Raw genomic sequence first — 57,671 nt, 5'->3', positions numbered from 1 at the left:
GGATCTTCGTGCCGCCGAGGTCGGCCTCCTCGCCGCGGCCGAGGGCGCGGATCACCTTCATGGCCCCGCTGAGCCGGGCGAGGGTGTTGGGTGCGCGGCCGGCGACGCGCATCGCGGAGTCGCCGCGGCCGATGCCGCAGACGGTGCGGTTGCCGAACATGTCGTTGAGGGTGGCGAAGGTGGAGGCGGTGACCTCCCAGGCACGGGTGCCCGGGTTGGTGACCATCGGGCCGACCTTGAGCCTGGAGGTGTTGGCGAGGATCTGGCTGTGGATCACGAACGGTTCCTGCCACAGCACGGCGGAGTCGAAGGTCCAGCCGTAGCGGAAGCCGTTGCGTTCGGCCCGCTTCATCAGGCTGATGACGCGGGAGGCGGGCGGGTCGGTCTGGAGGACGAGGCCGAAGTCCATGGGGCCGCTCCTAGGCGAGGTACTGACAGGTGGAGCGCGGGGTGTAGACGCCGTGCCCGGCGCGTCCGGTGTACTCGCGCTGGTCGATGACGAGTTCGCCCCGTGAGAGCACCGTCTCGACGCGGCCGGTGACGCGCCTGCCCTCGTACGCCGAGTAGTCCACGTTCATGTGGTGGGTCTCGGCGGACAGCACCTGTTCGGCGTGCGGGTCGTAGATGACCACGTCCGCGTCGGCGCCCGGGGCGAGGGTGCCCTTCTTCGGGTACAGGCCGAACATGCGGGCCGGGGCGGCGCAGGCGATCTCGATCCAGCGGCGGCGGGAGATGTGCCCGTCGACGACGGCCTGGTGCAGCAGGTCCATCCGGTTCTCCACGCCCGGCAGGCCGTTGGGAATCTTGGAGAAGTCGCCGCGGCCCAGCTCCTTCTGGCCGGTGAAGCAGAACGGGCAGTGGTCGGTGGAGACCACCTGGAGGTCGTTGGTGCGTAGCCCTCTCCACAGGGCGGCCTGGTGCTCCCTCGGCCGCAGCGGGGTGGAGCACACGTACTTGGCGCCCTCGAAGTCCGGCTCGGCGAGGTTGTCGGTGGACAGGAACAGGTACTGCGGGCAGGTCTCGCCGAAGACGTTCAGCCCCTCGTCCCGGGCCCGGGTCAGCTCGGCGACCGCCTCGGTGGCGGAGACGTGCACGACGTACAGCGGGGCGCCGGCGACCTGGGCGAGGCGGATGGCGCGGTGGGTGGCCTCGGCCTCCAGCAGGGCCTTGCGGACCTCACCGTGGTAGCGGGGGTCGGTCTCGCCGCGGGCGAGGGCCTGTTCTACCAGGACGTCGATGGCGATGCCGTTCTCGGCGTGCATCATGATCAGGCCGCCGTTCTCGGCGGAGCGCTGCATGGCGCGCAGGATCTGGCCGTCGTCGCTGTAGAACACGCCCGGGTAGGCCATGAACTGCTTGAAGCTCGTCACCCCCTCCTCGACCAGCAGGTCCATCTCCTTGAGCGTCTCCTGGTTCACATCGGAGACGATCATGTGGAAGCCGTAGTCGATCGCGCAGTTGCCCTCGGCCTTGGCGTGCCAGGCGTCCAGGCCCTCACGCAGGGTGTGGCCGACGCTCTGCACCGCGAAGTCGACGATCGTCGTCGTACCGCCCCAGGCCGCCGCCCGGGTGCCGGTCTCGAAGGTGTCCGAGGCGAAGGTGCCGCCGAAGGGCAGCTCCATGTGGGTGTGGGCGTCGACACCGCCCGGGATGACGTACTTCCCGGTGGCGTCGATGACCCTCCCCCACCCTTCGGGCGAGGGTGCCCCCCTCTCGCTTCGCTCGGCGGTGAACGCCCCGGCCGCGGGCGTGCCGGAGGCGGCGAGGCCGGCGATGCGGCCGTCCTCGATCAGGACGTCGGCGTGGATCTCGTCCGACGCGGTGATGACGAGACCGCCGCGGATGACGGTACGGCTGCTCATACTGCTCCCTCGGTCGACGGTACGGTCGCGGCCCGGTCGGCGGCCCGCCCGCCGGGGGCGGCGGTCGTCTCCGTACGCCCCCGGCTGCCGCCGGTGGCGCTGGTCAGCTGCTGTCGTCCACGCTTGTCAGCGCCTGTTCCAGGATCGCCGCGCCCTCTTCGGCCTCGGCGACGGTCAGGGACAGCGGCGGGGCGATCCGCAGGGCGCTGGTGTCGTGGCCGCCGCCCTTGCCGATGAGCAGTCCGCCGTCGCGTGCCGCCTCCAGCACCGCGGCGGCGGCCTGCGGGGCGGCCTCGTCCGTGCCCGGTCTGACCAGTTCGACGCCGATCATCAGCCCCCGTCCGCGTACCTCCCGCACTCCGGGCAGCCGGGCGGCGACCGTACGGAGCCGCTCGATGAGCAGTCCGCCGACCCGCCGGGCGTTGCCCTGGAGGTCGTGTTCCAGCAGGTGATTGAGGTTGGCGAGGGCGGCGGCCATGGTGAGCTGGGTGCCGCCGAAGGTGGAGATGCTGTTGGCGTCCAGGCAGTTCATGATCTCGGCGCGGGCGACCACCCCGCCGACGGACATGCCGTTGCCGATGCCCTTGGCGAAGGTGACGATGTCCGGAGGGCCGCTGCGGGCGTGCGCCTGCCAGCCCCAGAAGTGCTCGCCGGTGCGGCCCCAGCCGGTCTGCACCTCGTCGGCGATCCACAGAATCCCGTGGGCGGCGAGGACTTCGCGGAACGCCGCGTACAGCCCGTCGGGCGGCGAGGTGAACCCGCCGACGCCCTGCACGGGTTCGGCGATCAGCGCGGCGGGCGGCCGGGTGTGACCGAGGACGTCCTTCAGGTCGGCGACGCACGCGTCGATGAACGCGCGGTCGTCCAGCTCCGCGTACGGCCCCCGGGTGCGCACGCCGCCATGGACGTACAGGGTGTTCAGCGGGGACAGCGAGGTCGGGGACCAGCTGCGGTTGCCGGTGATGCCGACCGTGCTGAAGGAGCGGCCGTGGTAGCTGTTGCGCATGGCCAGCACGGTGTTGCTGCGCCGGTAGGCGGTGGCGAGCAGCAGGGCGGTGTCGTTGGCCTCGGTGCCGGAGGTGGTGAAGAACACGCGGGCGTCCGGGATGGCGCTCACCCGGGCGATGCGCTCGGCGAGTTCGACCATCGGCCGGTTGAGGTAGAGGGTCGAGGAGTGGATGATCCGGGCGGCCTGCTCGCTGACCGCCTTGGTCACCTCGGGCAGCGCGTGCGCGGTCGACGTCGTCAGGATGCCGCCGAAGAAGTCCAGGTACCTGCGGCCGGCGGAGTCCCAGACGTACCGTCCCTCGCCGTGGGTGATCTCGATCGGGTCGTCGTAGTAGAGGGCGAGCCAGTCGGGCAGCACACGGCGGTGACGGGAGTAGAGGTCGTTCACGGCCGCACCAGCCCGTCGTAGGCGTCGGGGCGGCGGTCACGGTAGAAGGCCCACTGCTGCCGCACCTCCTCGATGAGGCCGAAGTCGAGGTCGCGGACGACGAGTTCCTCGGACTTGTCGTCGGCGGTCTCCCCCACGAAGCGTCCGCGCGGATCGACGAAGTAGGAGGTGCCGTAGAAGTCGTTGTCGCCGTACTCCTCCTGCCCCACCCGGTTGATGGCGGCGATGAAGTACTCGTTGGCGACGGCCGCGGCGGGCTGCTCCAACTGCCACAGGTGGGCGGACAGGCCCCGGTGGGTGGCGGAGGGGTTGTAGACCAGCTGGGCGCCGTTCAGGCCGAGTTGGCGCCAGCCCTCCGGGAAGTGCCGGTCGTAGCAGATGTAGACCCCGACCTTGCCCACGGCGGTGTCGAAGACGGGCCAGCCCAGGTTGCCGGGCTTGAAGTAGTACTTCTCCCAGAAGCCCTTGACCTGGGGGATGTGGTGCTTGCGGTACTTGCCGAGGTAGGTGCCGTCGGCGTCGATCACGGCGGCGGTGTTGTAGTAGAAACCGGACTGCTCGACCTCGAAGACCGGGACGACGATCACCATGCCGGTCTCGCGGGCGAGGTCCCGCATCCGGCGGACGGTCGGCCCGTCGGGCACCGGCTCGGCCCAGCGGTAGTGCTCCGGCTCCTGCACCTGGCAGAAGTAGGGGGCGTTGAAGACCTCCTGGAAACCGATGATCCGTGCGCCCCGGCGAGCCGCCTCCCGGGCGTGCTCCTCGTGTTTCGCCACCATGGACTCGGTGTCGCCGGTCCAGGTGGCCTGGACCAGAGCGGCGCGTACGACGTTGGCCATGAGCTGCTCCTTCGACGCGGCCTCAGAGCCTCTACGCCCGTAGAGCAGGCCGTAGAGGGACGAACGTAAGCCTCCGGGAGGCCCTTGCCAAGACCATCGTCGTCAACCCGCGGAGTCGATCACGTTTCGCACTCCGGTGGGTGAGCGGAACCGCCGGTCGGGGGGCGGACGGGATGCGCTCCCCCCGCCGCCGGTCACGGGCCGTGGCCGGCGACCCGCAGCGCGTGCACCACGTCCCAGTGCCGCTCGTCGGACACGCCGTGCGCGGCCCTCAGCAGGAGGGGCACCAGGCGCTCCGGACCGGCGGCGGCGCACCGGGCGGCCTCCTCGGGCGTACGGACCCGCACGCAGGCGTCCAGCAGGGCCCACGCCTCCCGGTGCCGGCCCTCCTCGTCGAGCCGCAGCACGGCCGCACCGATCTGCTCCGCCGGCCTCGCCACGCCCTGCCGCAGCATCTGCCGTGCGTCGGCGTCGCGGCCGGCCGCGGCGAGCGCGTCGGCGGTGGTGACCAGCCGCTCGACGGGCAGCGAGGCGGCCTCCCAGAGCAGCGTGGTCCAGTCGGCCCCGAGCCCGGCCCGGTGCAGGGCGTCCGCGAGCGGCGGCAGCCGGCCGGCGGGCCACCGCGCGGCCTCGGCCAGCAGCGCGTGCGCCTCGCCGCTGCGTCCCTCGGCCCGCAGCCACGCGAGCCGCTCCACGGCCCCGGTGACCGCCTCCCCGGCCCCTTCGTCCACCACCGCGGCAGCCACCGGCACCGCCGGGGCCGGCCCCCCGGCCCCGGCGAACCGGGCCCCGCGAGGTGTACGGCCCCCGGCGCCGGCGCCCGGCCCGGAGGCCTGCGGCACGGCCACCGGGGTGCCCGCCTCGCCCTCCCCCATCCCGGCGAACCGCGCACCACCACGACGACGCCTGCGGGGCGGGGGCGTCACGGGCGGGGCGGGGGCCGTCGGGGGTACGGGGGCCGCCGAGGTGGGCGACACCGGCGGCCCGGGGGCTACCGGCGGGTACCAGGGCGCGCCGCCGGAAACGGCACCGGAAGACGCCGGACGAGCCGGGGGCGTCGTACGGGACGGGCCCTCCCGGCTCGCCGCGCGCGGGGTCCGGCCGGGGAACGCGTGTGCCGCCGGCCGGTCCAGGCCGGCCATGCGGGAGCGCAGTTCGGCGCAGCGTGCGGTGGCGCGTTCGTGGTCGTCGCGGGCCTGGGCGAGTTCGAGACGGAGGGTCTCGGCGCGCGCCCCGGACACCGGCCCGGACAGCAGACGGCTCAGCTCGGCGTGGCGTTCCGCGGCGTACCGCTGCTCGCGGAGCATGACGTCGAGCCGGTCGGCCAGGACGTCCCGGGCGCCGGGCCGGGCGTCGTACGCGGTGAGCGCGGCGGCGTGCAGCGCGCGGGCCCCTTCCCGCTCGGCCGCCGCGACGGCGGGACCGCAGGCCGCGCCGAGGTCCTCCAGCAGGGCCTCGACGACATCCCACGGGGGGATCTCGCGCCCGTCCAGGCAGGCCCGCATGCCCTCGGGATCGCGGTGCCAGAAGACCGCGCTCCAGCCCCCGCCCTGCCCGAGCCGCGCCAGGAGTACGTCCAGGTAGCTCGCGAACTCCCGCACACGGCCGGGGAGTCGATCCACCGCCATCGCCTCCGCTCCCGCCCGGCTGCCGGCACTCCACCCGGTAGGCAACACCAGTCGTGTTACGGACCTGCTACGCACAGTTTTCCGGCAGCGCGCGAACGGCTCCGGACGAGATCCCCGGCCAGGGCCTCCCGGCACTCACGCCACCCGAAGGGGCGCGCGGAACCGCGCGGGCGACACGGACCCCGCGCACCTGCCGACGAACACCACCCCGTACCCCCGCATCCGGCGAGGGACACCACGGCGAACATGCCCGCCGCAGGGGATCGTGTCATCGTGGGCATGAACCGCCCCCACCCGGTTACCCGGCGGAGCCAGTCGTCAGCGAAGGAACGCAACGCCATGAGCAACGGCTACCCTCCTGACCCCTTCGGCGAGTTCCTGGCCCGCTTCTTCGGCGGCGCCCCGGGCGGTGCCCCCGGCCCCCGGCACATCGACATCGGCCGCCTGCTCAGCCAGCCGGCCCGGGAGCTGGTCAGAGGGGCCGCACAGTACGCCGCCGAGCACGGCAGCCGGGACCTGGACACCCAGCACCTGCTGCGCGCGGCGCTGTCCACCGAGCCCACCCGGAGCCTGCTGAGCCGGGCGGGCGCGGACCCGGACTCGCTCGCGACGGAGATCGACGGCCGGGCCGGTCCGGTCGCGCACGGGCCGGGCGAGGCGCCGCCGCCGACGTCGCTGTCGCTGACCCCGGCGGTCAAGCGGGCCCTGCTGGACGCGCACGACCTGGCGCGGGCGAGCGGCGCCGGGTACATCGGTCCGGAGCACGTGCTGAGCGCGCTGGCCGCGAATCCGGACTCGGCGGCCGGGCACATCCTGAACGCGGCCCGCTTCTCGGCGGGCTCCCTGCCGCCGGAGGCCCCGGACAGCAGCCAGCCCCGCCCGGAGCGGCAGCGGCCGACCGGCACGCCGACCCTGGACAAGTACGGCCGTGATCTGACCGAGCTGGCCCGGCAGGGCCGGGTCGACCCGGTCATCGGCCGGGACGCGGAGATCGAGCAGACCATCGAGGTGCTGTCGCGGCGCGGCAAGAACAACCCGGTGCTGATCGGTGACGCCGGGGTCGGCAAGACGGCCGTCGTGGAGGGCCTGGCCCAGCGCATCGCGGACGGTGACGTCCCGGACGTCCTGGCGGGGCGCAGGGTCGTGGCCCTGGACCTCACGGGTGTCGTGGCCGGCACCCGCTACCGGGGTGACTTCGAGGAACGCCTGAACAACATCGTGGAGGAGATCCGCGCGCACTCCGACCGGCTGGTGGTGTTCATCGACGAGCTGCACACCGTCGTGGGCGCGGGGGGCGGCGGCGAGGGCGGCGCGATGGACGCCGGGAACATCCTCAAGCCGGCTCTCGCCCGGGGCGAGCTGCACATCGTGGGCGCGACCACGCTGGAGGAGTACCGCCGGATCGAGAAGGACGCGGCGCTGGCCCGCCGGTTCCAGCCGATCCTGGTGCCGGAGCCGACGACCGCGGACACGATCGAGATCCTGCGCGGGCTGCGCGACCGGTACGAGGCCCACCACCAAGTCCGTTACACCGACGAGGCGCTGGTCGCCGCCGTGGAGCTGTCGGACCGGTATCTCACCGACCGGCGGCTGCCCGACAAGGCGATCGACCTGATCGACCAGGCGGGCGCGCGGGTCCGGCTCGGTGCCGGCACGAAGGGCACGGACGTGCGCGCGATGGAGCGCGAGGTGGAGCAGCTGGTCCGGGACAAGGACCAGGCGGTCGCGGACGAGGACTACGAGCAGGCCAAGCAGCTGCGCGACCGGATCACCGAGCTGAAGCAGCGGATCACGGCGGCCAGCGGCGACGGGAGGGCCGACGAGGGGCAGCTGGAGGTGACGGCGGAGGCCATCGCCGAGGTGGTGTCCCGCCGGACCGGCATCCCGGTCAGCCGGCTCACGCAGGAGGAGAAGGAGCGGCTGCTCGGCCTGGAGGAGCATCTGCACCAGCGGGTCGTCGGCCAGGAGGAGGCCGTCGGCGTGGTCGCGGAGGCGGTGCTGCGGTCCCGCGCGGGGCTGGCCAGCCCGCACCGGCCGATCGGCAGCTTCCTGTTCCTCGGCCCGACCGGTGTCGGCAAGACGGAGCTGGCCCGGGCGCTGGCCGAGGCCCTGTTCGGCAGCGAGGACCGGATGGTCCGGCTCGACATGAGCGAGTACCAGGAGCGGCACACCGTCTCGCGGCTGGTGGGCGCCCCGCCCGGGTACGTCGGCCACGAGGAGGCGGGGCAGCTCACCGAGGTGGTGCGCCGGCACCCGTACTCGCTGCTCCTGCTCGACGAGGTGGAGAAGGCGCACCCGGATGTCTTCAACATCCTGCTCCAGGTGCTGGACGACGGCCGGCTGACCGACTCCCAGGGGCGGACCGTGGACTTCACCCACACGGTCATCGTGATGACGAGCAACCTGGGCTCCGAGGCGATCACCCGGCGCGGTGCCGGGATCGGGTTCGGGCCGGGCGGTGCGGACGCGGACGAGGAGGCGCGGCGGGAGCAGATCCTGCGGCCGCTGCGGGAGCACTTCCGGCCGGAGTTCCTCAACCGTATCGACGAGATCGTGGTCTTCCGGCAGCTGACGGGCGAGCAACTGCGGCAGATCACCGACCTGTTGCTGGAGGGCACCCGGCGGCTCCTGGAAGGGCAGGGCATCTCGGTGGACTTCACGCCCGCGGCCGTCGACTGGCTCGCCGAGCGCGGCTACCAGCCGGAGTACGGCGCCCGGCCGCTGCGCCGCACGATCCAGCGCGAGGTGGGCAACCAGCTGTCCCGGCTGCTGCTGAACGGCACGATCGCCAGGGGCAGCCGGGTGACGGTGGACGCGCAGGACGGGCGGCTGGACTTCCGCACGGACGAAGCCCGGCCCCCCGCACCCGAGTTGTGAGCGTGTCCCCCGGCTCCCCGGGGGACACTGCCGTCCACGGTGCCGCCGTCTACGGTGCCGGGTCGACCACCATCGCCGAGCCGCCGCCGCGCCGCACCTTCTCGGCGGCGGCCAGCCACTTCCCGCCCGGCAGCCGCTGCACACCGGTCGCCGCGCCGATCTCCGGGTTCACCTTGAAGCTGTGCCCGAGGGCCTCCAGCCGCGCCCGGATGTCACTGTCGTACAGGGCGGGTTCGATCTCCGTCTGGGCCGCGTTGCGCTGGCTGGCGCGCGGGGCGGCGATGGCGTCGACCAGCGGCAGCCCCCGGTCCAGGAAGCCGGTGAGCGTCTGGAGCACGGTGGTGATGATGGTCGCGCCGCCGGGCGAGCCGAGCGCCACCACCGGCCTGCCGTGCCGGTCCAGGACGATCGTCGGGGAGATCGAGGAGCGCGGGCGCTTGCCCGGGCCCGGCAGGTTGGGGTCGTGCACGGCCGGGTTGGCCGGCGCGAAGGAGAAGTCGGTCAGCTCGTTGTTGAGCAGGAAGCCCCGGCCGGGGACGGTGATGCCGCTGCCGCCGGTCTGCTCGATGGTGAGCGTGTAGGAGACGACGTTGCCCCACTTGTCGGCCACGGTGAGGTGGGTGGTGTTCTCCCCCTCGTAGGTCGTCGGGGCCGCCGTGCCGCCCTTTCCGCAGGCCGCGGGGTGGCGCGGGTCGCCGGGCGCGAGCGGGCTGGTGAGGACCGCGTCGCCGCGGATCAGGCAGGCGCGCGAGTCGGCGAACCGCTGCGACAGCAGCTGCTTCGTCGGTACGTCCTCGAAGGCGGGGTCACCGACCCAGCGCCCGCGGTCGGCGAAGGCGATGCGGCTGGCCTCGATGAAGCGGTGCAGATACTGCGTCCTGCTCGCCTTGGAGAGGTCGCTGTTCTCCAGGATGTTGAGCGCCTCGCCGACGGTGGTGCCGCCGGAGGAGGAGGGGGCGATGGAGTACACGTCCAGGCCGCGGTACGACGTCCGGGTGGGCGCCTGGAACTTGGCGTGGTAGACGGCCAGGTCCTTCTCGGCCAGCTTGCCGGGGCGCGCGTTCCAGTGGGAGGCGGGGTCCACCGGCGGGTGTTCCACCGTGCTGACGATGTCGTCGCCGATGTCGCCGTGGTAGATCGCGTCGACGCCCTTGCGGCCCAGCTCCTCGTAGGTGCGGGCGAGTTCGGGGTTCTTGAACGTGGAGCCGGTGACCGGCAGCCGTCCGCCCGGCAGGAACAGCTTCGCGGTGTCCGGGAAGTAGCGGAACCGGGTCTCGTTGGACGCGGTCTGCGAGCGGAAGGTGTCGTCCACGGTGAAGCCGGAGCGCGCGATCCGCTCGGCCGGCTTCAGTACCGTGCCGAGCCTCCTGGTGCCCCACTCCCCCAGCGCGCGTTGCCAGGTGGCGGGGGTGCCCGGGGTGCCGACGCTCAGGCCGCTGCTGACGGCGGCGTCGAAGGCGAGCGGTTTGCCCTTCTCCAGGAACAGGTCGGAGTCGGCGCTCAGCGGCGCGGTCTCGCGGCCGTCGATGGTGTGGACGGTGCGGGTCCGGGCGTCGTAGTAGACGAAGTAGCCGCCCCCGCCGATGCCGGCCGAGTAGGGCTCGGTCACGCCGAGCGCGGCGGCCGTGGCGACGGCCGCGTCGACCGCGTTGCCGCCCTTCTTGAGGACCTCGATGCCGGCGGCGGAGGCGTCCGGGTCGACGCTGGCGACCGCGCCGCCGTACCCGACGGCCACCGGAACCTTCGCCGGCGTCCCGCTCGTTGCCGTGCCGGGCGGGGCCGCCGCCCCCACCGACACCATGGCGGCCGAGACCGCCAGTACCGCCAGTTTCCGCGTGCCAGGACGACCCATCCGTACCTCCCGTCGGGACAGTCCGCGCAGCGTAACCAGATTGCCGTAGTACTGACAGTACGCCTCGGCGGCCCGCCACACGAACGTCACACATCGAACACCGGTACGTACGTCTACCCCCGGGCCCGCTAGCATGCGCGGCCATGAACGACGACGTGCGCAACATCGTCCTCGGTGTGCTGGCGGCCGGCGTCAGTGCCGCGCTGGGCTGGCTGACCCGCACCTTCCTGTGGCGGCGGGGGCTGCGCCGCAAGCAGGCCTTCTTCGGGCTGCCGGACCACTCCGAGGCGCTGCTGGTGGTGAACCGCAACGCGGGCGGGCCCGAACTGGCGGTGATGCGGCACGACGTGTTCGCCCTGCTGGAGTTGTCCGCGCTCATCAAGGACTGCCGCGCGCACGCCCAGGTCGTCGCGCACGACGCCGCCCGGCAGGGTTTCGGGGAGCGTACGGAGTTCTGCCTCGGCGGCCCCGTCTCCAACCACCGCACGGCGGCTCATCTGTCCTCGCTGCTGCCGGGCGTGCGCGTGAACGTGGAGGCCGAGGCCGGTGCGGACCGCGGGGCCTTCCGGATCGACGGCTCCGACTACCGCGCGGAGACCGGCCGGAGCGAGTACGTGCTGCTCGCCCGGCTCACCGTGGGCGAGCGGCGCGACTCCCGCCCGGTGTTCCTCTTCTGCGGCCAGAGCGCCATCACCAACCAGGCCGCCACCCGTTATCTCGCCCGCCACCACGAGCGGCTGGCCCGCAGGTACCGCGCCGGTTCCTTCGTCCTGCTGCTGAAGGTGGTCAACTCGCGGGCGTACGGCCCGGATGTGGTGGAGCTGGTGGCGGACGTGACGCGGGCGGCACGCACACCGCGGCCCGAGCCCGTCGCCGGCGGCGACGAGTGAGCCCTCAACAATCTTTACCCGCACGTAACTTACCGACGGGTTACTTACGGTAAGCAGGCGCGGTTACCGTCGGGTCACTTTGCACGGAACGAGTGAAGGAGTGACCCCGTGGGACACAGTCGTGCCGCTCTGCGCACCTCCGCCGCGGCAGCCGTCTCGGCGGCCCTGATCGCCGGCGCCGTCACCGGCCTCGCACCGGCCGCCGAGGCCGCCCCGTCCGTCCGCTTCGTCGACATCACCGGTGACGGCGGCACCGTGCTCAAGGCCAACGTCCTCACGCCCGCGGGCGCCGACGCCTCGGCCCGCTACCCGCTCGTCGTACTGCCCACGAGCTGGGGCCTGCCCCAGGTGGAGTACCTCGCCCAGGCGCAGAAGCTCGCCGACTCCGGCTATGTGGTGGTCGGTTACAACGTGCGCGGCTTCTGGCAGTCCGGCGGCCGGATAGAAGTGACCGGTCCGCCCGACGTAGCGGACGCCTCCCGGGTCATCGACTGGGCCCTGGCCCACACCCCGGCCGATCCGCGGCACATCGGCATGGCCGGGGTGTCGTACGGCGCCGGGATCAGCCTGCTCACCGCCGCGCACGACAAGCGCGTCAAGGCCGTGGCCGCGCTCAGCGGCTGGGCGGACCTGATCGACTCCATCTACTCGGGCCGCACCCAGCACCTCCAGGCGGCGGCCGTGCTGGACGGCGCCGCCACCCTGACCGGCCGCGAGAGTCCCGAACTGCGCGCCATCTTCGACAACCTGTACTCCTCGAACCTGTCGAAGGAACAGGAGATGATCGACTGGGGGAAGAAACGTTCCGCCGTGACCTATACCGACCAGCTGAACGCGAACGGTGCCGCGGTCATGCTGGCCAACGCCTGGGGCGACACGGTCTTCCCGGTGAACCAGTACGCCTCCTTCTACGAGAAGCTGACCGGGCCCAAGCGGCTGGAGCTGCGCCCCGGCGACCACGCCACCCCGGAACTGACCGGCCTGTTCGGGCTGCCCAACGACGTGTGGACGGACACCGAGCGCTGGTTCGACCACTACCTCAGAGGCGCCGACAACGGCATCGAGCGCGAACAACCGGTCCGGCTGAAGTCCCGTAGCGCGGGGGGATACGAGGGCTACCCGGACTGGAAGTCGGTCGCCGCGACCCGGCGGAGGATCGCGCTGGCGGGCTCCCCCACGATCCACGCGAACGTCGACTCCGGCGCGGACGGCGGCATCGTCTTCCTCTCCAGCATCCTGGACCAGGTCGCCCGACTGCCCCCCGTCGCCTCGATGCCGCTGCTGCCGCGCCGCTGGGCGGCCGTCTGGCAGTCGGAACGGTACGGCAGCGCCCAGCGGGTGCGCGGCACGGCGAGCCTGCACACCACGCTCACCCCGACCGCGGAGAGCGGCACCCTGATCGCCTACCTGTACGACGTGGGCCCGCTCGGCCTGGGCCGGCTCGTCACCCACGCGCCGTACACCTGGCACGGGCGGACGCCCGGCGCACCGTTCACCGTCGACCTGGACCTGTTCTCCACGGCCTACGACGTCCCCGCCGGGCACCGCCTCGCGCTGGTGGTCGACACGGTCGACCCGCTCTACCTCGAGCACAACCCGTCCGGCGCGCAGCTGACCTTCTCCTCGCCCGTGGACGACCCGTCGTACGTGTCCGTCCCCTTGCGCGAGCAGTGATCTCCGGCTGCCGCCGGACGAGCCTGGCCCGTGTGGTCTGCTGCCCCCTTGCGGTCCCGGGGCCATGGGGGGGCTCCCCACCCGGCAGCAGCGTCCCAGGGCCGGCCGCGGCGACCGCCACGGCCGGCCCTGGGACTGCGCTGCTCACGGCGGGACACCCGGCCGGCGAACCACGAGAGCAGCAGGCACATCCCGATGTGGATCGGCGGTCACCATCACCACGGGGATGAACGGCAAATCGTAGTCGAGGTTGGCGGCGATGCGTTTCCCGGCATGGGGGAACTCCTCGCGGGACTCGCGCGAGCCGTGCGTGAACGCGGCCTCCCACCGGCCGCGTTCGCCGGTGTCCACGGCCGCGCGGGGCACCTCCTGCCTCGCCCCGGCATCCGCAACCAGTCCCGTTCGGCGGGGAGTTGCCGGGCGTGCCGGACCATCCCGGCCCGAGCCGCAGGGACACCGGCGAGGGGCGGGGAGGCTCCCCGGTGTCAGGCCTCGGCGATCTCCGCGTACAGCTGGGACAGCTCGGGAACCCCGCTGACCGCCCACTCCTGTCCGGCCGGCACCACTTCGAACGTGCGGCCGGAGGCGAGCCGCACGACGGGCTCGCCGTCGGAGGTGATCTGCCAGGCGGCGCCGGGTACGGTCCGCACCACGACCGTGCCCAGGTACAGCCCGGCGTCGTGGCCCAGCCAGGGCAGCAGCTCGGCGTCGTCCCGCCAGCGCGGCACCAGCTGGTCCAGGGCCTCCAGCGAGGCCGGGGTGTCGTCGAGGCGGACGCCCGCCCGGACCGCCTGCGAGCGCAGCAGCTCGCACTCGGAGAGCAGGGCCGCGACCGCCCCCGGGTCGGCGGGGAGCGCCGCGTCACCGTTCTTCTTGTGCCGGGGGCCCAGGAACGGAAGGTGCATGGACCCAGCGTGGCATCACACGTCCAGGTCGACCACCACCGGCGCGTGGTCGGAGGCGCCCTTGCCCTTGCGCTCCTCGCGGTCGACGTAGGCGTCCTTGACGGCCCGGGCGAACGGCGCGTTGCCGTACACCAGGTCGATGCGCATGCCGCGGTTCTTGGGGAAGCAGAGCTGGCGGTAGTCCCAGTAGGTGAACGGCTGGTCGTACTTCAGCGGACGCGGCACGACGTCGCTCAGGCCCGCCTCGCGCAGGGCGGCCAGGGCGGCGCGCTCGGCCGGGGTGACATGGGTGGAACCCTCGAAGGCGGCCCGGTCGAAGACGTCGTCGTCCGTCGGCGCCACGTTGTAGTCGCCCAGCACCGCGAACGGGCGGCTGCCCTGCGCGTCGTCCCGCACCGCCGCTCTCAGGGCCTCGAGCCACTGGAGCTTGTAGGCGTAGTGCGGGTGTCCGACCTCGCGGCCGTTGGGCACGTACACCGACCAGACGCGGACCGGGCCGCAGGTCGCCGAGAGGGCGCGCGGCTCGGTCACGCCGTCGTAGCCGGGGTCACCGGGCAGGCCCTTGACCACGTCCTCGATGCCGACGCGGGAGAGCACCGCGACGCCGTTCCACCGGCCGGTCGCGTGGACCGCCGCCTCGTAGCCCAGCTCGCGCAGCTGGTCGACCGGGAACTGCTCCTCGGCGATCTTGGCCTCCTGGAGGCAGAGCACGTCGGTGCCGCTGCTCTCCAGCCAGGCCAGCAGCCTCGGCAGGCGGGCGGTGATCGAGTTCACGTTCCAGGTGGCGATGCGCATGTCCCCCAACCTACCCGGCAGGTCCGACAACCGGCCGTGCTCACAGATCGGTGGAGGCCCCCGGGGCCAGCCGCCGGTGGTCCGTGCCGCCCAGGGCGCCGATCTGACGGTCGTAGATCGGCCGGGCGAGGTCGGTGAGCAGGGCGTCGTGGACGTCGTAGGCGCGCTGCGGCCCGACCTCGCGGACGTAGTCGATCACCTCGGAGATCTTGCTCCAGGGGGCCATCACGGGCAGCATCAGGGTCTCCACCGGGCGGGCCGGGACGGTGAGGGCGTCGCCGGGGTGGAAGACCCTGCCGCCGTCGATCAGGAAGCCGACGTTGGCGATCCGCGGAATGTCCGGGTGGATCACCGCATGCAGCTCGCCGTGGACCTCCACCTCGAAGCCGGCGGCGCGGAACGTGTCGCCGTGGCCGACGGTGTGCACCCGGCCGGGGAAGGCCGCCGCGAGCTGGTCGGCGACGGACCTCGGCGCCCAGATCCCGGCGGCCGGGTTCGCCTCCAGGGCGGCCCGCAGCCGGCCCTCGTCGAAGTGGTCCGGGTGCTCGTGCGTGACCAGGACGGCGTCCGCGCCGACCGCCGCGTCCTCCTCCGAGAACCCGCCCGGGTCGATGACGAGGGTGCGCCCCTCCTTGTCGAGGCGGACGCAGGCGTGGGACTTCTTCGTGAGCTTCATGTCCCCCATCCTGCCGTCCGCGGCCGCCCCTCGGGGCCCTACTCGGCGGGCGTGGTCTCCTCCCGGATGACCTCCCGGGCCACCCGGAACGCGCGGTTCGCGGCCGGCACCCCGCAGTAGACGGCCGCCTGGAGCAGCACCTCCGCGATCTCGTGCGGGGTCAGTCCGTTGCGCAGGGCCGCACGGGTGTGGGCCGCCAGCTCCTCCTGGTGACCGCCCGCGACCAGCGCGGTGAGCGTGATGCAGCTGCGGGTACGGCGGTCCAGGCCCGGCCGGTCCCAGATCTCGCCCCAGGCGTACCGGGTGACGAACTCCTGGAAGTCCCCGGAGAACTCGTCGGCCTCCGCCAGCGCCCGGTCCACGTGCGCGTCGCCGAGCACCTCCCGGCGGATCTTCAGCCCGGTCCCGTACCGGTCGGGCTGCCCGGCGGCCTGCGCCGGTACGGCCGCCGGGGCGATCTCGGCGATCGGCGCGGCCTGCGGCGGCGCGGCCGGGACCGGGACGGCCGGGGCACTGGGCAGGACGTTCTGGCCGGTGTCGAAGGACTGCTGCCAGGCGCTGGAGAAGTGGTGCACCAGCAGGTCGGTGACGGCGGCGGGCTGCTCCACCGGGACCAGGTGGGAGGCGCCGGGGACGACCGCGAGGCGGGCGTCCGGGATGCCGGCGACCAGGGTGCGGGCCTCGGCGGGACCGGTGACCTGGTCGTCGGCACCGACCAGCACCAGCGTCGGCACACCGACCCGGCCCAGTTCCGGCCGGACGTCGAACCCGGCGAGCGCCTCGCAGGCGGCGATGTAACAGCCCGGATCGGTGGTGCGGACCATCTGCACGGCCCACTCGGTAATCGCCGGCTGCGCGGCGGCGAACCCGCCGGTGAACCAGCGGTCCGGCGCGGTCCGGGCGATCGGGTCGAGCCCGTTGGTGCGCACGATCACCCCACGCTGCCGGAACTCGTCCGCGGTGCCGAACCGGGGCGAGGCCGCGACCAGCGCGAGGGAGGCCAGCCGCTCGGGGTGCCGCAGGACCAGCTCGATACCGACGGCCCCGCCCAGCGCACAGCCCGCGTACCCGAACCGCTGCACTCCCAGCGCGTCCAGCGTCACCAGCAGCCGGGCGGTCAGCTCGGCGACGGAACCGGCCGGGTGGGCCGGGGCGCCGCCGTGGCCGGGCAGATCGAACCGGAAGACCCGCCACTGCTTGACCAGCTCCGGCACCTGGCGGTCCCACATGTGCCATGTGGTACCCAGTGAGGGACCCAGGATCAGGACCGGAGCGTCTTCTGGCCCGTCAAAGCGGTATTGCAGGGTGTTGGGGGGTGTCTCACTCACGCCCCAGACCCTCTCACGTCTCACGAAATCTCACACGGCCAGGTGAACCCGGCGGCGCGTGACCCTCGCGGCGCGGCATGCCCGGCACTGCCGAGACCCTCATGGGTCCAGGTACGGGTTCTTCGATGGGCACGCCTGACCGTGGGGACAGTGCGTCCTCCTGGCTCGCGCACCCTTCCACTCCCTGCGCCGCACAGCTTCCCACCCTCGGCACGGCTTCCAGACGGTCTGGTTTGCAGCAAAGCGTGTAGTGCCGTCCCCAAGGGTCGGCATGACGCACCTGAAAACCTTCCCGGGATTCACCGGCGAACAGCCCGAACGCCACACGGCGGGCAAGCTCTGCCTTGGCCGTAGCCTGGCCGCCCTCCCCCCTTGCCGTCGCTGGTCCACAGCCAACAGCGGCCTCCGGGTCACCTCGATCTGACTGCCATACGGCTGGGCAGGTCGCTCAATCGGCAGGCCGCCTGAGTCACGCTTGCCCCTCCGTCGCAGCACCGTGCAGGCCGTCCCACGTTGTGGCGGCTCCGCGGAGGTCCTCCACGTCCGGCTTCACGTACCACTTCTTGGTGGTCTTGACGTTCGTGTGCCCGGCCCACCGGGCAAGGATGTGATCCAGCACGCCTTTGTTGGCGAGGTATGTGAGGCAGGAGGAGCGAGCGTCGTAGAGGCGCACTCTGCGGAGTTCGAGGATCTCCATGAGCCGGTAAGCGCGTCTGCGGAGCTGCTTGATCGTGAAGGCTTCCCCGGTCTCGTGCACCACGAGAAGCCTCACCGAGGACGAGCTTCTCCTTGGCTTGGAGAGCCCTGAACGATTTGAGGGCAACCAGCACCGGTGCCGGCAAAGGAAGATCCCGCTCCCCAGCCAGGGACCTGGTGTCCTTCTCCACAACGTACCGATTTCCCATCATCGTCCGCGTGTTGGCTATGGTGATCGTGGCGGCTTCCAAGTTCACGTCTTCCCATCGGAGTCCGCAGACTTCAGCCGGACGTAGACCCATGAGGGACAGCAAGAGGGCAGCGTAGAGCCACACCGTGAATGAACGTCTGAATCTCCTGCACGTTCCACGGCTTCACCTCCTGCTTCCTTCGCTCTTCTTTACGTGCCCTACGTGGGATGGTCACATGTTGGGCTACAAGCATGGTTACTAACGAGCTCGTGCACGGTAGGCAGTGAGGCGTCGAGGATGGCGGCGGGGCCCGGTGTTCACACCTGCCGTGCCGACGTCAGGTCCGCGGTCTGCTGGTGGGACAGCAGGCCGGCGACGGCTTGGACGATGTCGCTCATGTGCTCACGGCGGCCGAGGTGGCGGGCCGGGGCGCGCCAGTTCTTCAGGTGGGCGATGCCGTGCTCGACCCGGATGCCTCGTGAGGAGTGCGCCTTGCGCTGCCGCTCGTGCATTTCCTCGTACCAGTCCGGAGCGTTCTTCTTGAACTTGCGATGCGGAGGTGTGACCACACGTCCGCCGGTCTGGGCTCCCAGGCCCTGGTAGCCGGCATCGGCAAGGATCTCCAAGGCGAGATCGTCGGCCAAGAGCTTGACCAGCCCTAACTGGCGGCCGTGGGTGATGTCCGCGCAGCTTCCAGGCATGATCGGGCTGCAGAAGAGCACCCGGCCGTCGCCGCCCGTGACGACCATGGTCTTGGCGGCGTTCTGCTTGTTCTCGCCGGCGACGAACTTGTCCCGGTCCTTGCGTCCGGCGGCCGGTCGGCGGACCCGGATCTCGGTGCCGTCGACGATGCCGGTCTTCCCGCTAACGCCGAGATGGTCGACGACCTCGGCCAGAGTCCGCAGCCGAAGGCCATGACCGTGCAGCCTCGCTCGGCGACCAGCGGTCGCATCTTGCCGACGGCGCGGGTGACAGTAGAGCGGTCCACGTCGAACCAGCAGGCGAGCACGTCGTGCGTGACTCCGTGCCGCAGGTGCACGAGGGTGGCCAGGAGCCGGTCGACGAAGGCCAGCCGGTGCTTGGCTCCGGCGCCCACCGCCCGCTTCCGCGGCCTGGACGCAAGCTTGGCCTGGTGGCGTTGATGCTACAACGGGCCCACCTCGGCAACGAGTTCAGCAATTACGTCCGCGGACAGGCCCCTGATCCTCCGGTCGCTGATGATCGCTGCACGAGACAAGTTCCCCACCACACGACAATGGGTCTGCTGCAGGTTCGGGTGACAGGTTCGTCACGCGGCCTGGAAGGCCGGTGTGGTCATGACGGTCTCGAACTCGACGGGGGTCAGCCGGCCGAGCGAGGCTTGTCTGTGGCGGCGGTGGTATGTCCGCTCGATCCAGGTCACGACCGCGATCCGTAGTTCCTCGCGGGTGGCCCACGTCCGGCGGTCGAGGACGTTCTTCTGTAGCAGGCTGAAGAAAGACTCCATGGCCGCGTTGTCGCCTGCCGCCCCGACCCGTCCTATTGAGCCGGCCATCCGGTGGCGGTCGAGAGCGCGGACGAATTTCCGGGACCGGAACTGCGATCCGCGATCGCTGTGCAGGATGCATCCGTCGACGTGTTCGCGCCGGGCCACGGCGTTGTCCAAGGCGGTCACGGCCAGGCGGGACTTCATCCGCGCGTCGATGGAGTAGCCCCACGATCCTGTTGCTGAAGGCGTCCTTGATCGCGCAGAGGTACAACTTCCCTTCACCGGTGACATGTTCGGTGATGTCGGCGAGCCACAGCCGGTTCGGGCCGGGCGCGGTGAAGTTGCGGCTCACGAGATCGTCGTGCACCGGCGGGCCAGCCTTCTTGCTCCGGCCGCGCTTCTTGCCGAACACGCTCCACCAGTGGTTGTCCCGGCAGATCCGCCACGCGGTCCGGTCAGCCATCCCTGCCCCGGCACCACGTGCTTCATCAGCAAGGAACCGGTAGCCGAACTCCGGGTCGTCCCGGTGGGCGTCGAACAGTGCGTTCGCGCGATATGCCTCCTCCAGCACGGCGTCGGCCACCGGCTTGTCGAGCCAGCGGTAGTAGGGCTGTCTGGCGAGCTTGAGCACCCGGCACATCACCGCGACGGGCACCCCGTCCACGGCCAGCTCTCTCACGAGCGGGTAAATCCTTTTCCCGGCAGATAAGCCTGCGAAAGATAGGCCGCGGCCCGGCGCAGGACCTTGTTCTCCTGCTCCAGCAGCTTGATCCGCCGACGCGCTTCTTGCAGTTCCGCGCTCTCCTGGCTGGTGACCCCGGGCTTGGTCCCGTCGTCGATGTCCGCCCGGCGCATCCACTTCCACAGCGTCATCGGATGGACCCCGCAGTCGGTGGCCACCTGCTCCACCGTGACACCCGGGCCACGGTTCCTCGCGACCCGCACGACGTCCAGGCGGAACTCTTCCGGATAGGGCTTGGGCACAGCGGCATCCTTCCCACCTGCCCCGCAGGGCAAGCCAGTTCAGATGTCACCCAATCGTGCGGCAGACCCAATGATCGACGCTCAGGAGCTCGACGCGTCACTGCCTACCGTGCACGAGCTCGTTAGCCGACGCGTAACGGCTCGATTCAGGGCGTCCTTCAATCGGGCGAGACTCATTTCCACGCTGGTCACTCCCAGCGGAGTACCTGCTTTACCACCACGTACACGCCCGTGCTTCAACGCCCAGTGCATCCACTCTTCTACATCTTCCTCGGTGAGTTCCTGAAGCCGGATGCGCCCCAGCTTCCCCCGAACCCGGTTGAGGGTGACCCGATAGTTGTAGACAGTGGTCTCTTCCAGGTCCTCTGCTTTCATGGCCAGCCACTGATCAAGCCACCCATTGACAGTTATCTGGTTGGGAGGTACGAATGTCCACCGCGCCACGGCGACCAGACGAGCCGATCGTGCTCGTACGGGTGCCACCGCAGGAGGTATGCCGGCCGGCCACCACCGTGATCGTCCGCTGGAACGCGCTGGGGCCCTGCCCGGCCGAAGCGCTGCAGCCCGGCGGCACCCGGCTCGGGGCGGCCAGGATCGACGGTGGCGAACTGTTCCCCGACGCCATCGCCGGCCCCGCCCTGCGCGGCCTGGTCGGTACCGAGGCCGCCCCCGGCCTGGTGCCGCTGTGCTACCTGGCCGAACACCCCGGCGGCGGCTACCACGCGTACGCGCAGATCCGCTTCCACCCCGAGGACGCCCGCTTCGTCCGCACCACCCGGGAACCAGTCGGCCACGGCCCGGCCGAGGAACTGCGCTGGTTCGACCCCGTGCTGACGGCGCACGCCGAGTCGAGCACGGCGCTCAACAACCACCTGCGGTACTTCCGCAAGCACTTCTCCCTCCTGCCCGCCGACCAAGCGCCCGGCGACCTCGACCACCGGTTCGTGGCAGCGGTACCAGGAGGCACCGACTTCGCGATATCGGCGGATTTGCGTTCGAGGTCCGGCCAACCAATCGCGCCGGAGTCGCGGCTCTTTGCCGCCTATCCTGGGTGCCATGAGTGACCAGACCTACGAAGACGCCCCGGAGCAGATGCGCGTCCGCCTGGCGAAGGTGGAGCGGCTCCGTGAGAACGGCGTCGACCCTTACCCGGTGAACTACCCCCGCACGCACACCATCGGGGAGATCCGGGAGAAATATCCTGATCTGGAAGTCGACACCGCGACCGGGGAGAGAGTCGGGGTCACGGGCCGGGTCATGCTGTCGCGCGTCGGCGGCAAGCTCTGCTTCGCCACTCTTCGGGACGGGACCGCCGCCATCCAGGTGATGATCTCGCTCGCAGGCGTCGGCGAGGAGGCACTTGCGGCCTGGAAGCGCGAGGTCGATCTCGGCGACCACGTCGGCGTGACGGGCGAGGTCATCTCGTCCAAGCGCGGCGAGCTGTCGATCATGGCGGAGAGTTGGGCCATCACGTCGAAATGCCTGCGTCCGCTACCCGAGAAGCACGCCGGGCTCACCGATCCCGAGGCGCGCGTCCGCTACCGCTATCTCGACCTCATCATCAACGACGAGGCCCGCAAGATGGCCACCTTGCGCAGCGACACCGTCCGGGCGATTCGAGACTTTTGGCACTCCGAGGGCTACCTCGAGGTCGAGACGCCCATGCTCCAACCGATCCATGGCGGCGCGGCGGCCCGGCCGTTCAAGACCCATATCAACGCCTACAACATGGAGATGTATCTCCGGATCGCGATCGAGCTGTACCTGAAGCGGCTCGTCGTCGGTGGTATCGAGAAGGTCTTCGAGGTCAATCGGAACTTCCGGAACGAGGGTGCCGACTCCACGCACAACCCCGAGTTCACGATGCTTGAGACCTACGGCACCTACCTCGACTACAACGACATGGCCGACCTCACCCAGCGGTCGGTTCAGCAGGCCGTCGTGGCCGCGCTGGGTACGACCGTTGTCGTCCATGACAACGTCGAGTACGACCTGGGCATCGCCGAGTGGCCGCGGAAGACCGTCTACGGCCTGGTCTCGGACGCCCTCGGCGAGGAGATCACTCCGCACACCTCGATCGACGACGTCCGCAAGCTCTCCGACGCCCGCGGGGTCGAATGGGACCGCAAGTGGGGTCAGGGCAAGCTCGTCCAGGAGTTGTTCGAGGAACTCGTCGAGCACACGCTCATGCAGCCCACGTTCGTCATGGACTATCCGGTGGAAACCTCGCCGTTGACCCGCCAGCACCGCTCCGAGCCGCTCCTGGCGGAGAAGTGGGACCTGATCGGTTTCGGTGCCGAAATGGCCACGGCCTACTCGGAACTGGTCGATCCGATCGAGCAGCGCCGCCGCCTCACCGAGCAGTCCCTGCTGGCCGCGGGCGGCGACCCTGAAGCCATGCAACTCGACGAGGACTTTCTCCGCGCCCTGGAATACGGCATGCCCCCCACCGGAGGCATGGGCATGGGTATCGACCGCTTGATCATGGCCTTCACCGGCAAGAACATCCGCGAAACCATCCTGTTCCCTCTGGTGAAGCCCAACTGACATGTGCCCAGCCCGTTGATTGACCTGGCCCTCGCGGGAGGCCGGCGCGGGCCCACGGTTCAGCCGGGGCTGGGCACTTGAGCGGTGAGCACGTGGGCGACATCAAGGGCGCGCCCTGTCACTCGTCTCGAGAGTCACGCCACCGCCGCCCACCTCAAGGAGGCGGGCGGCCCTGACGTCAGGCGACTTGGCGAACCGATCCAAGGCACTACGCGCCGTCCGATCCTGGCTCACCCGGCCATCACCCTGCGCCCCTGGTGGCGACGCGCCTTGGGGCCACGCGGGCTCAGTGAGGCTCGCCCCGTCCGAGGCCGATCGCCGCCAGTCGCTGCGACACCCTGTCCAGGTCCTGCGCGTCCCATACCTGGGTGCCTGTCCACGCTTCGCACAGCGAGCGATACATTTCGCCCACCAGATCCACCACTTCCCCAGGCAGCGGTTTCGGAACGGGCCAGGTCGACCGAGGGAGGCCCTCCTGTACCCACTCCTCGACCTGTGCCTGCAGACCAGCGGCAGCGTAGTGGTCCCGCAGCACCTGCTTGTCCACATGCACGCCGTCCAGCAGCAGACGGGCCTCGTCGGGTGAACCCGCGTGGTCCACGAGGATCAGCCCTCCCTGGCCGTCCCGGCCGAACTCCAGCTTTCCGTCCGCGAGTACGAGCCCGACGCTACGCGCATGGCTGGTGAGGATCTCGTTGATGAGCCGCGTCCGCCCTTCGAGTTCCACCTGCTGCTTCTCGTCCAAACCGCCGATCGACGCCGCCTCGTCCCGGTCGACGAACCGGTCGATCTCTTCCAGTTTGGTGGTGTACTCAATGATCGGGCGGTCAAGCGCGCTGCCGGGTGCCGGTATTTGAGCAAGGCCGATGTCGGACAACGCCAAATGCCCCAGCCGAAGGCGACGAAGTACCGACGACCCTTCGGGAACCAAATTGCGGAAGACAACCTGCAGGGGAACAAGATGGTTGACATCCGTCGGCCCGAGCGCCTGCTTCTGCGGATCCACGACCTTCAGCAGGTCGAATTCCATTCGTCTTGGCGGGTGGAACTCGCGGAAGTGCGTGGGTATACCCTCGCGCGCCAGCAGGCGGAAGTTGAACGCCGCGATGCGGCAGCACGCCTCGCCCTTGCCCGGGATGGTGTTGGCCATCTTTCCGTAGTGAAACACCGAGTAGTCGTCGGTGAACTCAAAGTGCCCGACACCGCTTTGGCGGCCGGTCGGTTCCTTCAGGACGACGAGATCCTTCGTTGAGAACTTCTTCGGCAACCCTCGCTCCTCGCGCTCGCTGATTCCATTTCAAGCGACGACGGTCCGGCCGTCGTCGAGCACCGGGACCCAGTCGATGTCAGCTGCTACGTTGCGAGCGCCGCTGAACCAGAATTCGTGCACGATGCCGGCCGATCGGAGTGCCGAGAGCCATTGGACGGCGGCTTGCGGCCGTCGTGTGAAGGCGTAGCACATCGGCCCTTCAGAGCTCATGGCCATGGCGTCTATTTCGTCGCCGCGTCGCGCCTCCTCCAGCAGGAACTTCACCTCTGACGACTGCATGTCGATCTGCTTCTGCTTGAAGTAACTCTCGTACGTGATGAAGTTCACGGCGCGACAGAAGGACGTGTAGTCACTTTCCACGACCGACGTGGCCAAGTTCATGAGGACCGCGTGTGCGGTTCGCCGAGCCTCCTCCGCCGGGATCGGCAGCGTCCGGGCGAAGAACTCGCGTTCTTCCTCACCGTGCATCTCGTTGCCGTTCGGGATGACGATCAGTACCGGCCAGGTCGGGAACGGCGTCGAGACCAGAGCGGGCGGCCGCTTGCCACCACCGGCGAAGCGGCTGGGGACGAGGTAACGCTGGGGATCGTCGGCGAAGTCGTCGGGGTTGAGGTGGCCGCCGTCGACCAGAAAGCCGCCCCGCTCTATCAGGTTCGCGCTGGCGCCCGAGGTGCCGGCTCGACCGGCGGCCCTGGCAATCTCTGCCGCTCCGACCGAAACGCCGGCGAGCTGCGCATACGCACGGCCGACAGCCACGGCGGTCATGGTGCCGGAGCCGAATCCCCTGTGAGGGGGCAGCCCTTCGCGTATGACGGCCTTGGCCGGCGGTCCCTGCCATGCCTCGCGCAGACGCTCCAGCAGGCCCCTGACGGCTTCCACGTGGGCGGAGCCGTTCTCGTCGGCCTCCACCTCGATGGTGGAGTGGTGCGGAAGGACGACAGCTTCCAGAGCAGGCGAGCGCAGCGCCATGGATGCCATGCCGTTGCGGCGGCCGGTCTCTCCGTTGAGGTCGATCAGTGTGAAACTGACGCGGCACCCGGTGCGAATGCGCACTCCCCATTCCTGCGACACGGCGTCGGTCATGGTCTCTCCCTCGCGCTCGGCGATTGGCTGAAATCAGCTGATCGGTCGCAGCGGACACATGGTGGGTCGTACCTGTGGGGGCGCAGAACTTCGCGGGTCAGCTGCGGCGCGTTGCGGCCGAGGAGCGCGAGTACGGCCGTCATCTCCTCGATGAACAGTTCGAGGGTACGCAGCACGCCGGCCGCACCGCCGGCCGCCAACCCGTGAGCCGCGGCGCGACCGAGGAGCACCGCGTCCGCCCCCAGTGCAAGAGCCTTGACCACGTCGCTGCCGCGTCGCAGCCCGGAGTCCAGCAATACGGGGACGCGGCCGCTGATCGCCTCGACCACCTCGGGGAGCTGCTGCAGGCTGGCCGGGGCGCTGTGCAGTTGGCGGCCGCCGTGGTTGGAGACGACCACCCCGGCCGCACCGATCTGCACCGCCGCCCGGGCGTCCTCCGCCGTGAGTACCCCCTTCACCACGAACGGAAGCGGCGACCGGGACAGCAGGCTCGACAGGGTCTCCCAGGTCCAGTCCAGCCACCGGGAGTCTGCGCCCAGCACCGGAGCGGAGCCGGATCCTGGACCGCCATGCACAGCGAAGTTGGCGCCAGTCAGACGACGGTCGAAGGTGAAGCCACTTGCCCTGGACCGTTCGCGCCAACCGATCACGGGCTGGTCCACGGTCACGAACAGGGCCTCGAAACCGGCTTTCTCGGCCCGCTCGATCAGCCAGTGCATCACCTGGGGCTCAGTCGGGGGGAGTTGGAAGAAGCGAGCCGCATTCCCCGCTGAACGGACTTCTTCCATCGTAAAGGAGCACGAGGTCGGCGCGACCGCGGTCAGACCGGCCGCGTCGCAGGCGGCAGCGACCGCCAGGTACCCGTCCCGATGGAACAGAGCGTCCGGAGCAAAGGGAGCCACCAGCAACGGCGCCGCCATGCCCCTGCCGAACAGCTCGCAGCTCAGATTGACGCTCCGCATCCCGGTCAGGACACGTGGCCGGAAACGCCAGTTGTCGAAGGCCGCCGTGTTGTCATGCAGTGTGTCCTCAGCGCCCGAGCCGCCGACCAGGAAGTCCCAGACATCAAACGGCAGTTGGCGCCGAGCGGCGCCTTCCACCTGGTCGAGGGTGCGAAAGGCCGCGCGGGCCGCAGCGATCGACTCGTCGGTCAGCGGCTCAACCAAGGACGGCACGGTCCGGCCTCCTCCTGCGTCCGGCACGACGTACCCGGGAGACCGGGCGAAGTGCGCGCCCGGCGAAACCCGGTGGTTCTCCGCTCCTTCGCCGGCACCACTTGCGGGGTCAGTGCCGGGCCACCTTGCCGAGAAGTACGGCGACGTCCTCCACTGTGCTGACGGAGTGCAGCCGCTGCAGGGTGGGGGATTCGTACTCACCTTCGAAGTAGCTACCCGAGCCGTGCACCAGCACCTCCGCGCCCTCCGGCACCACGCCGCGGTCGATGGCCGTCAGCGCGCCCACGGTCACCATCACCATCGCCCACTCCCGCAAGTGCCTCGGGTCGAGCGGCAATCTGGTCATGCCGCCGGCCGCCAGCAGGTGCCGCGCCTCTTGGTACCGGGTCAGACAGTCGTGCAGCGAGACCACTAGGCCGTCGCCGCCGTGCCGGTCCACCAGATTCCGGATGTAGGGCATGGTGGCGGGCTGCCGGGTGTAGAAGGTGGCCTCCACCTCTTCGGTGGGCGAGTAGCAGACGGACGGGAAGTTCGGGTGCCCTGGCCCGGCCTGCCGGTACAGTCCGGTCTCCGGGTCCGCCACGTACTCGGGCACCTTGTAGTCATCCCCGGCCAGCCGGTGGCCGACCACCAGGTCGGGCGTCGCCAGATGCTGGACCAGCAGGTAACACGTCTCGCCCTGGGGCTGCACGCCTTCTCGCCGCAGGATCTGTGCGCCGAGATCGTGCCCGAGGAATCCGTAGCCGCTTGAAACCGCGTGCGCGTGCCAGCGTGCGCGGTCGCCGCGCGGCAGCACCTCCGCCTCGAAGTAGGCGCGTGCCACGTCCGCCAGCATGTAGTTTCTCGGGTCGAGCGTGTACCAGATGCGGAAGCCGGTCTCTCGCAGGATCTCGTTGGCGGCCTGAGTCACAGCTGCGGTGGTGATTGTTTTGACGTCCTCGCTCTTGGGTCCGCCGTACACGGCGAGGGGATTGGGTGCGGCGAGGCTGGGGTCGTTCAGCAGGGGCGAGTCCCACAGTTTCTGCAGCGATGACTGGGGAACTACCACGGCCACTCTCAGGGTGTTGGGCGAGGCAAGGCCGGCCTCGTAGGCACGCAGCACCGCGTCCCGCAGGGCGACCGCCTTGTTCGCCGACGACGGCGTCACCAGCAGGAGGCGCTCGCCGGTCGTGGCGATGTGCTGCAGTGCGCGAGCCACGATGGCGAGCGATCCGAACGTTTTGGTGGTACGCGTCCGAGGATTGCCTGTCAGGTCGAGGAGCAGGAGCCGACGGCCCCGGTACTCGCCGAGCGTGGAGCCCGACATCGTCGCCGGCGCGAAGAATTCGTCGAGAGCAGGGGTACGGACCGGCAGGTCCCAAGCGGGCTGGAAATGATCCCCGGGCGGGTGCGGCATCGCCGCCTGGAGGTCCTCCGGGTCGGGTAGTCGTCCGTAGTAGCGAGAGAGCACGTTCTCGGTTATGTCCAGTGGCACGCCGTGGCTCCTATTCGGTTCTTGGATGCTCGGTTCGATGGGTGAGGTGGATTTGGTGGCTTCCATACACGCGTCCCGGACAGACCGGCCGCGATGCCGCCTCGCCGTCCATCCACCTCCCCAGTAGCCAAAGGCACATCGAGGCTCCGGCTGTGCCTGCTCTCAGGTTCTCGGGACGCTGGAGAGCGTGTTGTAGTCGTCGATCAGCGCAAGGAGCCGGGCAGCCACATGCGGATCACCGTGCGGCCGGGGTTTCTCGTCCTCGTCGAAGCGTTCCAGGCGCACCACTGGCTCGATCGGTCCAAGGCCGCCGGAACCGAAGTAGTCACTGAACTTGGCCAGTTCGCGCGTCAGCCGGTACCGTCCGTCCCACACCACTTCCTTGGCCAGGACGTGTGGCAGGCCGCCGGGCCTGGCCTCCTTGTTCATGAGCTGCTGCTGGAAGTTGATGGACTTGGCCGTATCCGCCACGTACGCCTGCGCGAAGCCGGGGCGCAAGGGGTAGGTGCTCCCGTCGCGGACCGTCGACGCCAAGGAGGCACCGTCCAGCTTGAGATGGGCGATCGGCAGGTTTCCCATGAGCTCGGCGATCGTCGGCAAAATCTCGACCGTGCGGACGCGTTCGGTGTAACACCCAGGGGCCACGTCGTCGCCGAAGAAGAGCAGCGGCACTCGGAGGACGCCCTCGGTCACGCTGTTAAAGTGCCCAAAGCTTTCGGCGCTGTACTCCTCGCCGTGGTCGCCGAACAGGACCACGAGCGTGCGGCGGCCCGCGGTCGCCCTGAACAGCCGCTCGATGAAGGGTGTGAAGCGCGTTGCGAGGAAGTACTCGATGCCTTCCAGGTAGAGGCCGAAGATCTCCTCTGCCCGATCCGCCTGCCACAGCTCTTGAACCACCCGCTTGTAGCGCAGCAGGTACCGCAGATCCTCCTCGTCGCGGTAGGTCTCGATCAGCTGATCCTTGGGGAGCTGATCAGGTCCGCCGAAGTCGGCCTCCAGCTTGCTCAGCTTTGCTCGGTACGCGTCGCCACCGTAATGGAGGTTGTGGAATCCGTAGGGCACATGGACGCCGCCGAAGTGGACGAGGCTGACCGAGCGCGAGGTCTCGGCGAGGGAGGCGAGATAGGCCTTGTCGTCCTCTGCGACGAAGGTGTCGACCCCTCTGTCGAACCCAAGGGTGGGACCGAGGATCAACGGGAAGTCGCTCTTGAGGAGCGTCGCGTATCCGGCGCGCTGTGCGCGAGTGAACAGCGTGTCAGTGCCTAGCTTCCGGTTGAAGAACTCGAAGACGCCGTGCCTCAGCGGCCATTTTCCGCTGAGGATCGTGGCATGCGACGCGGAAGTGTAGGGCGCCGCTGACACGCAGTTGGCAAAGAACGCGCCACGGCCCACGAGGTCGTCAAGCACCGGCGTGGCGGGCGCGCTCAGCTCCGGGTAGACGTCGGGCCACAATCGCAAGGGGTTTGCGCTGATGCCGTCGGACCGGAGAGTGTCGATAGAAATCAGCACAATGTGGTCATACATGAACTGCCCTCCGCGGGGCGCGGTACGAGGGGAGTGCGAGGACGGTACTTTCTCAGTCGGACTCCGCGAACGGTCGTGTTTCCACGCGAATTCGCTGTGTTGCCGTCTTGATGTACGCGTCGAGCTGCTCCGGGGAATCGGCGCCGATGACGACGAAGACGCACATTTCGGAAGCGTTGTCCATCATCAGTTCGTCACCTACCTCACAACGGACCTCGTAATCGAGAATTCCGGGAGTCCCCAGAAGTTGCTCATCACTTGGAAGCGAGGTGATGACGCCCGCCTCCCGTGCGCGAATGTTGAGGCCCGCGAGACAGGGCGCGGTCGGACTGATCTCGGGGGCCTTTCCGTCCATCAGCGCGTCGGCCATGGCCGCCCAGATGTCCTGCCCGCCCAGCGCCTGCGAAAGGAGGGCCGGGATCCAGGCACCGCCGATCCGCGTAGCGATCTCCGAGAACACCACTTCGCCGGAGGGCGTGCGGAAGGCTTCCATGTGCGTCACGGAACGCTCCGCGCTGATGCCCAAGGCATCGTTCACGGCCCTGTTCATGGCCAGGAGGCCGTCATACAGTGCCACATGCTCGTCCCGCACCAGCACCCGGCTGCCGCGGATGACATCACCACTGACCGTGTCGAGGATCGGGGTCAGATACTCGGAGACGAGGAAGAACGTCGGCTGGTCGCCGTCCCAGAAGGCGTCGATGTGCATCTCGGTGCCTTGGACGAACTCCTCGACGATCAACTGCCGGGATTCCAGGCCGGGTACGGAAGCGAAGCGTTCGGTGAAGGCGGACAGCTCCGCGGCATCCGCCACCCGGGCCGTGTACTCGGTGCCCGATCCGGCGGCCGGCTTGACAACCGCCGGGAAGGCGACTCGCCGGGCGACAAGCCGTACCGCCGCGGCATCGGCAGGGTCCCGGATGGACCAGAAGTCCGCCGTGCGCACGTCGGCTTCCCGTACGAGCTGCTTCATCAGGCGTTTATCGCGTGCGGCGACCTGACCGACAGGGTCCACTGACAGCCCGAGCATGGCCGAGACCGTAGCAGCGCCCAGCTGGCTGAGCTCAGCGAAGCTGAGCACCTTTTCGATGGCGGGGTCGACCAGCCGCAAATCCGCCGCTATCACTGCTAGTTCCTCGAGCGCGTTGAAGTTGCTCACCACGCGGAAACTTGCCGCGCGCGCCAGCAGAGCAGGATCCGGCGGAACGTGCTCCACATCGAACAGAATGAAATGGACACGAGCCCGTGAAAGCAGATATTCGGCGAGCTTGGGCTGCCAAAGGCACATGACGTACGAAGGTTGGTTCGCGGCAGGGAAATTCGAGTCCAAGACCGTTCCGCGTTCCTGCCAGTCCAAAGCGTTATTCTCCTTACCGAGGTGTTGTGGCAAGATGCACGTTAACGCACCACCGTACGGCCGACAAGAGATGGGGATACGTCTCGGTGCAACGCCGGCGGAAGCTTCAATTCGCCAAAAATCTCTGCTTGTTGGCGAAACTGCCAAAAATCTCGGAAGCGCGTACGGAAAACCATTGCTTTCCGGACAGCCGGGAAGGCGGCTTCTTTTCGGGAAGCGGCCACTGCAGCGGGTGGCCGGATCAGGCCGGCACCGGCACCACATGCACCTCCGGGAACGCCTGTCGATTCACTCGTGCCTTGTCGGCGCTCGAGCGCGGACCGGGCCGCCGGTCCCGGTCCGCGCCGTGGCGGAGTTCACGGCACAGCCTGGACGCCCTACCACCGCGACCGCCAGGACGTCATGTCCACTCCGCGGGATCCGTGTAGCCGAGCCGCTCGGCGGTCTCCAGCGTCCGGGCATCCAGCGCTGCCTCGATCCGGGCCGCGCGATCCCGCCACCGTCCCGGGCGGGGTTCCCGAGTGGCGACAACCGGCCCGATGCCCCGGTGGACGGCTCGCTGGAACTCTCCCTCGAAGGGGATACCGAGCCAGTCGGCCAGTCGCTCGAACGACTCGGCGCGCCGGCTCGGTTCACCGATCAGGTCCTCGAAACGGATGCTGGTACGCGCCACCGCCGGGTCATCGAGGTCGTCGAGCACTGCCTGATGGGCGCTGCGCCACTGAAAGGCACAGACCCCAAGCAAGGGCGCGTCGGTGAACTCCTGCCATCCGGGCGACAGATCGAACTTCCACCACCACCGGTTGTCCGGGTGCCGTTCCGCGTAGCCGCCGATCCCCAGTGGCCGCGCCATCCGGTGGGCGTGAAAGCCGTGGTGCAGCCACCCGTCGTAGAGCCCGTTGACCGCGGCAGCCGGGTTGCGGGTGAGGTGAACGATCCGGAACCGGGCGTTGGGGAAGAGCGCGCGCAGGAAATCGAACCGGTAGGCGTTACTGGGGGTCTTGATCACCAAGGGGCGCTGCGCCAGGTCATCGTGGTCCGCCTGACGCCAGAACGTGGGCAGGACGAACGGCGGCTCCTCCAGCAGGGACCTCCCCGGCGCGCCCCGGGGCGCGGGATAGGCTACTTCGCTGCGAAGCAGTGGCCGTGGCAGGTCGTAGAACCAGGGGTTGATCATCAGCCCCTGGTCGCCGAGCTCCTGGAAGAGTTCCAGGTAGAAGTGGTGGAGCATCGGGAGGCCGCCGCCAGCCGGGCCACGGTGCCGGGCGCGGTGCGCGGACAGTACGGCGAGCACCGTGTCGACCAAGGGCTGCGGCTTCAGTGGCAGTTCAGGCCACTGCATCACCAGCCGGGCCGCCACGTCCAGCGCGAACTGTCCGTCCGCGTCCGCGTCGGTGTCACCGCGGGCGACCGTACCAATGTCGAGCGCGAGTTCCCACTCGAGCACCTCGCGCAGCTCCGGCCCCAGCGCGGCAAGGTCCGCCGCGTCCAGCCGGTCGGACATCGCGCCACTGTCCGGATAGGCGAGCCCCACCATGCGCAGGAACGGGCTGATCTCGCCCCGAAAATGCATCAGGGCATCCGATGCCCGCAGCATCTCGGCGACCATGCTGGACCCGCCGCGGGAGCTGCACGCAAGCACCACCACCTCCCGCACCCTGGCGGTGGGATCCGTGACGGCCGGGCTGCGCAGACTCCTCAGCTCGGCCTGACGCCCGGCCAGGGGCAGCGGCCGAACGGCGGGCGAGGCATGACGGGTCATACGGCGTCACCGGGCTTCTTGAGCGAGTAGACGCACCACCGCCACTGGTCGCGGATCGAGCCGTCGGCCTGTACCTCGAAGGGATGCACGTCACGCACCTCCTTGGGTGCGTGGTGGTACAGCCGCTGGATCTCCCGGCGCGCAGCCGGAGTGGTCTCGTGGGTGTCGATCCAGAGGTCGATCGACTCCCAGAGCCGGTATTCCTCCACCACCAGGTCGGTGAAGCCGGCCCCGAGCAGGAGTTGGCGGAACTCCGGCTCGCTGAACATCTGGTGCAGCAAGGGCTGCTTCTTCTTGAAGACGCGGTACATCCAGTACGCGTCCTCGTCGGCGTACGGGACGATCTGTCCGACTATGAACTGGCCTCCGGGACGCAGCACTCGGAAGATCTCCGACAAGGGTCGCTCCGGCTGCGGCAGAAGATGGAGGACTTCCCGGGTGACCACCAGATCGAAGCTAGCGTCCGGATACGGCATGTCGTAGACCGTGCCCTGGTCGACGCGGTCCAGCCGGGTAGAGGCCAGTTCCACCATCTCGGGTGTGAGGTCCAGGCCGATGCTCTCACCGACCTTGTCCTTGAAGGAGGCGCCGACGACCCCGCTGCCGCAACAAACATCCAGCAGTCTGGCGTCCGGCGGCACGTCGCACAGCCCGGCGTGCCGGGAGAGTAGTTCCTCGTCGGTCAGCCAGCTGCACGACTCGTGCCAGTTGCGTGAGCGAGTGCCGAACTGCCGCTGATAGACCGTGTAGTCGATGGACAGTTCGCGCCGCTGGTAGCGAGCGGTGCGGCCGGCCATCCGCGCGGCCAGGCGGGCCCTGGTGGCCTCCAACGCCCGTGCGACGACGCGTTGGGCGAGACTGTCGTCGGCACCCATCAGAGCGGAGAACTCCTGCTCGACGGTGTCCTGGACGAACCTGCCGACCTCCGGGCTCTGCAGCCGCTTCTTCGTCTGCCCGTCGAACCGGGGGCTGTCCATGCGCAGCGAGACGATGGCGGTGAGGCCCTCCAGGATGTCGACGGTGGTGATTCGCTCGTCGATACGGGCGTCCAGCATGCCCGTGTCGGCGGCGTATTGGTTGATGACTGCCGCGAGCGCTGTACGCAGGCCTTCGACGTGGGCCCCGCCCTGCTCGGTGCGGACGCCGTTGACGAAGGCACGGATCTCCTCCGTGTATCGCTCTGTCCACTGGAAGGCGAGATCGAAGGCGGCCTCGTCGGTGGCCGCGGCGACCACGACAGGCTCGTCGTGAACGGCGGCGCTGTCCCGGTTGTGGTGTGCGAGGAAGGCGCGTACGCCCCCGGTGAAGCGGTGTTCCTCGGTCCGCCCGGTGCGCTCGTCGGTGAGTCGTGTGGTGAGGCCGGGGTGCAGGAAGGCGACCTCTTCGAGGCGTGTGCTGATGGTCGCAGCGGAGAACTCGCCGGTCTCGAAGATCAGCGGGTCGGGCCGGAAGGTCACGGTGGTGCCCCGGCTCCGTTCGGTCCCCTCGTCGACCGGGCTGCCGGCCAGGTCCGCCTTTGGTTCTCCCCGGGAGAACTCCTGCCAGTGATGGACTCCGTCCCGCCACACATCCAGCCGCAGCCACTCGGACAGCGCGTTGACACAGGACAGACCGACTCCGTGCAGGCCAGCGGAGCGGGTGTAGGTGTCGCCGATGAACTTGCCGCCCGCGTGCAAGGTGGTGAGGACCACCTCCGCTGCGGGCCGGCCGGTCGCCGGGTGCGGATCGACCGGGATCCCCCGGCCGTCGTCCGCCACCGAGCAGGAGCCGTCCGCGCGAACGACGACCGACACCTCCTGGCAGTGGCCGACCTCCGCTTCGTCCACTGCGTTGTCGATGAGTTCCAGGACGAGGTGGTGCAGGCCGTCGGCGTCCGTGGAGCCTATGTACATCGACGGGGTGCGGCGTACTGCCTCCAGACCGGAGAAGACGACGATCGAGGAGGCGTCGTAGCTCTCGCTCCGTGTACCGGTCATGAGCAGGTCGTCAGTCATCGCTGTCTCCCTCCGTGGCCGCCGCGCGTGCAGCGGGAGACGGGGCGTCCAGAGCGGTCAGCAGGACTTGGAACTTTGTCAGGTGGGAACGCTTGAGGCTGCCGAGCGTGGTGAGCCAGCTGGCCACGTCGGCGTGGCCCGTCTCGTGTGCCCTAGCGGCGAGCCGCGGGTAGACCTCGTTGGCCACATGCAGCGCGTCGGCCACGGACGCGGCGAGGTTGAGCCGTGTGTCGCCGATGGTCTGCCGGGTGTGCCGGTCGGCGATGCCCTGGAGAGCATCGATGTGCCCGTGCGCAGCGCATGCGATGCTCTCGGCCAGATCGCTGAAGGCCTGGGCGATCTCCGCATGGCCTTCGATCTCGGCGACTTGCGAGAAGTAGCTGTAGCGCTGCACGGTCGTCCCCTCCGTCGCGAGGGCCGTGCGCAGCTCGACGGCGAGGTCGTCACTCGGCTGAGCCATTGAACTCCTTGACGTTCACAGGGAAAGAAGGGGCTACTGCCGTAGGGTGGTCACGGCTTGCGGCCCGCCGCGACGACGAACAGCATCTGGTCGACGAACGACCCGTTCTCCTCCCGCACGGCGTGCAGGGAGCGAAATTCCTCGGACGCGTTGCGGTAGACCCCACGGATGGCCTCCCGGCGGTCTTCCTCGATCGCTCCGTTGTCCGACCAGATGTCCACGTCCTCGAACGAGACGTACCGCCGCAGCTCGACCTCGGTGCATCCGGCGTCGTGCAGCAGCGTGCGCAGGTCCTCCGGCAGGAAGAAGTGCCGTCGGACCGGGTTGCGCAGCCGCAGCACCTCGAAGTACTCGTCGCGGTCGTCTGCTCCGTACGCGCAGAGGTTGACGACGACTACCCGGCCGCCCGGCCTGACCACCCGCACCATCTCCGCGACCGCCTGAGGCAGGTCCATGAACTGGATGCCCTGTCGGCACACCAAGATGTCGAACTCATCATCGTCGAAGGGAAGTCGTTCGGCGGGCGTGATGACCAGCCTGTCCAGATGAGGCTTGGCCTGCTCGGCCATCTCCGGGGTGATGTCCACACCGACCACCTCGGCCACCCGGCCGCCGAACAGCCTGGAGACCAGTCCGGTGCCGCAGGCGACGTCGAGTACCCGGTCCCTGCCCTGCGGCCTGGTGATGTCGAGGACCAGACGGCCCAGTTCCTCGTCCATGCACCAGGAACTCGACCGGTCGTAGGTTGTGGACCTGGCGGCGAAGTGCCCGGTCACATCGTCTTGACTGATGGCCACAGAAAGTCCGTTCCGGGCCCGGCAGCGCCGGCCCTTGTCTGTCCAGCTACCGGCCCAGCGGCTCCATGTCCTGGGCCGGTCTCACGGCCGGCAGCAACCGGCGGGCCAGGAACTTCGCGCGCAGCCGGCGCACATAGAGGTCCCTGCCGAGCCGGAGGCGGTAGTTCTCGTCTTCGCGCAGGGATCGGTACTCCACCCGGATACGCGCCACTGCCGACCGGACGGCCACGTCCAGCGGTGAGGGATCGGGGACTTGCGACGCCCGGGGGTCGACCGGGTAGTCGAGCAGCCGCTTCAGCGGTCCCGTGGCCTTGTCGACCAGTAGGCGTTCCCTGTCGGTGAGTCCCGCACGGTGGGAGCCGATCCGGCCCACGCTGATGGGGCGGCCCGCCCTGCTCCAGGACTCCGAAAGCGAGGCCGTGCGTCGGGCCGCCGAAGACGTGTGATGTTGGAGCATCGCGGGTTCGAACCGCTCCTCCAGGAAGTCGCAGAGTTCCTGGAGTTCCTTCTCCGGCCGCGTGACCAGGTCCTCGTAACGCAGCAGGTGCACTACGTCGGGCCCCCAGCGGGTGAGAGCCGAGTGCGCCTGCTCCTGCTGGAACCGCCACAACCTGGCCATGCGGTAGGGATGGCAGTACCCGAACACCGAGCGTTTCGCCGATGCCGTCACGTCGTACGGCTCCCGCACCAGCCAGATGAACCGGGCTCCCGGACGTTCCGCGAGCACCTCGTCCACATGGTCGACCATGAAGGTGCTCTTGCAGCCCCATCGTGCCTTGCCTTCCGCCAGCCGGTACTGGTCGTAGATCGCCGCCACCACGCCGAAGAGGGTCGGCGTGGCCGTGGCCACCACGCGATCGGCGTCGATCGCGTGGGGCCACGGATGGATGTGCCGGTCCAGGAGCGCGAGCGCGTCCCCGACGAGCATCCGCCGGTTGCGCTCCAGAGCGAGGTCGCCGTAGGCGGGAAGGACCGGCGAAAAGTACCGCACGAAATGGGGTGGGTGCGGCACCGAGATCCGGGAGTGCGCGTCCAGGATCAGCCGGAGCAGATTGGAGCCCGAGCGTTCGGTGCCGATGAGGAGGATGGGATCGGCCGGGCCATCCGTCACTGTGCGCTCGCGGGGACCTGGCTCTCCATGCGCTTCGCCCCGCACTCCATGAGGCTGCTGCCTGCCGCGGCCACCTCGGGACTGGCGCATTTGTCCAACGTGAACCGGTCGGACTTCGGCACCAAGGGACCGGCAGCGGAACTCCATTTGCTGCGCCACTCGGGACCGGCGTACGACGTGGAACGCTCCTGGCCGTCGCCCGGCTGGGGGTGGAAGTACTGGAAGTTTTCCGGGTAGTGCTTGAAGTCCATGACAGGACCGGGCTGGTAGGCGTCGTAGATCCGCTTGTAGGCGTCCCGGCAGGTCTTCTCGGGCAGCCCGCTGACGTTGAGGAACTCGTCCTCGTGCAGAGCCTGTTCGATCGAGAGCCAGTTCAGGTGATCGATCTCCGAGCGGATCGTGCCCGAGGCCACTGCCTGCTGATAGACGGTGGTACCGGGCATGGCGGACAGATACTTGACGCGGGTGACATGGTTGTACGTCTCGGCGAACTCCACCATGTGGCTGAGCGATTCCTCGCTCTCGTTGGGCAGGCCCACGATCAGCAGGGAACCGAACCTGATGCCCGCGTCGAAAGTGGTGTTCATCGCCCGCACGGTCAGGTTCTCGCTGCTGCCCTTCCGGGCCTCCCGCAGCACGTCCTTGCCCAACGACTCGACGCCGTAAAGGATGATGTCGCAGCCCGCGTCACGCATCGCGTTGGCCCTCGGCACATCCATGTCCGCGCACCGTGTCAGACAAGTCCAGCGGATGTCGTGGTCCTTGATGACATCGCAGATCTCGAGGGTTTGGCCGCGATGCGAGCTGAAGGTCAGGTCGACGAAGAAGCTGAAGTCGATGTTGTACTGGCTCTTCAGCCAGGCCATGTCGCGGTCCATCTTCTCCGGCGATTTGGCCCTGACCTGCGGCGTCGTGCGGTAGCAGAAGGAGCAGTCCATCTTGCAGCCGCGGCTGTAGGAGGAGATGATCTGCGGCTGCAGCCCCCTCGGACTCTTGGCCTGCGGCCACAGGTCCAGACGCATCCGCGGCAGAGAGTCCAGATCCATCATCTGCCCGCGGGCCGGCGTGCGCTTGCTGTTGCCCTCGGCGTCCCGGAAGCAGATCCCCTTGATCTTCGGGAGGTCGAGGTTCCAGCGGCCCGCCGCGTAACTCTCCATCAGTTCGAGGATCGTGATCTCGCCCTCGCTGATCACCGCTATGTCGCAGGCGGTGTTCTCCATGAAGACGCGCGGCACGGATGTGACCAGAGATCCCCCACAGATGATGGGAACCTCGGGCTCTGCTTCCTTGACCTTCGCCATTAAATCCTGGCAGAAGGGGAAGTTGTCCTCGAAGGTGCACACCCCCAGCACATCGGTCTGACCGACGATCTGGTCGTAGGCGGTCTGGAGCGGATCAAGTTCGTACCGCACATCGACGATCCGCACCGGATAGCCGGCGTTGTGCAGCACGGTGGAGATGTACGTGGCGCCCTCGTACGGCGAGGTGAGGAAGAACTCCCAGCCTCGCGGCATGGTGAACGGAGACGGACCGACGACGAGAGTGAAACGCGGCAGGGACGGGTCGGTCGGCACCGGGGTGGTGTCCTGCTCACGCATCTGGTTCATGTACCGGTGATCGACCGAGTCGTCGGCGTTCACATAGAGTTCCAGAGCCAAGGACTTACGCGCCATGAGCAATCCCTCTCGACTGAATTCGCATCAGACAACACGACCTTTCGGAGCCTGACACAGACTCGAACCCGGGTGAAGGCCGGTTACCTCAGGGCTGGCCTCACGCAGATTCAGCGACTTTGCTGCGCAGTTCATTGGCGAACTCGCGCCACGACTTCGCGAATTCCATAGCCAGTTGTGCAATCATATCCACCTGATGCGGCGGTACGCTGGCGATGAGCTCCTTCAACTTCTCCATATCGGATGCCTTCGTGTCAAGCATCCGAAGCAACATCCGGCCCCGGTCCGAGAAGCGGAGAGAAGGGTCCTTCTTCAGGTTGTGCAGGGCCATGCCCCAGTCTGAACAGGAAGCGGGACCGTGCGGCCGGGCCTCGACGGCGGCAGGAGCCACCTCGTCGCCGCCACCCTTCTTGCGGTCAAGCGTACGCCAGTTGCGGGCAGGGACCGGGTCCCGGCCGGCTCGCAACCGTTCACGCACGTCGCGGGCAGTACCCAGGGAAATGCCTGCCGCCTTGGCGAGCTCACGCAGCGGGATCTCGGGATTCTGGTCTAAGACCCGGGCCGCGCTCTGGCGGCCGACGGTGGAGTCGACCGGGCGGATTCTGCCGTCCCGGCCCACACGCGCGTTCAACTGAGGATGGTCACCACTTGTGCGCCTACGAATGGCCGCTATGGTCTTAGGCGACAGCCCCGTCGAGGCGGCTACCGACCGGTTCGACAATTGCGGGCAAGAAGTGACAATTCGCTCCGCCGCGGCGCTTCGGTCAGCCAGCGAAAGCGGCAAGCCGTGCCTGACATTGGACTGAACAGCCAGAATGAATGCCTCGATGTCACCACCTTCAAAGAAGTTCACCTGGACCTCCCGTTCCCCCTTCAGGACGGCAACTTTCAGCCGATGCATCCCGTCGATGACCCGCATGGTCTGACGATGCACGAGTATCGGGGGTAATTCGACACCCGAGGACAGGAGGAGTTCGACGTGTTCTTGACTCTCGCCCGACAGCCGGGGTGAGTCTGCAGCGATCAGGGCGTCCACCGGCACAGTGTGGACATCATCCTGACACGGAAGCTTCTCGCCATCTCCGCTCACTTAGCCCCCATACGCGTGATCTTCCCACTTACTGCGTAAGCGCTTGGGTCACGGGTCCGATGGCTAGCGCCTCCTGACGACGAGAGGCATACCAAGAGACCGTCACAGCACCAACGTACGTCAAAGAGCGTAGCCAGGCTACGTCTTTTGCAAACGGCCGAAAATGCGCCATCCTCCCTCTGCCTGCGCGCAACAGGCACCGTCAGACCGCGCCCCATCCCGGAAGAGGAATTTCCTTGAACAACGTACTGCTTATCTCTTTGGATACCCTGCGTGCGGATGTCGCCTACTCCGGCCGTTTTCCGGGAATCGAGTACCTGCGCAGCCGCGGTGTGACATTCGATCAAGCCATCTCATCGGCTCCCCTCACCCCGATCAGCCACGCCAGCGTCTTCACCGGCCTGCAGCCCAGCGGGCATGGCATCCGGCATCTACTCAGAGAGCAACTGGAACCCCACGTTCCCACACTGGCCCAGAGGTTGAAAGAGACCGGCTACGCGACAGGTGCTGTCGTCTCCTGCCCCGGCCTGAATCAGTGGTACGGCCTGGACCGCGGCTTCGACTTCTACGACGACGAGATCCCCCGGCTCCCCGACGGAAGCGACCCACTCACCGTCGGTGACGTCAAAATGCGGGGTCTGGCCCTGAAGCGGGCGCCTCTGGTGGTCGACCGCGCCGTCGAGTGGGTCTCCACACTCGAACCCGGGCAGCCGTTCTTCCTGTTCGCTCACTTCTTCGACGCCCACTGGCCCTATGAGCCGCCGGAGGACTTCGGGGTACCCGTCGACAACCCGTACGAGGGCGAAGTGGCCTACAGCGACCACTACCTCCAGCAACTATTCACATGCTTCAAGGAGTTGGGGCACAGTCTCGACGACACTGTGGTCGTGCTCTTCTCCGACCATGGCGAGGACCTGGCCGGCTGGTACCCGAACGACCACTCCGGGAAGCTCGGCCACCCGTACGAAGAGGGACACGGGTGCCTGCTGTTCGACACCACCCAGCACGTCCCACTGATCGTCAGCGGGCCGGAAGTTCCACGGGGCGTCGAGGTGACCAGCCAGGTCAGGCTCGTGGACATTGCCCCTACCGTGCTCGACTTGCTCAAACTGCCCGAGATGAAAGCCGACGGCGCCTCACTGAGCGAGTTCTTCGCCACCGGCACCGGCCACTCCCGGCCAGCCTACAGCGAAACGTACTACCCGGAGGAACGCCGGGCCTCGGGCGAGTATCCCGACCTTGTGCCGCTCAAGGCCGTGCGACTCAGCCGGGACGAGAACCGACAGAAGGTGATATGGACCGTCGGCAGCGAGACCGTCGAACTGTACGACCTCGTGGCCGATCCGCTTGAGCAGAACGGCACCCCTCTGGTGCAGCCGCCTCGTACCGAGTGAACTGCTCATTGGATGGGGTTATTACGGTCCGTCATTCCGCGTCGGTGGCCCCCCGGTCGTCGCGGTGGAGGATGCCGGTGAGGCAACCGAGCGCACCGGCGGCCTTCACATACTCACCGACCTCGACAACGGTCACCTCGAGCCCCGCCGCCTCCAGCCTGCGCCGGGTTCGGGGACAGCCGTCCGGCATGAGCACACTGCCCGGCCGAAGCGTCACCACGTTCAGACTCCGGCAGTGCACCACCTCGTCGTCGTCCTCGAACTCCAGCAGCTCGTAGTCCCGTGCTCGCAGCACCTCCCGAAGCTGCGCAGTCACCGCCGACGAGCGCAGGACGGCCCGTCGGTGGTCGACGAACACCAGGGACCCCAGCAGGTGCTGAACCCCAAGCCCCAACGGCACGGGTACCACCTCGGCTCCCTGCTCACCAAGCACCTCCGCCACGGCGCGCACGCCAGCCTCGTTGGTGCGGAACCGGAAGCCGACGACGAGGGTGCGGTCATCGGCCCACAGGGCGTCTGCACCCTCGAAGGTGGCGCTGCCCCGGACCGTGTGCAGGATCGGAATGCTGGCGTCGGCCAGTGCCGCGGCGGCGTACCGCTCCTCACCCGCCCGCTGCCTGGACGCGGTCCGCCCCAGCACCGCGCCCTGCGGGGTGACAAGGAACAGGTCACGCTGGAAGATCACATTCGGCGGGGCGTCGGACGGCGGCCGGACCACCCGCACAGCCACCCCGTGGCTCCGGTACACCTCAGCCACAGTCGTCGCCTGGTCCCGCAGTCGCCCCAGGTCGACGGGCGCCGCCATCAACTTCGCCCGGGCGTCGGTCACCGCAGCGATGCTGTCGGGCGGCCGGGCGATCAGCACCGCCCGCAGCGGCGCCACCTCGGAGCGGTAACCGCAGCGGGACCACACCCGGCCCGCGTCGACATCGGCCGCGTGGGTGTCCTCTCGCGGCGTCCACCCGGCGCCCCCGAGCGTACTGGGCAGCCCTGCTGCCGGATCCGTACGGAACTCCAGATCAGCCATGCCTATGCCTCCGCTTGCTCGTCCTGTCCGTCAGACCGAATAGCCCTGGGAGCGCAGCTGGGCGCGCATCTCCTCGGTGACGGTCACCCGGCCCGGCTCCTGCAGAGCGCCGCGATAGTCGTCCAGCATCGCCAGGACGTCCGCTCCGTCGGCTTCGGGGGCAGGTCGGGGCACCCCGTACCCGTCGAGCCGTTCCATCCGGACGGACTCCGGCTGTACGGCGCCCGGCAGGCTCCACCGCACCACCTTGAGGTCGTCGAGATAGCCGGCCTCTCCCACTCGGTCCGGCCCGTACCAACCGGCCACGGCAGGCGCGTCGCCGTCCAGCTCCTCCTTGCCAAGGACCACGGAGGCCAGGGACCGTCCGTCAAGCAGACCGCTGGCGGCGACCGGAAGGCCAGCCAGATCCAGCACGGTCGGGACCACATCGACGGTGCGGATCCGTCGACCATGTCGGCCTGGTGTGATGCCATCCCCTGCAATGATCAGCGGGACCTGGAGCACCTCTTGCGCAAGCGCACCCGGCCTGCCGTCCGGCTCGTCCCACCGCGCGCCGTGTCCGGCCACAACAACAAGCAGCAGCCGTCGCCCCGCCGCACCGACCCGCTCGGTCAGGTGCTCGACGAAAGGGGCGAAGCGTCGGGTCAGGAAACCCTCGATACTCTCCACCCCCGAAGTGCGTGCCGAGTCGACCGGCCCAAAGTGCGCCCAGGCCATCGTGGACTCGGCGGCCGTGACCGCGTCCACGAACGCGTCGTCCTGCCCGACCAGGTGAACGTCGACTTCCCGGGTGAAGCCTCGACCAGGGGTCAGCACGGCAGCCGAGTCGGTCAGCAGTACGGTCCTGCGGCCGTGCCGGCGTGCGTGGGTGAACAACGAGGGCACACGCAGCGCACCCCTTTCCTCGTCGTACAAGCCGTTGTGCAGGGGGTACTGGCCGGTGAAGAGCGCGCCGTGTGCGACGGCCGAGCCCGGAGCGGCGCTGATGACGTTCGTGAACTCAGCTCCGGCTAACGCTAGTTGAGACAGAACCGCAGTACCAGGCGAAGGTGCCTGCAGCGCATCGCCGCGCAGTCCGTCGATCGACACCAGCACGGTGTGGTCATAACGGTCGGACATGTGCATGGTGGCCTCCGCCTCCAATGAGGATTCACCTCAGGATGTTCAACCGGGGAAAGCCCACGGTTGTACATCCATTGCGAGAACCATGGGAAAGGACATCAGCTCGCCGCGGACCCGTCGGCTGCGCGATCCTCCGCCTGCGGCGGGTAAATGCTCGGGTCGTCGAGCGGAAGCTTGAGCCATGACAGCATCTGCCTCAGCTGATGGTAGGCGCGTAGCCGCTGCTCGTCCGTATCCTCCCGCTCGGCCTCCTCGACCGGAGCCCAGAGCCGCGGGACCATCACCGGCCCGATCTCCAACAGCCCGCCGCTGCCTCCGGTCGCCCACCTGGCCAGTACGTACCGGACGATCGCACCGACGGGAATGTCCAGATTGCGGGACATCCCCCGTACGGTTTCGAGGGGGTTGAGCAGTCCGTAGCCGATCACGTCCGACTTGAAGTTGGCGTGCGGGTCGTCTTTGTCCCAAGTGCCCTTCCAGGGCCGCAGGCACACGACGTCGTGGCCGTCCTCACTGGTCCAGATGTCGTCCAAAACCGGTTCGTCGTCCACCGGTGCTCCTCTCCGGTATCCCCTGGTCCACACGATCGTTGCGGCATCATCCGGGGCACGCAAGCACGGCCGCGGACCGGCGCGGAGGAGCAGCGTTCCGCTGGACACAGCGCACCCGGGCGGGTGATCCTCTGTCCTGCCCTGACCGAGGTCGACTCGGTCGAAAGCTCGCACCACACGCCTCTCTCCGCTCCTGTATTTGCGACTCGCGCTGCCGGCTGCCGTCAGCACCTCCGGACAGATGGGAAAGGGCACGTTGAGAAGAAGCATCACCACGTCACGCCGCCGCGACGCCACCGACTCCGGGAGAATGGCCCGCAGAGCCGTGCTCGCCAGCACGATCGGCAGTGCTATCGAGTGGTACGACTTCTACCTCTACTCCACGGCATCGACTCTGGTGCTGGGCCCGCTGTTCTTCCCTCAGCAGTCGCCCTCCGCGGCCACGTTGGCGTCATTCGCCACCTACGCCGCCGGGTTCGTGGCCCGGCCTCTGGGCGGTGTGGTCATCGGGCACTTCGGGGACCGGGTCGGCCGTAAGTCGATGCTCGTGCTGACGCTGCTGGTGATGGGAATGGCGACGTTTCTCGTCGGTGTCCTTCCCACCTATGAGCAGGCAGGCGTCTGGGCTCCGGCGCTTCTGGTCACCCTGCGCGTCATCCAGGGGATAGGGATCGGCGGCGAATGGGGGGGTGGGGTGCTGATGACCACCGAGCACGTCCGCCCGGACCGACGCGGCCGGTTCAGCAGTTTCCCGGCGGCCGGCTTTCCGCTCGGCCTCGCGGCCAGCACGGGGATGATCTCGCTCGTGGCGATGTTGCCCGAGCGGGAGTTGCTCTCCTGGGGTTGGCGGCTGCCGTTCCTGGCTTCGGCGGCTCTGGTGGGGGTGGGCACCGTGGTGCGCCTCGGGGTGGCCGAAAGCCCCGAGTTCGTCGAGGAGCGCAAGGGCGGCGGACTGGCCAGAGTGCCGATCGCCGGTGTGCTCAAGGAGCGTCCCTGGCAGATACTGAAGGGAGCACTGGCCGCGCTGGGTCTGGCCATGATCGTCAGTACGTACTCGGTCTATCTGCCCGCCTACGCCTCCGTCGGCCGGCCCGAGGCCCGGTCGGAGCTCCTCAACGGGCTGATGGGCGGAGCCGTTCTTGAGGCCCTCCTGCTCCCCGTGTTCGGCATCCTGTCCGACCGGTTCGGACGCAGACGGGTCATCCTGTTCGGATACGCCGTGTGCGCCCTGGTGATCCTGCCCGCGCCGCACTGGCTGACCTCGGGCAACAGCAGCCTGAGCACACTCACCTTCGTCTTGGCCATGGGCGTCGGCCATGCGGCCGTGTACGGCGGTTTCGCCGCGTTCCTCGCGGAGCAGTTCCGTACCAGGCACCGTTACTCGGGGCTGGCCCTCACCTATCAACTCGGTGCTACGGTCGCCAGCTTCGGGCCGCTGGTGGCCGGCGCACTCGCCGGCGGCGAGCACACGACGGCGCCCGGGAGGTATCTGCTGCTCGGAACGCTCCTGGCGGCAGGGATCGCCGTAGCCAACACCCGTTCAAACCTCGAAGGGACTTCCAGGAGTGCAACTCTCAACCACGCCCAGGGAGCTGCAGTCGACACTGATCGATCTGTACGCGAAGCGAGCCGAGGGACTGGCGGCCCATGATGTGTACCGGCAGCACATGAAGAACCTGTTCACCACGCCGAGCGTGCTCGACCAGCGGGAAGTGACCCGCTTCCAGGCATCGGTCATGGATGTGATCCCGGAAGACATCCGGATGCTGGAGATCTCCCCCGTGGCCGCACTCGGATCCAACAGCGCGCTCTCCGGGATCAGCCAGAAGACGGTACTGGGCACCATTCGCAACACCGAGGTGGTCGCCGATGCCGTGTCCGTACTCGCCCTGGAACTGGCGAGGCAACGCAACGCCGAGCCCAACGCCTGGGCCGGAACTACGTTGGGCACGTTCCACCGCGAACTGCGCACTCAGGTTTACAAAGAACCCCAGTACAAGCCCCACTATCACGCGCTGAGCCTGGTCCGGGCCGAACACGCCCCGAACTGCGATGACTTCAAGACCAGGAATCTCGCCGAGCAGATCGGCATCTACCTGGACGTCATCGACCGGGGCCGAAGCATCGGGTACGGGGCGGACCGAGTGACGGTCAACGTCTCCAACCTCCGTATCGTTGAACTCGCCATCAAAGCTGCGGGTTTCGATCGGGACGTCGTACGGCGTCAAGCACGCACGGTGGGCTTCAGCGTGTTCGATGCGGTGGGCGTGGCCCTGCCTAAGAAGATTCCACTCGCCGACCTCAATACGATCGTCGCGACACTGCCGAACACCCTTGCCCATCTGAATCGGCCGCTCGTCTACGCGGGACGAATATTCGGGGATGCGATCGCAGAACTGGCAAAGCGACGCAGCCTGGACTCCGTCGACGTTGTGCTCGATCTGGACCGGCACGCGGGGATGGGCTACTACCAGGACCTGTGCGTGAAGATATCGAGCCGCAACCTCAAGGGCGAGACCTATGAGTTGGTCGACATCGGTACCAACGACTGGCTGAGCCGGCTGACGCACCGCCGTGCGGACCGGCTCATGACGGGTGGTATGGGAACGGAGCTCTTCATGACGTTCTTCCGGGACCCCCATGCATGACGCTCATGGCCCCCGGAAAGGGCACATCAACCTCGTTCTGTTCGGGAGGTGACCACGTAGGTGCGGTGCCCTCGCTCGAGGGCGACCAACCGGCCGATGCCGACTCCGCAGGCGCCATGACACAACGGAAGTGCCGGCCTGGGCATCCGGGACACAACCAGGCTTACGGGCCCGTCAAACGCCCTCGTAGCGAGCCGAGTTGGCGTTTTATCGGCCAGACGTCTTCGCCGATGCTTGACAGTCTCATGGTCCGGTGGACAACGATGCCCACCATGCTCTCCGCACTCGGCTTCCCCAAGGTCGGACCTCATCGTCGCCTCGTCTTCACGATCGGGGTCGACGCGCTCGGCACTGGGGCGTGGCTCCCGCTGTCGGTAATCTACTTCCTGCGTGTCACACCGCTGGGACTCGTCCAGGTAGGTACCTCGATCTCCATCGCTTCTGCCGTCGGATTGCCCGCGACAGTCGTTGTCGGCCAGGCGGTGGACCGTTACGGCGCCAAGCGCGTCATGCAGGCGGGAAACATTCTGCAGCTGGCGGGGTTCGCGGCTCACCCCTTCGTGAGTGCCTTCCCCGGGGTCACATTGGCGATCGCACTCACCGCGCTGGGCCGCTCCGCGTTCTGGGGAACGTACGGCCCTATCCTCACAAGTGCCTGCCCTCCGGGTGAGCGCGAGCGGTGGTTCGCCCTGTTCGGGGCGACTCGCAATACGGGCTTCGCCGTCGGCGGCCTGTTCAGCGGCATCGTCGTCACCATCGACCGCCCCGCGGCATATCAGGCGGCTGTTCTGATTAATGCACTGACATTCCTGGTCGCATACGTTGTCATGCAACGCGTGAAGGTACCCGAGGTCGCATCGTCGAAGGCCGATGAACCTTCTAGGAATGGCAGCTGGCGAACCGTACTGCTCGACCGCGGATACCGATGGCTGATCGGTTCCGGATTCTGTTACTCGATGACCATCATGACCCTTAACCTGGTCATTCCAGTTTACGTCGTGGAAACCCTGGGCCTGCCGGGCTGGATTTCCGGTGCAGCCTTCGTCATCAACACCGTCATGGTCAGTTTGGGGCAGGGGATCGTCGTCAACTCGACGATCGGATGGATCCGGTCGCGGATTATCATCGTCGCTGCAGTGCTCTCGACCTTCTCGTTCGTCGCACTTTGGGGCGCGGGCCTGATGGCCCCCTGGGCGGCCGCGACAACGATCCTCGTGGCCACCGTCATCTATACACTGGGTGAGATGACGGCGGACCCGGTACTGGAGTCTCTCTCTGCGTCCGCGCCACCCGCCGAGCTGCGTGGACGCTATGTCGCGGCCTACCAGCTGGCCTGGGCCATCGCTTACGCCATAGCCCCGGGTCTGTATTCCTGGCTGCTCAGCGTCGGCAGCCTCGCGATATGGGGAGCGCTCGCTGCGATAGCGCTGGCCAGCGCGGCTTTCTGCCTGCCGATGCACCGTTCGCTGCCGCTCGCCGGGATGCGGGTGCCCGGTAGTGAAAATGTCTCCCAGGCCCCTTGATCTCGTCTTCGACCGCACTCGCCGGATCAGCCGGCTCCGGGCCCCATTATGGCCGGGATGCGGGGACCGACCGGCGGCGAGCGCGAAAGCGCCAGGGCCTGGTGCACCCCGTGGCACGCGCCGAAGGTGCTTCGGTCCGCCCTGACGTGGGCTGATGCCGGCGCGGGAGACTGGAGGGGCGTGGTGCCCAGAGCCGTCCACGGGAACCGTGCAGTCTTGTCCCCATCGGTGACACAGCCTGACCACCCACACACCAGGTGCCCCGCGGTCACACCGACCACCGGGCACCCAACACTGCCCGAACCACCCCTGAACCGGACCTGTTTACACGTCGGCTGCCGGAGTCGTGATATCAGACGTCAAGGATGACGCGTGCCGCCGGGCTGATGCGTTCCAGTGTCTCCTGGCGGATGTACGCCGCCTGGTCCAGCTGCTGGGTGTTGGCGCGGCGAGTGAAGTACGCGTGCATCACCCGCCGCGGGCGATCGGTGCGATTCAGTGTGCCGCTGTGCCACAAATGGGCGTTGAAGACCATGACAGAGCCGGCTTCGGCGAGGACCAGCTTCTCGTCAGGGCGCCGCTCGGCCGGGTCACGCATCACCTCGGCTGCCGTCCGGCCCCACCGGTGCGATCCGGGAACCACCCGCGTCGGACCGTTCTCCATCGTGAAGTCGTCGAGGAACCACTGGCTGTTGCACACCTGGTAGCGCCCCGGCAACACCGGCCCGGCCGGGTCCCGGGTACCCGGCAGCCAGTCGGCGTGCAGCCCCTGGTGCCCGCCACCGGGCAGTACCGCACGGCTGCTCACAGAGGAGAGTTTGAAATCGTTGCCGAGCACCTGCCTCACCGCCCGCAGCAACAAGGGATGCGTGTAGCAGATGTCGAAAATTTCCCCTTTGTTGACGAGATCCGAGACCCGGTCGCACCCCTCTTCCTGCCCCACTTCGGTCCCGGCCCGATCTCCCTCCTCGGCCAGTAGTTCATCGAGCCGCGCCCGGAAGGTTTCGAGCAACTTCCGTGACATAATTCCTGGTAAGAACACAAAACCGTCCTCGTCCAGTTGCCGGCTTAGCTCGGGGTCGAACTTCACATCGTCCACCCCAAGGTCTGCCAGAGCGCGCAGCATGTCCACGATATCGCCACCATCCCAACCATTGCATCGCTTGGTGGAGCATCTTGCAACGACCAGATCATGTCAGGTCGATCATTTCCCTGCAATCAATTCGAGAACCGGGCTGGTGCCGCACAGGCGGCGTTGTTGAGGTTTCGAAATGCGACGAGTGGCGTCCTCCGCGCCAGGAAACGTCCTGCTTCGCGAGCGCGACGCACCCGGCCCTCGCTGCTCTTCGCACAAGTTGGGCACGGCCGGACAACACGACACGGCAGGGTTGGCGCAGCAGCGCCTGGTCGGCTGCGGAAGATTGCGCGCATCCGAAGGCTGTAGCTAACGTGCATACACGCCGCGCTCTTCCACCTCATCGTCATAGTGGGCCGTCGGCATCGACGTGCCCGTCGGACCGGAACCGTTCCGGGCCGCCTCGCGCAGCGCCTGCTTGGCGTACGCCGAAGCCCAATGGACCGGCATCGACCCCGCAACCTCACGATCCGCTTGCACGACTGGAATACCCGACTCATCTACTGACAACTCGCCGACAAGCGGCAGCACGCCCGGATGCGGCGGTGCTCGTCGTCGACGACGGCACGACGGCATAGGCCGTGCTGGAGCGGGAAGCCCGGCAGCCGGTTCTCGGTGCGACGGCAGCGAGCCGGCCGCGGAGCCGGTTAGGCGAAACCACCCCCGAGCCGACGGCGCAAGTGAGGCCGGTCCGGCTCGACCTACGCGAAGGAGTAGGCAAGCATGCTGATCTTGTCGTTCAAGGAGGGGCACGACAGCGCGGTCACCGCCATCGAGGACGGCCGACTGCTCTTTTCGCTGGAGGCGGAGAAGGACTCGTTCCCGCGCTACGACACGCTGACGGCGGAGGTGCTACAGGCTGCCGCAGAACGCCTCGATCGGCTACCGGACGTGATCGCGATCGGAGGCTGGGTCAAGGGCACGCATTCGGTCGAACCGCCCTCTCAGACCGGTTACTTCGGGGTCGGGGCAGGCTCGATCACTGATCGGACGGGCCGGTTCTTCGGGCGTGACGTCCGAGTCTTCTCCTCCACGCACGAGCGTTCGCACATCATGTCCGCCCTCGGCCTGTCGCCGTTCCCGACAGGTCAGGCTTGCTACTGCCTGATATGGGAGGGAAACATTGGTTCCTTCTACCACATCGACGAGAGCGGTGGAGTCACACACCTCAAGCACGTCATGGCCGACCCCGGTAACAAGTATGCCTACCTGTTCGCCCTGGCCGACCGAAACTTCCCCGTGAACAAGGGGTTGCTGCGGCTTCAGGACGCTGGTAGGCAGATGGCACTGACCGGTTTCGCCCGCCACACCGCCACCACGCCGGAGGAACAAGAACTGATTGACTTCCTGCTGGCGCAGGAGCAGATCATCCTCAGTCTCGGCAAGGACGAGATGTCCTGGACTCGGTTTCGGAATATCGGCGTAGAGTCCCAGGAGTACAAGGACCTGGCGGCGAAGTTCTCAGATGCCATCTTCGATCGGTTCTATGCCTACGCTGAAGAACATCTCACCGACGGACTGCCGCTGCTCATCTCCGGGGGCTGCGGGCTCAACTGCGAGTGGAACCGCCGCTGGCGCGAATGCGGGCTGTTTCCGCAGGTGTTCGTCCCACCATGCCCGAACGACAGCGGATCCAGCCTCGGCACAGCGATCGACGCCCAGCTGCACTACACGGGCTCCGCAGCGGTGGACTGGGACGTCTACGCCGGCGACGACTTCGTCCAGGACGTCGAGTTCGACCCGTCGCGCTATGAGACCAGGCGGCTGGACTACGCGGAGGTCGCACGGTTTCTGGCCGACGGCAACATCATCGGCTGGGCACGCGGCCGTTGGGAAATGGGACCACGGGCCCTGGGCAACCGGTCGGTGATCGCCGCGCCGTTCACCGAGGAGACCACCACTCGGTTGAACAAGATCAAGCAGCGGGAGAGTTACCGGCCCATCGCACCGATCTGCCTGGAAGAGGACGCCTCCAAGTGGTTCGAGGGTGCGATCCCGGATCCGTACATGCTCTACTTCAGCAGCGTACGGTCGGACGCCCTCAAGGCCGTCACGCACGTCGACGGGACCGCACGCACACAGACCGTGACGAAGCATCAGAACGCTGGCATGGCTACGCTGCTCACGGCCTTCCGCGACGTTACCGGCTTCAGCGTCCTGTGCAATACCTCCCTCAACTACTCCGGCCGCGGCTTCATCAACCGCACCAGCGACCTGGTCAAATACGGCGAACAACACGGACTCGACGGTTACGTGGTCGAGGACACCTTCGTGATCCCGCGGACCCCGCAACTCTGAGTAGGATCAGGGACTGGCGCGACAGCTCATGCTCCGTCTCCAGTCCCCGCAGTGCATTGCGCGTCAACCCGCACTATCTCGGTTACGCAGCCTACCGGCCCTCCCCTGATCTCGACTCAGAACAGGCCCTCGGAGCGGTACCGGATGTCCTCGCGATACTCCTGCGCCTGTTTCTGCACGGGGAGCGGCAGCTCACCGACCGCCAGGTCGGCGAGCGTCACGCGTTCCAGAACCTGGCGCAGGCTCACGCGCACTGCCCGCCACACGTCCGGCAGTGCGGCCGCCGCACCCGGGTAGCTGAGGTCGCTGAGTTTGAGATCACGGAAGCTCGCAAGCGAACCGTCGATGGCACGGACGACGTCGGCGATGGAGATCTCCTCCGGCGGCCTGGCAAGCCGGTACCCTCCCTCGGGGCCGCGACTGCTGTGCACCAGACGATGCTGGCGCAGCTCGCGCAGGATCGACAGCAGGAAACGCACCGGTATGTCCTGGGAGGCGGAGAGTTGCTCAGCCTTCCGCGGTGACTGCGGACTGCACGCGAGTTCGGCCATCGCCCGTATCGCATAGTCAGTCCGAGCCGTGATCCGCATAAGCATCAGCCTCCGTGAGTCGGTCGGGGCCGCGACAGGTGTCTTTCGGTCAACCTGCCATCCTTCTCGTCAATTGACGAGCCGTTGCGATCACCGCGTTCTGCCCCCGTTCATATAACCAATCGAATTGGTGGAGAATCCCTGTGGAGGTGCAGATGCGCGGCACACGCGGTCACGTCCCTCACCGACTGGTTGTGGTGGGCGCCGGAGCCTCCGGCACCATGGTCGTCGTACACGTCGCCGATGAGGCGGTCCGGCGACGTGAGCCGGTGGAGCTCACGGTGGTCGATCCAAGCCCGCGGACCGGAGTCGGCGTGGCCTTCGCCACGGACGATCTGCGGCATCTTCTCAACGTGCCTGCGGGTGGCATGAGTTGTCTACCGGACCGACCGGACCACTTCGTCGACTGGCTCGTCCGGCACCGCGCCCCCTCCGCGACCGCCCGCTCCTTCGTCCCTCGAGGTCACTACGGCGATTATCTCGCCGCCACGTCGGCCGCCTTCGTCGAACGGGCGGCCGGCCTGGTGACCTACCGGCGGTTGCACACGCGCGCGACGGCATGCGCCTGGCGCGGCGACCGCGCCGAGGTGACCCTCGCCGACACCTCCCGTGTCGCCGCCGACAGTGTGGTGCTCGCGACCGGCCCGCTGGCCGGCCAGGCTCGGTGGGCATCGCCGGAACTCCGTGCATCCAAGCGGTTCCTGGGCGATCCCTGGGATCCCGAAGCGCTGGCGGGGCCGGTCGCGGACGAGACGGACGTACTGCTGGTCGGCAGCGGCCTTACCGCCGTGGACATCGCTCTGACCCTCGCCCGCCCCGGCCGTACCATCCATGTCCTGTCTCGTCACGGCCTGCTGCCCCACGCCCATGCCGTCGCGCCGCTGCCGCCCGTGGAACCGGTGGAGACCCTGGACGGGCTGCCGTTGCCCCGGCTGCGAGCGGCGGTTGAGCGGCACATCCGACAGGTGACTCGCGCACAGGGCGACTGGCGTCCGGCCGTCGACGGTCTGCGGCCGCTGACCTCCCGCCTGTGGAGCGCGCTGGCGGAGGAGCAGAGAGCGGAGTTCCTGCGCACCGACCGGCACCGATGGAACGTGCTCCGACACCGGATGGCACCGGAGACGGCGGAGGCGGTCACCCGGCTCAGAACTGCCCGGCGACTGCGTCTGCACGTGGGTGAGGTCACCGGAACCCGGATTGGTCCGGACGCTCTGACCGTCACGCTGACGGGCTCGGCACCCGTGCGAGTCGGCTGGGTGGTGGACTGTTCGGGGCCGGGTCTCCGCCCGATCGATTCCCCCGATCCCTTGCTGACCTGTCTGCTGTCCTCGGGGCTGGCCGTTCCGGGACCGCTGGGGATCGGGCTGGCCAGCACTGCCGAGGGACGGCTGCGGTCCCACGACGGACACCGCTCGTTGTGGACACTTGGCGCCCATCGGCGTGGCGAACTGTGGGAGACCACCGCTGTTCCTGAGATCCGGCAGCAGGCCGCAGGTCTCGCACGATCGATTCTCGATGCGGTCCCGGCGGCCCACGCTACCGGGGCCTGCGCGCGGGCGGCCGGGCGGACCGAGAACAGCCCATCCGGCCGCGACCAGGCGACGGCCGTTGTCACATCCCCGTCTTCGGCCCGAGCCTGTCGCCCCTCGGGTTTTACGGTGTGGCTCACCGGGCTGCCCAGCGCGGGAAAGAGCAGCGTCGCCCGGGAGCTGGCCTCCCGGCTACGGTCGGAGGGGCGCCGGGTGGAGGTTCTCGACGGGGACGAGATCCGCCCCAATCTCTCGTCAGGGCTCGGTTTCTCCCGCGAGGATCGCGACACCAACGTGCGGCGGATCGGAATGGTTGCCGAGGTACTCGCCCGTAACGGTGTCATCGTGCTGGTACCGGTCATCGCGCCCTACCGAGCCAGTCGGGAGAGCGTTCGACTGCGCCATGACCTCGCGCGCATTCCCTATCTGGAGATTCATGTCGCGGCGCCTGTGGAGGTGTGCTCGGTGCGGGATGTGAAGGGGCTTTACGCCAAGCAGGCCGCCGGTGCGATCCGGGGCCTGACGGGTGTGGACGACCCGTACGAGGCACCCGAGCGACCACATCTGCGTCTGCACACGCATCGCGAGTCGGTCTCGGTGTCGGCGGACGCCGTCCACGTGATGCTCACCGAACGAGGGCTGATATGACCGCACTTGTGCCGAACGCTGCACCGCTGCCGACCGGCGGCGCACACCTCCTTTCGCACCTGGATGTGCTGGAGTCCGAGGCGGTGCACATCTTCCGTGAGGTGGCGGGTGAGTTCGAGAACCCTGTGATCCTGTTCTCCGGGGGCAAGGACTCCATCGTGATGCTGCACCTCGCGCTGAAGGCGTTCGCCCCGGCGGCGGTGCCGTTCTCGCTGCTGCACGTGGACACCGGGCACAACTTCCCGGAGGTGCTGGAGTACCGCGACCGCACGGTCCGGCAGCACGGGCTGCGCCTGCACGTCGCCTCCGTGCAGGACTACATCGACCGCGGTGTGCTCAAGGAGCGCCCCGACGGCACCCGCAACCCGCTGCAGACGCTGCCGCTGACGGAGAGGATCCAGAGCGAGCGGTTCGACGCCGTCTTCGGCGGCGGACGCCGGGACGAGGAGAAGGCCCGCGCCAAGGAGCGGGTGTTCTCCCTGCGCGACGAGTTCTCCCAGTGGGACCCGCGCCGGCAGCGGCCCGAGCTGTGGAACCTGTACAACGGCCGCCACGCGCCCGGCGAGCACGTCCGCGTCTTCCCGCTCAGCAACTGGACCGAGCTGGACGTCTGGCAGTACATCGCCCGCGAGGGCATCGAACTGCCCCGGATCTACTTCGCGCACGAGCGCGAGGTGTTCCGGCGGGCCGGCATGTGGCTCACGGCCGGCGAGTGGGGCGGCCCGAAGGACGGCGAGACGGTCGAGAAGCGGCTGGTGCGCTACCGGACCGTCGGTGACATGTCCTGCACGGGCGCCGTCGACTCCGACGCCACCACGCTGGACGCCGTCATCACCGAGATCGCCGCGTCCCGGCTCACCGAGCGCGGTGCCACCCGCGCCGACGACAAGATGTCCGAGGCCGCGATGGAAGACCGCAAGCGCGAGGGGTACTTCTAACCATGAGCACCACGACGACCGAGGTGCTCTCGGCCACCACCCTGCTGCGGTTCGCCACCGCCGGCTCCGTCGACGACGGCAAGTCCACCCTCGTCGGCCGCCTGCTGCACCCCGGCGCCGGTTCATCCTGGCCGACACGACCTGCCATGTGCAGTAGACCCGCAACATGGTCACCGGTGTCTCCGCGGCTGAGCTGACCGTGATCCTCGTCGACGCCCGCAACGGTGTGGTCGAGCAGACCCGCCGACACGCGGCCATCGCCGTCTCCCGGAGCACAGAGCCGACCGCTCCAAACGGCCCCCTTGCCGCTGTCCCGCGCCTACCCCGGCGGGCGGCGACCACCGTGCCGCGGGCTCGGTGCAGGCACCTGGCCTCCGTCCTGCGGGTGGCCTGGGAAGTGCGGAGGACCTGGGCGAAGGTCGTGTCGTCGTAGGCCGGGGGCTCCCTGTCCTGGCGCGTCGGACCGCCCGAGCGGCAGGGCCTACAGTCTCCTCGCGTCCAGAGAGTGGCTCGAGCACCACCTCGAGCGCAGCGGCCACTGCCTGGTCCAGGGCATGACCGGTGAACGGCAGCCTGTAACCGCCGAGCACCCGCGTGTCTGGCGAGAGTTCAGCCAGAGCGCCGGCCGCACGGCACAAGGATAAGGCAACCCTGGGACCATCGTCACCGAAGTCAAGAGAAGCATCCGGTAGCAGGCCGTCGCCGGACTTGGCCCGGGCCCGGGCACGACCGCGGAGTACGGCCCGCGCGGCGACCTGTGCGTCGAGCGGGCCCGGCTTTCCCAGCAGACGGCGAGCCGTCTGGCTGAGCGGCTCTCCACAACCGTAGAACGCACACGGTGCGTAGCATGTGGATTGTGAATCTTCCGGCTCGCGTGCGGCAGGCTCTCAACGAATCTGTCCATCCAGCAGAGTTCGAACGGTGCGCTTGTGCCCTGTTGCAGTCCCGGTATCCGGGGTTGTCGGCGGTCGAGGGCGGTCATGACTTCGGCCGTGACGCAGACATCTACTTTCCTTCCGACAGCAATGACCCTCAGGCGCGGGGGCGCCTTATGGTCACTACTGGTGATCCGATCGCCAACGTGCGCAACGGCCTGAATCGGATGCAGGAGGAGGGCTTGCAGGTCGACCTGGTTGTCGTAGCCAGCTCGCGCCCCGTCGACGCTCGCACCCGGAGGGCTCTGGACAAACTGTGCTCGGACCGAGGGCTTCCTCCAGCCCACGTGTACGCCCAGGAGTGGTTCGTTCACCAGTTGGTGCGTGATGCGGCATGGCGGCGGGATCTGTTGGGTATCGAGGGCCGACTCGGCTCCTTGCTCGACGAGCCTTTGGAGGCACCTCTGGTGGCGAGCCCACCGCCTCTGGTGGCGAGCCCACCGCCGCTGGTGGGCAGAGCGAACGAGGTTGAGGCCCTGTCGACTGCGGTGGATGCCTGCCAGGACGTGGTGCTCGTTGGAGTTCCGGGGGTGGGCAAAGCTCGGCTCACCGGTCAGCTCGGCGATCAGGTGGTCTACGTAGAACCCGCTTCGCTGGCTCACCTTCATGACGACCTGCTTCTGGTGCTGCCGAGAGCAGTAGTCGTGGACGATGCTCATGCTCATCCTGATGCGGTGCGTGTCCTGCGACACACCCGCCGACAGACCGGTCTTCTGTTCTCCGCAGTGGTAACGACCTGGCCGGATCGGCTCGATGAGGTGGTTGGCTGGCTGCCCGGGGCGCTGGTCATCAACGTGGGCCCTCTCGAACGGACGGAGATGAACACGTTGGTCACCACCGCGGGTGTCACCGGTCATCGGTCCCGGGCTGCAGTACTCGACCAAGCGGACGGGCGGCCGGGGTGGGCGGTGACGCTGTGCGAGTTGCTGGCCAGTGGGCAGGGCGGGGGCGTCTTTAGCGGCAGAGCGCACGTAGCGCACGTCGAGCGGTACCTGAGTGAGGCAACAACATCACACACGGTGCTGGATGCGCTGGCCTGTGTGTCCGCCCTGGGTGGCGTACCGCCGGAAATGCTGTACGCCCTCGCGCCCCTGGTCGGTGTGGCTCCCGCTGAGTTGTCTGGCATGGTGGAGGGTCTTGCACACAATGGGCTGGTGGAGTCGGTGGAAGACGTTTGGCGTCTGCAGCCGGCGCTGTGCGCGCCGCTGGTAGCGCGCTGGTTCTTCACCAGTCCGGTGCGGCGGCCGTGGGCCACGCTGGTCGATGCCTTCCCCGACCATTCGCTTAACCTTGCGTCCGCGGTGATGTCCGCAGCCGAGGTATTCCCGTCCTCGCGGGCGCGGGCACAAGCAGAGAAGTGGATCCACTCGCTCTCGGCGCCCACGTCTTGGGACATCGGCACCTTCGCCGTCGTGGCGGAGTATGCCCGCTTGGACATCCGGGCGGCCCAGTTCGCGGTGAACGGGGCTCTGGCCGTGCTGGCCACTCCTCGCGAACCCGAAGAGCTGTATGGGATGCTCATTGACCCTCTCGGTGATGCAGCTACCCGCCAACTCATCCAGAGCGCACCTCAGTTCTTGCTGCCGGAAGCGATCGGAGGACTGCTGGCCCTGGCGGTGGGAGACAGGCGGCGTCGGAACTCCACTCCGGATCACCCGCTGCGCGTGCTCAGCGATCTGGCCGGCGTGATCGACCCCGACTTCGGTACGTCACCAGAGATCCGCGCCCGTCTGCTGCGGGCGGTGCTCGACTGGATGCGCCGCCATCGCGCCTCGGGCGAGCAATGGAGCGTGGCCACCGAGGCCCTGGCGGGCATTTTCAGCGTCGAGGTATCAGGGAACCGGCCGGATCCAGGGGCACCTAACTGATCGTTTCAAAATGAGGTTCTGAGTCGTCTCAAGCAGATGATGCTGCATGCGAGTTGGAGTAGTCCGAGGTGGAGGTCGGCGCGTATC

At 68.3% G+C, this 57,671-nt stretch carries 43 protein-coding genes and 6 pseudogenes (1 of these 49 running past the window's edge); 15 read left to right on the top strand and 34 right to left on the bottom strand.

Annotated features, from left to right (window positions below; translation table 11 throughout):
• The 5 genes from AB0F03_RS27470 to AB0F03_RS27450 all read right to left on the bottom strand — a co-directional run.
• On the bottom strand, positions 1–409 hold the beginning of the coding sequence (locus AB0F03_RS27470; protein WP_361996575.1) for a TIGR03842 family LLM class F420-dependent oxidoreductase. The gene continues 611 nt to the left of window position 1, outside the view; the window shows 409 of its 1,020 coding nt (coding positions 1–409); its start codon is at positions 407–409; its stop codon lies off the left edge, out of view.
• 10 nt (positions 410–419) lie between these two features.
• Positions 420–1,862: a dihydropyrimidinase gene (hydA, locus tag AB0F03_RS27465; protein ID WP_361996573.1), complete on the bottom strand. Its 1,443-nt coding sequence runs from the start codon at positions 1,860–1,862 to the stop codon at positions 420–422.
• Positions 1,863–1,965: 103 nt separating this feature from the next.
• Positions 1,966–3,258, bottom strand: coding sequence for an aspartate aminotransferase family protein (locus AB0F03_RS27460; RefSeq protein WP_361996571.1), 1,293 nt, complete (start codon positions 3,256–3,258; stop codon positions 1,966–1,968).
• On the bottom strand, positions 3,255–4,097 hold the full coding sequence (locus AB0F03_RS27455) for a nitrilase-related carbon-nitrogen hydrolase (protein WP_361996569.1): 843 nt from the start codon (positions 4,095–4,097) through the stop codon (positions 3,255–3,257). The genes AB0F03_RS27460 and AB0F03_RS27455 overlap by 4 nt, the downstream gene beginning before the upstream one ends.
• Positions 4,098–4,291: 194 nt before the next feature.
• Positions 4,292–5,725, bottom strand: coding sequence for a hypothetical protein (locus AB0F03_RS27450; RefSeq protein WP_361996567.1), 1,434 nt, complete (start codon positions 5,723–5,725; stop codon positions 4,292–4,294).
• 339 nt (positions 5,726–6,064) lie between these two features.
• Between AB0F03_RS27450 and AB0F03_RS27445 the strand changes: the two genes are divergently transcribed.
• A complete protein-coding gene (locus tag AB0F03_RS27445) occupies positions 6,065–8,602 on the top strand; it encodes an ATP-dependent Clp protease ATP-binding subunit (RefSeq protein ID WP_361996565.1) in 2,538 nt (845 codons plus the stop codon).
• Between the two features lie 49 nt (positions 8,603–8,651).
• On the opposite strand, the gene ggt is transcribed toward AB0F03_RS27445, so the two are convergent.
• Complete coding sequence (ggt, locus tag AB0F03_RS27440) at positions 8,652–10,454, bottom strand: gamma-glutamyltransferase (RefSeq protein ID WP_361996563.1); 1,803 nt, start codon at positions 10,452–10,454, stop codon at positions 8,652–8,654.
• A gap of 143 nt (positions 10,455–10,597) precedes the next feature.
• On the opposite strand from ggt, the gene AB0F03_RS27435 reads away from it, so the two are divergent.
• Positions 10,598–11,344, top strand: a complete 747-nt coding sequence (locus AB0F03_RS27435; RefSeq protein WP_361996561.1) for a hypothetical protein — start codon at positions 10,598–10,600, stop codon at positions 11,342–11,344.
• Positions 11,345–11,452: 108 nt separating this feature from the next.
• A complete protein-coding gene (locus tag AB0F03_RS27430) occupies positions 11,453–13,018 on the top strand; it encodes a CocE/NonD family hydrolase (protein ID WP_361996559.1) in 1,566 nt (521 codons plus the stop codon).
• A gap of 79 nt (positions 13,019–13,097) precedes the next feature.
• On the opposite strand, the pseudogene AB0F03_RS27425 reads toward AB0F03_RS27430, so the two are convergent.
• The 10 genes and pseudogenes from AB0F03_RS27425 to AB0F03_RS27380 form a co-directional block, all read right to left on the bottom strand.
• Positions 13,098–13,387: pseudogene (locus AB0F03_RS27425) on the bottom strand (amino acid ABC transporter permease); the annotation flags it as partial.
• Between the two features lie 116 nt (positions 13,388–13,503).
• Positions 13,504–13,923 carry a DUF6278 family protein gene (locus tag AB0F03_RS27420; protein ID WP_361996557.1) on the bottom strand — a complete coding sequence of 140 codons (420 nt, stop codon included), beginning with the start codon at positions 13,921–13,923 and terminating at the stop codon, positions 13,504–13,506.
• 15 nt (positions 13,924–13,938) lie between these two features.
• A complete protein-coding gene (locus tag AB0F03_RS27415) occupies positions 13,939–14,718 on the bottom strand; it encodes an exodeoxyribonuclease III (RefSeq protein WP_361996555.1) in 780 nt (259 codons plus the stop codon).
• Positions 14,719–14,758: 40 nt separating this feature from the next.
• Positions 14,759–15,394: an MBL fold metallo-hydrolase gene (locus AB0F03_RS27410; protein WP_361996553.1), complete on the bottom strand. Its 636-nt coding sequence runs from the start codon at positions 15,392–15,394 to the stop codon at positions 14,759–14,761.
• Positions 15,395–15,432: 38 nt separating this feature from the next.
• A complete protein-coding gene (pcaC, locus tag AB0F03_RS27405; protein ID WP_361996551.1) occupies positions 15,433–16,722 on the bottom strand; it encodes a 4-carboxymuconolactone decarboxylase in 1,290 nt (429 codons plus the stop codon).
• A 469-nt stretch (positions 16,723–17,191) separates the two neighbouring features.
• Positions 17,192–17,494 (bottom strand): hypothetical protein, encoded by a 303-nt coding sequence (locus tag AB0F03_RS27400; RefSeq protein ID WP_361996549.1) that lies wholly within the window; start codon positions 17,492–17,494, stop codon positions 17,192–17,194.
• 432 nt (positions 17,495–17,926) lie between these two features.
• Entirely contained in the window at positions 17,927–18,442 is a 516-nt protein-coding gene (locus tag AB0F03_RS27395; RefSeq protein WP_361996715.1) for a transposase family protein, read from the bottom strand.
• 149 nt (positions 18,443–18,591) lie between these two features.
• Positions 18,592–18,648: pseudogene (locus tag AB0F03_RS27390) on the bottom strand (transposase family protein); the annotation flags it as partial.
• A gap of 249 nt (positions 18,649–18,897) precedes the next feature.
• Positions 18,898–20,061, bottom strand: a pseudogene (locus AB0F03_RS27385) (IS3 family transposase).
• Positions 20,062–20,142: 81 nt separating this feature from the next.
• Complete coding sequence (locus AB0F03_RS27380) at positions 20,143–20,505, bottom strand: hypothetical protein (RefSeq protein ID WP_361996547.1); 363 nt, start codon at positions 20,503–20,505, stop codon at positions 20,143–20,145.
• On the opposite strand from AB0F03_RS27380, the gene AB0F03_RS27375 reads away from it, so the two are divergent.
• Positions 20,490–21,125, top strand: coding sequence for a hypothetical protein (locus AB0F03_RS27375; protein WP_361996545.1), 636 nt, complete (start codon positions 20,490–20,492; stop codon positions 21,123–21,125). The two genes, AB0F03_RS27380 and AB0F03_RS27375, sit on opposite strands and share 16 nt — an antisense overlap.
• Entirely contained in the window at positions 21,118–22,608 is a 1,491-nt protein-coding gene (gene lysX / locus AB0F03_RS27370; RefSeq protein ID WP_361996543.1) for a bifunctional lysylphosphatidylglycerol synthetase/lysine--tRNA ligase LysX, read from the top strand. The genes AB0F03_RS27375 and lysX overlap by 8 nt, the downstream gene beginning before the upstream one ends.
• A gap of 286 nt (positions 22,609–22,894) precedes the next feature.
• Here lysX and AB0F03_RS27365 read toward each other — a convergent pair whose 3' ends face one another.
• The 13 genes from AB0F03_RS27365 to AB0F03_RS27305 all read right to left on the bottom strand — a co-directional run bounded on the left by AB0F03_RS27365 (position 22,895) and on the right by AB0F03_RS27305 (position 39,324).
• On the bottom strand, positions 22,895–23,875 hold the full coding sequence (locus AB0F03_RS27365) for a phosphoribosylaminoimidazolesuccinocarboxamide synthase (protein ID WP_361996541.1): 981 nt from the start codon (positions 23,873–23,875) through the stop codon (positions 22,895–22,897).
• A 30-nt stretch (positions 23,876–23,905) separates the two neighbouring features.
• Positions 23,906–24,961 (bottom strand): beta-ribofuranosylaminobenzene 5'-phosphate synthase family protein, encoded by a 1,056-nt coding sequence (locus AB0F03_RS27360; protein WP_361996539.1) that lies wholly within the window; start codon positions 24,959–24,961, stop codon positions 23,906–23,908.
• Positions 24,958–26,136: an alpha-hydroxy acid oxidase gene (locus AB0F03_RS27355; protein ID WP_361996537.1), complete on the bottom strand. Its 1,179-nt coding sequence runs from the start codon at positions 26,134–26,136 to the stop codon at positions 24,958–24,960. The genes AB0F03_RS27360 and AB0F03_RS27355 overlap by 4 nt, the downstream gene beginning before the upstream one ends.
• 109 nt (positions 26,137–26,245) lie before the next feature.
• Entirely contained in the window at positions 26,246–27,610 is a 1,365-nt protein-coding gene (locus AB0F03_RS27350) for a DUF6002 family protein (RefSeq protein WP_361996535.1), read from the bottom strand.
• Positions 27,611–27,772: 162 nt separating this feature from the next.
• Complete coding sequence (locus tag AB0F03_RS27345; protein ID WP_361996533.1) at positions 27,773–29,134, bottom strand: sulfatase-like hydrolase/transferase; 1,362 nt, start codon at positions 29,132–29,134, stop codon at positions 27,773–27,775.
• A gap of 52 nt (positions 29,135–29,186) precedes the next feature.
• A complete protein-coding gene (locus AB0F03_RS27340) occupies positions 29,187–30,491 on the bottom strand; it encodes an ATP-grasp domain-containing protein (RefSeq protein ID WP_361996531.1) in 1,305 nt (434 codons plus the stop codon).
• A 400-nt stretch (positions 30,492–30,891) separates the two neighbouring features.
• Entirely contained in the window at positions 30,892–32,100 is a 1,209-nt protein-coding gene (locus tag AB0F03_RS27335) for a sulfotransferase (protein WP_361996529.1), read from the bottom strand.
• A 149-nt stretch (positions 32,101–32,249) separates the two neighbouring features.
• Positions 32,250–34,247 (bottom strand): methyltransferase domain-containing protein, encoded by a 1,998-nt coding sequence (locus AB0F03_RS27330; protein WP_361996527.1) that lies wholly within the window; start codon positions 34,245–34,247, stop codon positions 32,250–32,252.
• On the bottom strand, positions 34,240–34,707 hold the full coding sequence (locus AB0F03_RS27325; RefSeq protein WP_361996525.1) for a rubrerythrin family protein: 468 nt from the start codon (positions 34,705–34,707) through the stop codon (positions 34,240–34,242). Before AB0F03_RS27325 ends, AB0F03_RS27330 begins: the two co-directional genes overlap by 8 nt.
• Positions 34,708–34,757: 50 nt before the next feature.
• The gene (locus AB0F03_RS27320; protein ID WP_361996523.1) at positions 34,758–35,504 is read right to left on the bottom strand and encodes a class I SAM-dependent methyltransferase; all 747 of its coding nucleotides are present in this window, start codon (positions 35,502–35,504) and stop codon (positions 34,758–34,760) included.
• Between the two features lie 46 nt (positions 35,505–35,550).
• Positions 35,551–36,615 carry a sulfotransferase gene (locus AB0F03_RS27315; protein ID WP_361996521.1) on the bottom strand — a complete coding sequence of 355 codons (1,065 nt, stop codon included), beginning with the start codon at positions 36,613–36,615 and terminating at the stop codon, positions 35,551–35,553.
• Positions 36,612–38,288: a radical SAM protein gene (locus AB0F03_RS27310; protein WP_361996519.1), complete on the bottom strand. Its 1,677-nt coding sequence runs from the start codon at positions 38,286–38,288 to the stop codon at positions 36,612–36,614. The genes AB0F03_RS27315 and AB0F03_RS27310 overlap by 4 nt, the downstream gene beginning before the upstream one ends.
• A 100-nt stretch (positions 38,289–38,388) precedes the next feature.
• Positions 38,389–39,324: a streptomycin biosynthesis protein gene (locus tag AB0F03_RS27305; protein WP_361996517.1), complete on the bottom strand. Its 936-nt coding sequence runs from the start codon at positions 39,322–39,324 to the stop codon at positions 38,389–38,391.
• Positions 39,325–39,614: 290 nt separating this feature from the next.
• Here AB0F03_RS27305 and AB0F03_RS27300 point away from each other — a divergent pair, with 290 nt between their 5' ends.
• On the top strand, positions 39,615–40,772 hold the full coding sequence (locus AB0F03_RS27300; protein ID WP_361996515.1) for a sulfatase: 1,158 nt from the start codon (positions 39,615–39,617) through the stop codon (positions 40,770–40,772).
• A gap of 31 nt (positions 40,773–40,803) precedes the next feature.
• Here AB0F03_RS27300 and AB0F03_RS27295 read toward each other — a convergent pair whose 3' ends face one another.
• From AB0F03_RS27295 to AB0F03_RS27285, 3 genes are all read right to left on the bottom strand, one after another.
• The gene (locus tag AB0F03_RS27295) at positions 40,804–41,655 is read right to left on the bottom strand and encodes an arginine deiminase family protein (RefSeq protein ID WP_361996513.1); all 852 of its coding nucleotides are present in this window, start codon (positions 41,653–41,655) and stop codon (positions 40,804–40,806) included.
• A gap of 174 nt (positions 41,656–41,829) precedes the next feature.
• Positions 41,830–42,924 (bottom strand): sulfatase-like hydrolase/transferase, encoded by a 1,095-nt coding sequence (locus tag AB0F03_RS27290; RefSeq protein ID WP_361996511.1) that lies wholly within the window; start codon positions 42,922–42,924, stop codon positions 41,830–41,832.
• Positions 42,925–43,019: 95 nt separating this feature from the next.
• A complete protein-coding gene (locus tag AB0F03_RS27285; protein ID WP_361996509.1) occupies positions 43,020–43,472 on the bottom strand; it encodes a DUF6027 family protein in 453 nt (150 codons plus the stop codon).
• A 325-nt stretch (positions 43,473–43,797) separates the two neighbouring features.
• On the opposite strand from AB0F03_RS27285, the gene AB0F03_RS27280 reads away from it, so the two are divergent.
• From AB0F03_RS27280 to AB0F03_RS27270, 3 genes are all read left to right on the top strand, one after another.
• A complete protein-coding gene (locus tag AB0F03_RS27280; protein ID WP_361996507.1) occupies positions 43,798–45,123 on the top strand; it encodes an MFS transporter in 1,326 nt (441 codons plus the stop codon).
• Positions 45,124–45,139: 16 nt separating this feature from the next.
• Positions 45,140–46,120 (top strand): hypothetical protein, encoded by a 981-nt coding sequence (locus tag AB0F03_RS27275; protein WP_361996505.1) that lies wholly within the window; start codon positions 45,140–45,142, stop codon positions 46,118–46,120.
• 272 nt (positions 46,121–46,392) lie between these two features.
• On the top strand, positions 46,393–47,643 hold the full coding sequence (locus AB0F03_RS27270; RefSeq protein WP_361996503.1) for an MFS transporter: 1,251 nt from the start codon (positions 46,393–46,395) through the stop codon (positions 47,641–47,643).
• 352 nt (positions 47,644–47,995) lie between these two features.
• Here the strand turns inward: AB0F03_RS27270 and AB0F03_RS27265 are convergent, their stop codons facing one another.
• Positions 47,996–48,769 (bottom strand): phytanoyl-CoA dioxygenase family protein, encoded by a 774-nt coding sequence (locus tag AB0F03_RS27265; protein ID WP_361996713.1) that lies wholly within the window; start codon positions 48,767–48,769, stop codon positions 47,996–47,998.
• A 732-nt stretch (positions 48,770–49,501) separates the two neighbouring features.
• Between AB0F03_RS27265 and AB0F03_RS27260 the strand changes: the two genes are divergently transcribed.
• Positions 49,502–51,076, top strand: a complete 1,575-nt coding sequence (locus AB0F03_RS27260) for a carbamoyltransferase C-terminal domain-containing protein (RefSeq protein ID WP_361996501.1) — start codon at positions 49,502–49,504, stop codon at positions 51,074–51,076.
• 116 nt (positions 51,077–51,192) lie between these two features.
• Here the strand turns inward: AB0F03_RS27260 and AB0F03_RS27255 are convergent, their stop codons facing one another.
• Positions 51,193–51,666: an Rrf2 family transcriptional regulator gene (locus AB0F03_RS27255; RefSeq protein ID WP_361996499.1), complete on the bottom strand. Its 474-nt coding sequence runs from the start codon at positions 51,664–51,666 to the stop codon at positions 51,193–51,195.
• Between the two features lie 155 nt (positions 51,667–51,821).
• Between AB0F03_RS27255 and AB0F03_RS27250 the strand changes: the two are divergent.
• From AB0F03_RS27250 to AB0F03_RS27230, 5 genes and pseudogenes are all read left to right on the top strand, one after another.
• Positions 51,822–52,298, top strand: a pseudogene (locus AB0F03_RS27250) (FAD/NAD(P)-binding protein); the annotation flags it as partial.
• Between the two features lie 1,014 nt (positions 52,299–53,312).
• Positions 53,313–53,843, top strand: a pseudogene (gene cysC / locus AB0F03_RS27245) (adenylyl-sulfate kinase); the annotation flags it as partial.
• Positions 53,840–54,781 carry a sulfate adenylyltransferase subunit CysD gene (gene cysD, locus AB0F03_RS27240; RefSeq protein ID WP_361996497.1) on the top strand — a complete coding sequence of 314 codons (942 nt, stop codon included), beginning with the start codon at positions 53,840–53,842 and terminating at the stop codon, positions 54,779–54,781. The pseudogene cysC and the gene cysD, both read left to right, overlap by 4 nt.
• A gap of 2 nt (positions 54,782–54,783) precedes the next feature.
• A pseudogene (locus tag AB0F03_RS27235) lies at positions 54,784–55,040 on the top strand (GTP-binding protein); the annotation flags it as partial.
• Between the two features lie 588 nt (positions 55,041–55,628).
• Positions 55,629–57,584, top strand: coding sequence for a hypothetical protein (locus tag AB0F03_RS27230; RefSeq protein ID WP_361996495.1), 1,956 nt, complete (start codon positions 55,629–55,631; stop codon positions 57,582–57,584).
• Positions 57,585–57,671 lie beyond the last annotated feature (87 nt).

The organism is Streptomyces sp. NPDC028722, assembly GCF_040637655.1.
In the GTDB taxonomy this organism is placed as follows: Bacteria; Actinomycetota; Actinomycetes; order Streptomycetales; family Streptomycetaceae; genus Streptomyces.
Note: the sequence above shows the minus strand (reverse complement) of the source record. Positions and strands in the feature narration are given on the sequence as shown.

Coding starts and splice junctions, on each gene's coding strand:
- AB0F03_RS27255 (WP_361996499.1), bottom strand. CDS start 51,666: ATGCGGATCACGGCTCGGACTGACTATGCGATACGGGCGATGGCCGAA.
- AB0F03_RS27435 (WP_361996561.1), top strand. CDS start 10,598: ATGAACGACGACGTGCGCAACATCGTCCTCGGTGTGCTGGCGGCCGGC.
- AB0F03_RS27265 (WP_361996713.1), bottom strand. CDS start 48,769: ATGCTGCGCGCTCTGGCAGACCTTGGGGTGGACGATGTGAAGTTCGAC.
- cysD (WP_361996497.1), top strand. CDS start 53,840: ATGACCGCACTTGTGCCGAACGCTGCACCGCTGCCGACCGGCGGCGCA.
- AB0F03_RS27260 (WP_361996501.1), top strand. CDS start 49,502: ATGCTGATCTTGTCGTTCAAGGAGGGGCACGACAGCGCGGTCACCGCC.
- ggt (WP_361996563.1), bottom strand. CDS start 10,454: ATGGGTCGTCCTGGCACGCGGAAACTGGCGGTACTGGCGGTCTCGGCC.
- AB0F03_RS27445 (WP_361996565.1), top strand. CDS start 6,065: ATGAGCAACGGCTACCCTCCTGACCCCTTCGGCGAGTTCCTGGCCCGC.
- lysX (WP_361996543.1), top strand. CDS start 21,118: ATGAGTGACCAGACCTACGAAGACGCCCCGGAGCAGATGCGCGTCCGC.
- AB0F03_RS27310 (WP_361996519.1), bottom strand. CDS start 38,288: ATGGCGCGTAAGTCCTTGGCTCTGGAACTCTATGTGAACGCCGACGAC.
- AB0F03_RS27335 (WP_361996529.1), bottom strand. CDS start 32,100: ATGGTCGCCGAGATGCTGCGGGCATCGGATGCCCTGATGCATTTTCGG.
- AB0F03_RS27325 (WP_361996525.1), bottom strand. CDS start 34,707: ATGGCTCAGCCGAGTGACGACCTCGCCGTCGAGCTGCGCACGGCCCTC.
- AB0F03_RS27330 (WP_361996527.1), bottom strand. CDS start 34,247: ATGACTGACGACCTGCTCATGACCGGTACACGGAGCGAGAGCTACGAC.
- AB0F03_RS27230 (WP_361996495.1), top strand. CDS start 55,629: ATGTGGATTGTGAATCTTCCGGCTCGCGTGCGGCAGGCTCTCAACGAA.
- hydA (WP_361996573.1), bottom strand. CDS start 1,862: ATGAGCAGCCGTACCGTCATCCGCGGCGGTCTCGTCATCACCGCGTCG.
- AB0F03_RS27415 (WP_361996555.1), bottom strand. CDS start 14,718: ATGCGCATCGCCACCTGGAACGTGAACTCGATCACCGCCCGCCTGCCG.
- AB0F03_RS27410 (WP_361996553.1), bottom strand. CDS start 15,394: ATGAAGCTCACGAAGAAGTCCCACGCCTGCGTCCGCCTCGACAAGGAG.
- AB0F03_RS27345 (WP_361996533.1), bottom strand. CDS start 29,134: ATGTATGACCACATTGTGCTGATTTCTATCGACACTCTCCGGTCCGAC.
- AB0F03_RS27360 (WP_361996539.1), bottom strand. CDS start 24,961: ATGACCGACGCCGTGTCGCAGGAATGGGGAGTGCGCATTCGCACCGGG.
- AB0F03_RS27455 (WP_361996569.1), bottom strand. CDS start 4,097: ATGGCCAACGTCGTACGCGCCGCTCTGGTCCAGGCCACCTGGACCGGC.
- AB0F03_RS27375 (WP_361996545.1), top strand. CDS start 20,490: ATGTCCACCGCGCCACGGCGACCAGACGAGCCGATCGTGCTCGTACGG.
- AB0F03_RS27450 (WP_361996567.1), bottom strand. CDS start 5,725: ATGGCGGTGGATCGACTCCCCGGCCGTGTGCGGGAGTTCGCGAGCTAC.
- AB0F03_RS27275 (WP_361996505.1), top strand. CDS start 45,140: ATGAAGAACCTGTTCACCACGCCGAGCGTGCTCGACCAGCGGGAAGTG.
- AB0F03_RS27290 (WP_361996511.1), bottom strand. CDS start 42,924: ATGCACATGTCCGACCGTTATGACCACACCGTGCTGGTGTCGATCGAC.
- AB0F03_RS27270 (WP_361996503.1), top strand. CDS start 46,393: ATGCTCTCCGCACTCGGCTTCCCCAAGGTCGGACCTCATCGTCGCCTC.
- AB0F03_RS27420 (WP_361996557.1), bottom strand. CDS start 13,923: ATGCACCTTCCGTTCCTGGGCCCCCGGCACAAGAAGAACGGTGACGCG.